Raw genomic sequence first — 55,911 nt, 5'->3', positions numbered from 1 at the left:
GTACGTCCCGGGCCACATCGGCGATCGACACGCCGTAGACGACCACGATCTCCAGGTCGAGGGCTGCCTGCACCTCGCCGACCTCGACCTTCACACCGCGTGACACCGACTTGGCGCCGCCGGGCACGCGGTCGCGCACTGCTCCGAACGTGCGGGACAGGCCACTTCCCATGGCGTGCACGCCGTCCACATCGCGTGCGGCGAGCCCGGCGATCTTCTCCACGACGCCGTCCGCGATGGTCGTCCGCCCCCGGGATCCGGGGTCCCCCCCGCCGCGCTTGGTCAGCGGACTCCTGCGCACCGCCGACGTCTCGGTCTCCCCGCCCCGGTTCTCGGTCATGTCAGTCATCGCCGTATGTCCTTTTCGGTTGTCGTCCTTCGACCACCGTAAGCATGGTTGCGTGGATACGCGCCTTTGATGCGGCAGGCTGGAGGAATGACAGCCGACCGGTGGACGCAGGCAGTGAGACATCAGCTGGGCCTCGGCAGGCTGCTGCCGCTGGGTGATGCGCGGGACGGCGCGTGGATCGCCGAGCGGGCGGCAGAGGCGGTGCTGCGGCGCGCGGCGGGGGACGCTCCGGGCGTGCGCCTCGACACGCTCCGTGTCGGGCTCGCCGATCCGGCCGAGACCGGGAGTCCGGCCGTGCCGGCCCCGCCGAGCGGTCTGCCGCCCGGGCCGCTGCGGGTGACGGCGGAGTTCGCGGCCACGGCCTCGCAGCCGCTGCCGACGACGGCGTCCCTGCTGCGGGCGACGCTGGCGACGGCCGCGACGCAGCGGCTCGGTCTGACGGTGACGGAGGTGGATCTGCGCGTGACGGGCCTGCTGGACGAGGAGACGGAACGGCCCGGGCCCGCCGCGCCGCTCCCCGAGCCACCGCACGCCGCCGAGGCCGGGGGCGACGACGAGGGCCGCGTCGCCGCCGCCGCGCTCAAGGTCCCGGGCGTGCTCCGGCTGACCGGCGCGCTGGGCCACCCCGTGCACATCGAGCAACTCCCGGGCGACGACGCCGCCCTGCCGCACCGCCACATCCGGCTGGAACTCGCGGTGCGGGAGGACCACCGTGCGCGCGACGTGGCACGCCAGGTCCGCACCGCGGTGCGGACGACACTGCAGGACCACCCGACGGTGGCGGTCCTGGTGAGCGGGATCGGCTGAGCGACCGGCACCCGGCGGCCGCTCCCCGGGGGACGCCCGTGATCCGGCGAATCCGGCCGGTTCAGTCCCCGATGCCCGCCAGGTCCCGCAGGCGGCGTGCCTGGGACTGGCGTTCCGCGGTGCGCTGGTCGTCATAGGTGCGGTCCTGGGCGCCGCGCAGCAGTGCCTTGGTCTCGACGACCGCGTCGCGGGGCGCGGCGAGCACGGCCGACACGAGGTCGCTGACCGTGTCGTCGAGTTGGTCGGCGCGCACGGCCACGTTGGCCAGCCCGGTGTTCACGGCCTCGTCGGCCGTGACGAAGCGCCCGGTCACGCAGATCTCCAGCGCGCGGGCGTATCCGACGAGTCCCACCAGCGGGTGCGTGCCCGTCAGGTCGGGCACGAGTCCGAGGCTGGTCTCGCGCATGGCGAACTGCACGTCGTCGGCGACGACGCGCAGATCGCAGGCGAGGGCGAGCTGGAAGCCCGCCCCGATGGCATGCCCCTGGACGGCGGCGACGGAGACGATGTCGCTGCGCCGCCACCAGGTGAACGCCTCCTGGTACTCGGCGATGGTCGCGTCCAGCTCGGCGTCACTGCCACGTGCGAGGTCGATGAACGACGGTTCCCCGTCGAAGCCCTCGGGCGTGAACGCCTGCCGGTCGAGCCCGGCCGAGAAGGACTTGCCCTCGGCCCGCAGCACCACGACGCGGACGGAGCCCGGCAGTTGCCGGCCGGCCTCGGTCAGCGCCCGCCACAGAGCGGGGCTCTGCGCGTTGCGCTTGGCCGGGTTGGTCAGCGTCACCGTGGCGATCGCGTCGTCGACGGTGAGCCGTACGCCGTCCTTGTCGAGTACGGGAACGAGGTCCTTGTCGGGCGAAGCCATGGACGCCTCCGAGGTGTGCGGTCAGCTAAGTGACTGCACAGTAACCACCCGGTCGATCAGCCGACCGACCGGGTGGCCACCATCGGAGCCGAGGGGCCACCCGGGGTCAGGCCGTGGCCTTTTTGCCCCGCGTCGCCCCGCCACGCCCTCGCAGCGTGACGCCCGACTCACTGAGCATGCGGTGCACGAAGCCATACGAGCGGCCGGTCTCCTCGGCCAACGCCCGGATGCTCGCACCGGCGTCGTACTTCTTCTTCAGGTCTGCCGCGAGCTTGTCGCGCGCGGCGCCGGTCACCCGGCTGCCCTTCTTCAGAGTCTCGGCCACCCGTGCCTCCTCATGGGAAGTGCGCTCTGGTCTCCTCATGATCACCCCTCCGGGCCCCGATGGCCACCCATTCGGCAAGGTCCGTGAGACAAGGTTGTGACGACGGGAGCGCGTCCCCACAAGCGGAATGCCGAATTCCGAAGAGTGATGTCCGTACACCCGAACGGATTCCCACGGGAAAGACCAGGTCAGAAAGGCGTCGCGGCCGAACCCGGAAGAATCGGGGAGTCGGCCGCGAAATCGATGTAGGACACACCTCGGTACGAGGAGATCTCACACAGATGATGGATCACCGCTAGGCCGAATGATCCATACGCCGTTGATCACGCATTCGATCAAGCGAGGGCGACGAGGTCCGCGTAGTCGGCACCCCACAGGTCCTCGACGCCGTCCGGCAGCAGGATGATCCGCTCCGGCTGGAGCGCCTCGACGGCGCCCTCGTCGTGCGTGACGAGGACGACCGCGCCCTTGTACGTGCGCAGCGCGCCGAGGATCTCCTCGCGGCTGGCCGGGTCGAGGTTGTTGGTCGGCTCGTCGAGGAGCAGCACGTTGGCCGAGGACACCACGAGCGTGGCGAGGGCGAGGCGGGTCTTCTCGCCGCCGGAGAGGACGCCCGCCGGCTTGTCGACGTCGTCGCCGGAGAACAGGAACGAGCCGAGCGTCTTGCGGACCTCCACCAGGTCCAGGTCGGGGGCGGCCGAGCGCATGTTCTCCAGAACCGTGCGCTCCGGGTCGAGGGTCTCGTGCTCCTGCGCGTAGTAGCCGAGCTTCAGGCCGTGGCCGGGGACCACCGCGCCCGTGTCGGGCTGCTCCACGCCGCCCAGCAGCCGCAGCAGGGTGGTCTTGCCGGCGCCGTTGAGGCCGAGGATGACGACGCGGCTGCCCTTGTCGATGGCCAGGTCGACGTCGGTGAAGATCTCCAGCGAGCCGTACGACTTCGACAGGCCCTCGGCCATCAGCGGGGTCTTGCCGCAGGGCGCGGGCTCGGGGAAGCGCAGCTTGGCGACCTTGTCGGACTTCCGCTCGGCCTCCAGGCCGGCCAGCAGCTTGTCCGCCCGGCGGGCCATGTTCTGCGCGGCGACGGTCTTGGTGGCCTTGGCCCGCATCTTGTCGGCCTGCGAATGCAGCGCGGAGGCCTTCTTCTCGGCGTTCTGCCGCTCGCGCTTGCGGCGCTTCTCGTCGGCCTCGCGCTGCTGCTGGTAGAGCTTCCAGCCCATGTTGTAGACGTCGATCTGGGCGCGGTTGGCGTCCAGGTAGAACACCTTGTTGACGACCGTCTCCACCAGGTCGACGTCGTGGGAGATCACGATGAAGCCGCCGCGGTAGGTCTTGAGGTAGTCGCGTAGCCAGATGATCGAGTCGGCGTCGAGGTGGTTGGTCGGCTCGTCGAGGAGCAGCGTGTCCGCGTCGGAGAACAGGATCCGCGCCAGCTCGATACGGCGGCGCTGACCGCCGGAGAGCGTGTGCAGCGGCTGGCCGAGCACCCGGTCGGGCAGGTTGAGCGCGGCGGCGATGGTGGCGGCCTCGGCCTCGGCGGCGTACCCGCCCTTGGTGAGGAACTCCGTCTCCTGCCGCTCGTACTGCTTGAGCGCCTTCTCACGGGTGGCGCCCTGGCCGTTGGCGATGCGCTGCTCGTTGTCGCGCATCTTGCGGATCAGTACGTCCAGGCCGCGTGCGGAGAGGATGCGGTCGCGGGCGAGGATGTCGAGGTCGCCGGTACGGGGGTCCTGCGGGAGATAGCCGACCTCTCCGGAGCGGGTGATGGTGCCGCCGGCGGGCACGCCCTCCCCCGCCAGGCACTTGGTGAGGGTGGTCTTCCCCGCGCCGTTGCGGCCGACCAGGCCGATGCGGTCGCCCTTGGCGACACGGAAGGTGGCGTTTTCGATGAGGACGCGGGCACCGGCGCGCAGCTCGATACCGGAGGCGGAGATCACGGACAGACTCCAGGGCGGATACGGGGGCGGGATGGGCGGCTGAGGACGTTCCCGCCGTCTAATGCGCGAGGAGAAAGGCCATGGGGGACAGTCTAACGGGGCGGTGCAACCACTTTTTCTGCGTGCGGGTGTTCGGTTCGTCTCGCCGGGCCCGTCTCGCCGGGTCGTTGTCAGTGGCGGGTGCCAGACTGGGCAGCAGAACCGGATCATCGGATTTCCGGCGACCGAGCACAAGGGAGTGATCGGTATGGCAGGCACGTCCGGCGGGCGTCCGAGCATCTACCCCACGCTGCTGTACGCCGACGCGAAGGCGGCCGTCCGGCAGCTCACGGAGGCCTTCGGCTTCACGGAGCTGTCGGTGTTCGAGGGCGAGGACGGCGCGGTGATGCACGCCGAGCTGGTGCAGGGCAACGGCGCGGTGATGATCGGCAGCAAGGGCACCGGCAGCGTCTTCGACAAGGCGATGAAGGACGCGGGCACGACCGGGGTGTACGTCGTCGTGGACGACGTGGACGCGCACCACCGCCGCGCCGTGGACCACGGCGCGGAGATCCTGATGCCCCCGACGGACCAGGACTACGGCTCGCGGGACTACATGGCCCGGGACATCGAGGGCAACGTGTGGAGTTTCGGGACGTACGCGCCGGAGATATCGGGCTGACGGCCCGCCCCTAGCTGCCGCCGGTGTGCACCTGGAAGGCGGCCCGGCGTACGGCCTTGGCCAGGGCCGGGTCGGGGTGCGCCGCGGCGAGGGCGACCAGGACCTGCACGGTCCGCGGGTGCCCCACGGCGCGCACTTCGTCCAGCAGCATCGGGACGGTCGGCTGCACGGCGGACTCCAGGTGGCGCACGAGCAGCGGCGCCTCACCGTGGTCGGCGACGGCGGCCGCGGTGTCCACCCACAGCCAGGTCGCCTCCTCCCGGGTGAGGACCTCGTGGGCGTCCTCGGGGTCGGTCCCGTCGTGCTCGGCCAGCCACAGCAGCGCGTACGGCCTGAGCGTCGGCTCGTCCAGCACGGCGCGGACGTCCGGCTCGGCGGGGGCGCCGACCACGCGCAGTGCCTCGAAGGCGAGGCCGCGCAGCAGGGCGTCCTCGCCGCGGGCTGCGGCCAGGAGCTCGGTGACGGCGCTGCCGACGGTGCGGGCGGCGAGCCAGGCCCGGTACTCGGCGCGGGCGGCGTTCGGGCGCAGCTGGGCGCAGCCGCGGAGCATGTCCTCGGCGGCCTGCTCGATGTTCCCGGCGGGGCTCTGCGCGGCGACGCAGATCTGCTCCAGCTTGACCCAGACGGCCCAGCTGCCGAGCGGGGTGAGCGTGGCCTGGCCGTCGCCGTAGGTGAGGGCGCCGACGGAGGCGAGGGCGCGCAGGGCCCAGTCGAGGAGCGGGGCGAGGGGCGCGTCGGTGGGCGCCGGTTCGGCCGGCGGCTCGGGCTGCGGGCCGTAGGGGATCTCGCAGCGTGCGGTGCGCAATTCGGTGACGCGCTGCTCGAGGAGGTCGAGGAGCTGCTCCACGGGGACGGGGCCGGCGGACAGCTGGAGGAACGAGAGCACCTGCGGCATGGCCGAGACGACCTCGGCGACGGCGGCGGGCTCGTGGTCCTCGGGTTGCGGACAGGCGAGCGACCAGGCGTCGAAGAGGGCGACCCAGCCCCGCAGGACGGCACTGTCGTCGCGGTCCCAGGCGCGCAGCCGCCAGCCGGGGCGGGCACTGTCGCCGTGCACCTCGACGAGACCGGCGAGCCGGGCGGTGTCCCAGTCGGCTCTGACCTGATCCGGGGTCAGGCCCAGCTCGTGGGCGGCCCGTTCGGCGGTCGCGGCGGAGAGGGTGGCCTTGCCGTCGGCGGTGGCGCTGCCCCGGCCGGGGCCGAGCTCGGTGTCGGCCCAGCGGGCGACGCGGGCCGCGTCGGCCAGACCTGAGCGTGCCATTCTGGCCAGCTCCGCCGGTGCCGGGGTGCCCTCCGGGGGGCGCGGTGCGGGGCGGCGCGAGCGCCGCTGGTTCATCGCTCTGGGGGCGGCGGCCAGGGGTCGCGGGCGGACGAGTCGAAGCCTGGAGTCGCGCGGGATACGGGACGTCACGAGGGCAGTCTTCCGGTTGACGGTCCGAAAACCCAAACGGAATGTCACGGCGGGCGACGGGGATGGCCAACGCACGGGGCCCCGTGAATGGTCGAGGGCCGCAAACAGGCCAGTGGTACGACGCTAAACGGAATCTTCCCGACCGGTCTGCGGGGAGCGGAACCGGGTGGTTGCGACGGGGCGAAGGGGACGTGAACGGCCGGTGTGGAGGCCGGTGCACGAGGCCGGTGTGCGGGGCCAGGGGTCATATGAGAGGTGTCAGGAAGCGTCGCAGGGCTTCCTCGTAGCCCTGCGGGTCGGCGTTCCACATCGCCGAGTGGGGCGCGTTGCCGACGGTGCGGAAGGCGACCATGTCGGGGCGGGCGTCGGCGAGCCGGCGGGAGAGCTGCCAGGGGGCCACCGTGTCGTCCGGTCCGTGGAAGACGAGTGCCGGGACCCGGAGCCCGGCGGCGGGGGACGCGTCCGGGACGCGGTCGCCGTACAGACCGGTGCGGCCCTGTGCGGCGCGGACCGCCAGGGGCAGCAGCGCGCCCGGGGTGTGGCGGGCCGCGGCGAGGGCGCGCAGGGTGGTCTCCCAGCTGAGCACCGGGGAGTCCAGGACGAGCCCGCAGACGCGGTCGCGCAGCCCCGAGTGCGCGGCGGCGCGCAGGGCCATGGTGGCGCCGGTGGACCAGCCGTGCAGGACGACCTGGCGGGCGCCGTGGCGCACGGCGTAGCGGATCGCCGCGTCGAGGTCGCGCCACTCGGTCTCGCCGAGGTGGTTCAGGCCGTCGGGCGGGCGGGGTGCGCCCAGGTCGCCGCGGTAGGCGAGGGCGAGCACGGGCACGTGGTTGCGGTGCAGGAACCCCATGACGTTCATGGCGAGTTCCCGGGTGGTGCCGAGGCCGTGGACGGCGATCACCCAGGTGTCCCGGGCGCCGGGCACGAACCAGGCGGGCAGGGGACCGAGTTCGCCGGGGATGTCGACGTCGGCGTGTTCGATGCCGAGGGCGGCGCTCGGGTTGCCGACGTGGACGTTGGGGGTGAGCCAGGCCTTGTCGCCGGGTTTCAGGGTGCCGTGCGTGACGCTCTCCAGGCGGCGTACGACGGTGTCGGCGGTGTCCGAGGCGCCGGTCAGGACGGGCCCGACGACCGCGTGGGAACCGTCGCCGGACAGGCCGTAGCGGCCGGGCCGCAGGGCGGCCAGGTCCCGGGTGAGGCTGATCTGCCCCTCGGCGGTGCCGTGCACGGTGAGCCGGGGTTCGGTGGGCAGGGGCCTGCCGGGAGGCGCCTTGAGCGCGGCGTCACTGGCGAACCGTCCGGCGGCCACGGCGGCCGCGCCGGCTCCGATCACGGCGGTGACGGCAGCGGCCGTCGCTCTGGCAGTGCGCACGGCTCCAGTGTCCCGGCGGACCCGGCGACGGACCAGTGGGCGGCAGCGGCGGGGTGATGGGCCCCGGGGGGGCAGCGCGCGGCCCAGACGGGCAGCCCCTCCCCAGGAGAGCCGCGCGGGTTGGCGGCGTCGGCGGCGCACCGGTGGCATCCCCGGCCGGTGCGCCGAGGCAGCCGGGGCGGGACGGGGCGGGACGGGGCGTCCGGGCAGACCCGTCGGCCCGGGGGCGGCAGGCCGGATCCGTCGGCCCGGGGCGTCCGGGCAAGCCCGGCGGGACGGGGCGTCCGGGCCGAGTGTCAGCCGCGTTGCCCGTAGCCCCGCAGTTGTTCCTGGACCTCCGCCAGCTGCTCCCCCGACAGCAGGCTCGGGGACAGGCCCGGGACCGATGCGGCGGTCAGCCACAGGCGGCACATCCATTCCAGCTGGGCCGTGCGGTCGTAGGCCTGGCCCAGGGACGCGCCGTGAGTGACGGTGCCGTGGTTCTGGAGGAGGCAGCCGGAGCGGTCGGCGAGGGCGCGGAGCATGTTCTCGGCCAGCTCGGCGGTGCCGTACGTGGCGTACGGGGCGACCCGGACGGGCCCGCCGAGCGCGGCGGCCATGTAGTGGATCAGTGGCAGCTCGCTCACGAGCGTCGATACGGCCGTCGCGTGCACGGCGTGGGTGTGGACGACGGCACGGGCGCCGGTCGTGCGGTAGACCGCGAGGTGCATGGGCAGCTCGCTGGTCGGGACGAGCGTGCCGAGGACCTGCCGGCCGTCGAGGTCGACGCCCGTCACGTCGTCCGGCTCCAGCCGGTCGTAGGGGACGCCCGAGGGCGTGACCAGGACCGTGTCCCCGACGCGCACCGAGACGTTCCCGGACGTGCCGACGACGAGTCCGTCGGAGACGGTCCGGCGGGCGGTCGTGACGAGTTCCTCCCAGGCGCGCGCCTCCTCAGGGCGCACGCTCCTGCGCCGCGACTCCCCCACGTCTCGTGTGTCCCGCCCGTCGCCTCGCTGCTCAGCCATGCGGCGATCCTGCCAGGCGGGCCCCCAACGCGCCGTCGGGCGGGTCCACTTCAGGCCGGAAGCCGTGTATACGAAAAGGTGCATACCACCCCGCCCCCGGCCGGGACGCGAAAGCCTCGACCACGGACACCCCCGCGCCCCCCTCAGTTCATCTTCCGTTCACTCGGATTACCTACGTTCGACGAGCCAATGACCTCGAACGATTGCCTGGGTAAATGGAAAGCTTCTCGCTGATCCTCGCGATTGTGGTGGTAACCGCACTCGCGTTCGATTTCACGAACGGTTTCCACGACACGGCGAACGCGATGGCCACGACCATTTCCACGGGCGCCATGCGGCCCAAGGTCGCCGTCGCCATGTCCGCCGTCCTCAACCTGGTCGGCGCCTTCCTGTCGGTGGAAGTCGCCAACACGATCTCCAAAGGTCTCGTCGACGAGACCGGCATCCGTCCCGAGGTCATCTTCGCCGCCCTGGTCGGAGCGATCCTCTGGAACCTGCTGACCTGGCTGGTCGGCCTGCCGTCGAGTTCCTCGCACGCCCTGATGGGCGGCCTGATCGGCGCCACGATCGCCTCGGCGGGCGTCGGCGCGGTCCACGGCGACGTGCTGGTCACCAAGGTCCTGATCCCGGCGATCGCCGCCCCGCTGGTCGCGGGCATCGCGGCGATGCTCGCGACCCGGCTGACGTACTCCCTCGGCAAGAAGGCCGACGGCAAGGCCTCCGAGAAGGGCTACCGGGCCGGCCAGATCGCCTCCGCGGGCCTGGTCTCGCTGGCCCACGGCACGAACGACGCCCAGAAGACGATGGGTGTCATCACCCTCGCCCTGGTGGCCGGCGGCGCCGTCGCCCCCGACTCCGACCCGCCCACCTGGGTCATCCTCTCGGCGGGTCTCGCCATCGCGCTCGGCACGTACCTCGGCGGCTGGCGCATCATCCGCACCATGGGCAAGGGCCTGACCGACCTCCAGCCGCAGCAGGGCTTCGCCGCCCAGACCAGCGCGGCCACGGTCATCCTGGCCTCCTCGCACATCGGCTTCTCCCTCTCCACCACCCACTCCGTCTCCGGCTCGGTGATGGGCGCCGGGCTCGGCCGCAAGGGCGGTGTCGTCCGCTGGTCGACGGCGACGCGGATGTTCGTCGCCTGGGGCCTGACGCTGCCGGCGGCGGCCCTGGTGGGCGCGCTCGCCGAGTACGTCACCGGCTTCGGCAGCTGGGGCACCGCGGTGGTGGCCGTCTTCCTCGTCGCCTCCAGCGCGGCGATCTGGAAGCTCTCGCGGCGTCAGGTCGTCGACCACACCAACGTCAACGACACCGACGAGGCGGAGCCGGCCGGTGTGGTGACCACGGCGATGGCCGCGGTGACGCCGCCGCCCACGGGTGGCGCGGCCACGGACGAGCCGAGTGCCACGATCCCGGCACCGGCGGCCCCGGCCCCGGCCGAACGCCGGCCCTCCACCACGACCACCCCGGTCTGATCCCGCCCACTCGGTTACAAGGAGAACCTCTGCCATGAAAATCGACTGGGCCGCCCTCGGTTCCGTCTTCGGCGTCAGCCTCGTGGTCACCGTGGCCCTGGTGGGCCTGTTCACCCTCGGCATCACCGGCCTGTCCCGCCGCGAACGGGCGGTGGCTGCCGGCGGGTCCGCGGGGCTCGCGGTGACGGGCGCGTACGCGTGCTTCGCGGCGTGCGCGGCGGCTGTGGGGTACGGGATCTATCTGATCGTGGCCTGACGGCCTGACCGCACGAGGTTCCCGCCGGGCGGGACAGGACTTCCGTCCTGTCCCGCCCGGTCGTCGTGTGGCAGGGGCGCGGTGTGGGCTTCTGCACACTCTCCCCTCGCAGGTCAACGGCAAGTTGACGACTGATCCCGGCCGTGGTGGACTGCCGGGGCCATTAACGGCGGCAGGAGAGGAAGCCGGTGGAAGTCCGGCGCGGTCCCGCCACTGTCACCGGGGTAGCAATCCCCGGGAGCCAGGAACTCTCACCGCCGGTCTAGTCGAACCAGGGCGTGGACACCCTGAGTGAGGACATATCGCCATGCGCGGCTGCCGATCGAGGTTCAGTACCCCACCCCTGCCCGCCCCTGCGGCCGGCTGAGCCCATGGGTGCCGGTCGCGTCTTCGCGTACGGCGCCGCCGCCGGTCTGATCGGTGACCTGCTGCTCGGCGATCCGCGCCGGGGGCATCCGGTCGCCGTGTTCGGGCGGGCCGCGGGCGCCGTGGAACGGGTGCTGTGGCGGGACCACCGGGGATGGGGCGCGCTGCACACCGTGGTGTGCGCCGGAGGAGCCGTCGCGCTCGGGGGCGTCGCCGCGCGCGCCGTGCGGGACTCCGCCGTCGCGTCCGTCGCGCTGACCGGTGCCGCCACCTGGGCCGTGGTCGGGGGGACTTCGCTCGCGCGGGAGGCACGAGCCGTCGGGCGTGCCCTGGAGGTGGGGGACGTCGAAGGCGCCCGGGCGCGGCTGCCGCATCTGTGCGGGCGGGATCCGCAGGCGCTCGACGCCGACGGGATCGCCCGGGCCGTGGTCGAGTCCGTCGCCGAGAACACCTCCGACGCGGTCGTGGGGGCGCTCGTGTGGGGGGCCGTCGGCGGTGTGCCGGGGCTCCTCGGGTTCCGGGCCGTCAACACCCTCGACGCCATGGTCGGGCACAAGTCGGCCCGATACCGGCGCTACGGGTGGGCCTCCGCGCGGCTGGACGATCTCGCGGGCTGGCCGGGGGCCCGGCTGACCGCCGTGCTCGCGGCCCTGGCAGGAGACGACCCACGGGGAGCGGTCAGGGCCTGGCGTGCCGACGCCGACCGGCATCCGAGCCCCAACGCCGGGCCCGTGGAGGCCTCGTTCGCCGGGGCGCTCGGGGTGCGGCTGGGCGGGACCCTGTCGTACGGCGGGCGCGTCGAGCACCGGCCCGTGCTCAACGGGGCCGGGCGGGCCGTCGCCACCCGGGACATCGAACGGGCCGTACGGCTGTCCAGGCGTGTCGGCTGGCTCGCGCTCGGCGTCTGTGCCGCCGCGCGCCGCATCGCGAAAGGGAGTACGTCATGACGGGCGGTGGGCTTCTCGTCGCCGGTACCACCTCCGACGCCGGCAAGAGCGTCGTGACGGCCGGGATCTGCCGGTGGCTGGTGCGGCAGGGCGTCAAGGTCGCGCCCTTCAAGGCGCAGAACATGTCCCTCAATTCGTTCGTGACGAAGGAGGGGGCCGAGATCGGGCGGGCGCAGGCCATGCAGGCGCAGGCCTGCCGCGTCGAGCCGACCGCGCTGATGAACCCGGTGCTGCTCAAGCCCGGCGGCGAGAGCAGCAGTCAGGTCGTGCTGCTGGGCAAGCCGGTCGGGGAGCTCAGCGCACGCGGGTACCACGGCGGACGCCAGCAGAAGCTGCTCGGTACCGTGCTGGACTGCCTGGAGCAGTTGCGGGGCACGTATGACGCGGTGATCTGTGAGGGGGCGGGCAGTCCCGCCGAGATCAACCTGCGGCGGACCGACATCGTCAACATGGGGATCGCCCGCAACGCCGGGCTCCCCGTGCTCGTCGTCGGCGACATCGACCGGGGCGGTGTCTTCGCCTCGTTCTTCGGGACGGTCGCGCTGCTGTCGCGCGAGGACCAGAGTTGCGTCGCCGGGTTCCTCGTCAACAAGTTCCGGGGGGACGTCTCCCTGCTGGAGCCGGGGCTCGACATGCTCCAGGGCCTCACCGGGCGGCGTACGTACGGCGTCCTGCCCTTCCGCCACGGTCTCGGGATCGACGAGGAGGACGGGCTGCGCGTCTCCCTGCGGGGAACGGTCCGCGAGTCCGTCGTCGCCCCGCCGGTCGGCGAGGACGTGCTGCGTGTCGCCGTCTGTGCCGTTCCGCTGATGTCCAACTTCACGGACGTCGACGCGCTGGCCGCCGAACCCGGTGTCGTCGTGCGGTTCGTGGACCGGCCGGAGGAACTCGCCGACGCCGACCTCGTCATCGTGCCCGGGACCCGGGGAACCGTCCGTGCGCTGGAGTGGCTGCACGAGCGGGGGCTCGCCGAGGCCCTGGTCCGCAGGGCCGCCGAGCAGCGACCCGTCCTCGGGATCTGCGGCGGCTTCCAGATCCTCGGCGAGCACATCGAGGACGACGTCGAGAGCCGCCGGGGCCATGTCGGGGGGCTCGGGGTCCTGCCCGTGCGGGTGCGGTTCGCCCGCGAGAAGACCCTGACGCGGCCGGAGGGCGAGGCTCTCGGGGAGCGCGTGGAGGGCTACGAGATCCATCACGGCGTCGCCGACGTCCAGGGAGGCGCAGCCTTCCTGGACGGCTGCCGGGTCGGCCAGACCTGGGGCACGCACTGGCACGGCTCGCTGGAGTCGGACGGGTTCCGGCGGGCCTTCCTGCGCGAGGTGGCGGCCGCCGCGGGGCGCCGCTTCGTACCGGCGCCGGACACCTCGTTCGCCGCGCTGCGCGAGGAGCAGCTCGACCGGCTCGGCGACCTGATCGAACAGCACGCGGACACGGACGCGCTGTGGCGGCTCATCGAGTCGGGCGCGCCGCGAGGACTGCCCTTCATTCCACCGGGAGCACCCGCATGAGCACTGTGTTGTTGTTGTCGACCGCCGATACGGACCTGCTGGCGGCCCGGGCCGCCTCCGGTGCCTCGTACCGGATCGGCAACCCGACCCGCGTGGACGTCCGGGAGGAGCTTCCGGCTCTCCTCGACGGCGCGGACATCGCCGTCGTACGGCTGCTCGGCGGCAAGCGGGCCTGGGAGGACGGGCTCGCCGCGCTGAAGGCCTCCGGCGTCCCGACCGTGCTGCTGGGCGGCGAGGCGGTGCCCGACGCGGAGCTGATGGCCGAGTCGTCGGTGCCGGCCGGTGTCGTCGCGGAGGCGCTGAAGTACCTCGTGGCGGGCGGACCGGCCAACCTCGCCGAGCTGGCGCGGTTCCTGTCCGACACCGTGCTGCTCACGGGCGAGGGGTTCGCCGCGCCCGAGCGGATGCCGGAGTACGGCGTCCGGGGCGAGCGCGCGCGGGTCGAGGGCCGGCCGACCGTCGGCGTGCTCTTCTACCGGGCGCACGAGCTGAGCGGCAACACCGCCTTCGTGGACACGCTGTGCGACGCGATCGAGGCGCGGGGCGCCAACGCGCTTCCCGTGTACTGCGGTTCGCTGCGCGGGGCCGACGCGGGGCTGTACGAGATCCTCGGCCGGGCGGACGCCCTCGTCGCCACCGTCCTCGCCGCCGGCGGCACCCACGCCTCGCAGGCCTCGGCGGGCGGTGACGAGGAGTCCTGGGACATCGGCGCCCTCGCCGAGCTGAACATCCCGGTGCTGCAGGGGCTGTGCCTGACGTCCTCACGGAGCGCCTGGGAGGCGTCCGACGCCGCCCTGTCCCCCATGGACGCCGCGATGCAGGTGGCGATCCCGGAGTTCGACGGGCGACTGATCACCGTGCCGTTCTCGTTCAAGGAGCAGGGCGCGGACGACGTGCCCGTGTACGTCGCCGACCCGGAGCGCGCCGCGCGGGTCGCCGGGATCGCCGTACGGCACGCGCGGTTGAAGCACAAGGCGAACGCCGAGAAGAAGCTCGCGCTCGTCTTCACCGCGTACCCGACCAAGCACTCGCGGGTCGGCAACGCCGTCGGGCTGGACACCCCGGCCTCGGCGGTGCGGGTGCTGGACGCCCTGAAGGAAGCCGGGTACGGCCTCACCGCGTACCCGGACCAGGGCGACGAACTGATCCACCGGCTCATCGAGGCCGGCGGGCACGACGTGGAGTGGCTGACGGACGAGCAGCTGGCCGCCGCGCCCGCGCGGGTGCCGCTGGCGGACTACCGGGCCTGGTTCGACAAGCTCGACCCGGAGCTGCGGGACGCCATGACCGAGGCGTGGGGCGAGCCGCCGGGCAGCCTCTACGTCGACGGGGACGACATCGTGCTGGCGTCCCTGCAGTTCGGGAACGTGGTGGTGATGATCCAGCCGCCGCGCGGCTTCGGCGAGAACCCGATCGCGATCTACCACGACCCGGACATGCCGCCGTCCCACCACTACCTGGCGGCCTACCGCTGGCTGGAGAACAGTTTCGGCGCGGACGCGATCGTGCACATGGGCAAGCACGGCACGCTGGAGTGGCTGCCCGGCAAGGGCCTCGGGCTCAGCGGCGGGTGCGCCCCGGACGCCGTGCTCGGGGAGCTGCCCCTGATCTACCCGTTCATCGTCAACGACCCGGGCGAGGGCACCCAGGCCAAGCGGCGCGGGCACGCCACGGTCGTCGACCACCTGGTGCCGCCGATGGCCCGCGCCGACACCTACGGCGACCTGGCCAAGCTGGAGCAGCTCCTGGACGAGTACGCGCTCGTCTGCGACCTGGACCCGGCGAAGGCGCCGGCCGTGCGCGCGCAGATCTGGACCCTCGTGAAGGCCGCCGAGCTCCATCACGACCTGCATGTCGACGAGCAGCCGGACGACGAGGCGTTCGACGAGTTCGTCATGCACATCGACGGCTATCTGTGCGAGATCAAGGACGTGCAGATCCGCGACGGCCTGCACATCCTGGGCGGCGGCCCGGTCGGCGAGCCGCGCGTCAACCTCGTGCTGGCGGTGCTGCGCGCCTCGCAGGTGTGGGGCGGTCAGGCCGACGCCCTGCCCGGGCTGAGGGCGGCGCTGGCGGAGCACTTCGGGCTGGTGGAGAAGGAGCTGCTGGCCGAGCCGGGCGCTCTGCTGAAGGTGCCGGCGGAGCTGACGGAGCTGGTGGCGGGCCCGGCGCGCACCGCCGCCGACGCGATCGACCTGCTGGAGCAGCTGTGCCGGCGGCTCGCGGAGGGCATGGAGGAGCGCGGCTGGGCGGTCGCAGAGGTCCCGGCGCTGGTCCGGGAGGTGCTCGGCGGGGACGTCGCCGACGCCGTGGCGGTGCTGGAGTTCGCCTGCACGGAGGTCGTGCCGCGGCTGGCCGGGACCACCGACGAGATCGGGCACATCCTGCGGGCGCTGGACGGCGGCTACGTCCCGGCGGGTCCCTCCGGCTCGCCGACCCGCGGTCTGGTCAACGTCCTGCCGACGGGGCGCAACTTCTACTCCGTCGACCCCAAGGCGATTCCCTCCCGGCTGAGCTGGGAGGTCGGGCAGTCGCTCGCGGACTCGCTGGTGCAGCGGTACCTGACCGACACCGGTGCGTACCCGAAGTCCGTCGGCCTGACGGTGTGGGGCACCTCGGCCATGCGCACCCAGGGCGACGACATCGCCGAGATCCTGGCGCTGCTGGGCTGCCGGCCGGTGTGGGACGACGCCTCGCGCCGGGTGACCGGGTTCGAGGTGATCCCCCCGGAGGAGCTCGGCCGGCCGCGCATCGACGTGACGGTCCGTATCTCCGGCTTCTTCCGGGACGCGTTCCCGCACGTGGTGGGGCTGATCGACGACGCCGTCCGCACGGTCGCCGAGCTGGACGAGCCCGCCGAGCAGAACTACGTCCGGGCGCACGCGGACGAGGACACCGCCGAGCACGGCGACCGGCGCCGGGCGACCGCCCGGATCTTCGGCTCCAAGCCGGGGGCGTACGGGGCCGGTCTGCTGCCGCTGATCGACGCGCGCAACTGGCGCTCCGACGCCGACCTCGCCGAGGTGTACGCGGTGTGGGGTGGCTATGCCTACGGGCGGGGGCTCGACGGGCGGGCCGCGCGCGGGGACATGGAGACGGCGTTCCGGCGGATCGCGGTCGCCGCGAAGAACGTCGACACGCGTGAGCACGACCTCGTCGACGCCGACGACTACTTCCAGTACCACGGCGGCATGGTCGCCATGGTCCGCCATCTGACGGGCGCGAGCCCCGAGGCGTACGTCGGCGATTCGGCCACCCCGGACCAGGTGAAGACCCGCACGCTGGGCGAGGAGACGCACCGCGTCTTCCGCGCCCGGGTGGTCAACCCGCGCTGGATGGCGGCCATGCGGCGGCACGGCTACAAGGGCGCCTTCGAGATGGCCGCGACGGTGGACTACCTGTTCGGGTACGACGCCACGGCCGGGGTCGTGGACGACTGGATGTACGAGAAACTCAGCGCCGAGTACGTCTTCGACCCGGAGAACCGGGAGTTCATGAAGACGTCCAACCCGTGGGCGCTGCGCGGCATCACCGAGCGGCTGCTGGAGGCCGCCGACCGCGGACTGTGGGCGGAGCCGGACGCGGAGACGCTGGAGCGGCTGCGTGCCACGTACCTGGAGCTCGAAGGCGACTTGGAAGGTGACGACAAGTGAGCACCCCGTTCCCGTTCACGGCCGTGGTGGGCCAGGACGACCTGCGGCTCGCGCTGCTGCTGAACGCCGTGTCGCCGGCGGTCGGCGGTGTGCTGGTGCGCGGTGAGAAGGGCACCGCCAAGTCGACCGCCGTGCGGGCGCTGTCCGCGCTCATGCCGGAGGTGGACGTCGTCCCCGGGTGCCGCTTCTCCTGCGACCCCGCCTCCCCCGACCCCGCCTGCCCCGACGGGCCGCACGCGCCGGGAACCGCCGGCCAGGCCCGTCCGGCCCGGATGGTCGAACTGCCCGTCGGCGCCTCGGAGGACCGGCTGGTGGGCGCGCTGGACATCGAGCGGGCGCTGTCGGAGGGCGTGAAGGCCTTCGAGCCCGGCCTGCTCGCCGACGCGCACCGCGGCATCCTCTACGTGGACGAGGTCAACCTCCTCCACGACCACCTGGTCGACCTGCTGCTCGACGCGGCGGCGATGGGCGCCTCGTACGTGGAACGCGAGGGCGTCTCCGTACGGCACGCGGCCCGCTTCCTCCTCGTCGGCACCATGAACCCCGAGGAGGGCGAGCTGCGGCCGCAGTTGCTCGACCGGTTCGGGCTGACCGTCGAGGTCGCGGCCTCGCGGGACCCCGACCAGCGGGTCGAGGTCGTCAGGCGGCGGCTCGCCTACGACGCCGATCCGGACGGCTTCGCGGCCCGGTGGGCGGACGAGGAGGCCGACGTACGGGCACGGATCGTCGCGGCACGGGAGCTGCTGCCGTCCGTGCGGCTGGGCGACGGGGCGCTGCGCCAGATCGCGGCGACCTGCGCGGCCTTCGAGGTCGACGGCATGCGCGCCGACATCGTGATGGCGCGCACGGCGACCGCGCTGGCCGCCTGGGCCGGGCGTACGGACGTGCTCGCGGAGGACGTCCGGCAGGCCGCGCTGCTCGCGCTGCCGCACCGGCGGCGGCGCAACCCCTTCGACGCGCCGGGTCTTGACGAGGACAAGCTGGACGAGACCCTGGAGGAGTTCTCCGGGGACGACGAGCCGGACCCCGACCCTGACCCCGACCAGGGGCCGGACGGGCCCGGCGGGGGCGGCGGGGACGGCGGACAGCCGGAGTCCGACGACGGGCCGCAGGGCGACGACACCGGCGCCACGCCCGAGGCCGGGGAGAACGGGCAGCCGCAGCCGTCGGGCGCCGGTGAGCAGTCGGCGGTACGGGCTGCCGAGCCGTTCCGGACCAAGGTGCTGAGCGTGCCCGGCATCGGCGAGGGGGCCGCCGGGCGGCGCTCGCGGGCGCGGACCGAGCACGGGCGGACGACCGGGGCCCGGCGGCCTCGGGGCACGCTCACGAAGCTGCACCTGGCGGCGACCGTGCAGGCTGCGGCCCCGCACCAGCGGGCGCGCGGGCGGTCCGGGCCGGGTCTTGTCGTGCGCCGGGACGATCTGCGGCAGGCCACCCGCGAGGGACGCGAGGGCAATCTCGTGCTGTTCGTCGTGGACGCCTCCGGGTCGATGGCGGCGCGGCAGCGGATGAGTGCCGTGAAGGGGGCCGTGCTGTCGCTGCTGCTGGACGCCTACCAGCGGCGCGACAAGGTGGGGCTGGTGACGTTCCGGGGTTCGGGCGCGGACGTCGCGCTGCCGCCGACCTCGTCCGTGGACGCGGCGGCGGCCCGGCTGGAGTCGCTGCCGACCGGCGGGCGTACGCCGCTCGCCGCCGGGCTGCTGCGCGCGCACGACGTGCTGCGGGTGGAGCGGCTGCGGGATCCGGCACGGCGGCCGCTGGTCGTGCTGGTGACGGACGGGCGGGCCACCGGGGGCCCGGAGCCGGTCGCCCTGGCCGGGCGGGCGGCACGGCTGTTCGCGGCCGAGGGCGTCGCGTCCGTCGTCGTGGACTGCGAGTCGGGGCCGGTGCGGCTGGGACTCGCCGGGCAGCTCGCCGGTGAGCTGGGCGGCACCGCCGTCACGCTGGACGAGCTGCGGGCCGACTCGATCGCCGGGCTGGTCAGGGACGTACAGGGGACTTCGAGGAGGGCCGCGTAATGCCGCAGGGACAGCCGAGTGTGATTCCGGACGACGGTCTGACGACCCGACAGCGCCGGAACCGGCCGCTCGTGGTCGTGCACACGGGAGTCGGCAAGGGCAAGTCGACGGCCGCCTTCGGGCTCGCGCTCAGGGCCTGGAACCAGGGCTGGCCGATCGGGGTGTTCCAGTTCGTCAAGTCGGCGAAGTGGAAGGTCGGCGAGGAGAACGCGCTGCGTGTGCTCGGTGCCTCCGGCGAGGGCGGGTCCGTCGCCTGGCACAAGATGGGCGAGGGCTGGTCCTGGGTGCAGCGCGACGCGCAGCTGGACAACGAGGAGAAGGCCCGGGAGGGCTGGGAGCAGGTCAAGCGGGACCTGGCGGCTCAGACGTACCGGCTGTACGTGCTGGACGAGTTCGCCTACCCGATGCACTGGGGCTGGGTGGACACGGACGAGGTCGTGGACGTCCTGCGCAACCGGCCAGGGACCCAGCATGTGGTGATCACGGGGCGCAACGCTCCGGAGAAGCTCGTGGACTTCGCCGACCTCGTGACGGACATGTCCAAGGTGAAGCACCCGATGGACGCCGGGCAGAAGGGGCAGAGGGGCATCGAGTGGTGATGTCCTCGTCCGTGCCCCGGCTGGTCGTCGCCGCGCCCTCGTCGGGCAGCGGCAAGACCACCGTCGCCACGGGGCTGATGGCCGCGTTCGCCGCGCGGGGGCTCGCCGTGTCCCCGCACAAGGTCGGACCGGACTACATCGACCCCGGGTACCACGCGCTCGCGACCGGGCGGGTGGGGCGGAACCTCGACGCGTATCTGTGCGGGCCGGAGCTGGTCGGGCCGCTGTTCCTGCACGGAGCGCGCGGGTGTGACCTCGCCGTCGTCGAGGGCGTGATGGGGCTGTACGACGGGGCCGCCGGGGAGGGGGAGCTGGCCTCGACGGCGCATGTCGCGAAGCTGTTGCGGGCGCCGGTGGTGCTGGTCGTCGACGCGTCGTCGCAGTCCCGGTCGGTGGCGGCGCTGGTGCACGGGTTCGTCTCCTGGGATCCGGACGTGCGGGTCGGGGGCGTGATTTTGAACAAGGTCGCGTCGGACCGGCACGAGGTGATGCTGCGGGAGGCCTTGGAGCAGACGGGAGTGCCGGTGCTCGGGGTGTTGCGGCGGGCTCCGCAGGTGGACACGCCGTCGCGGCATCTGGGGCTGGTGCCGGTCGCCGAGCGGCGGGCCGAGGCCGTGGAGGCGGTCGCGGCGATGGCCGCGCAGGTCTCCGACGGTTGTGATCTGGACGCGTTGGCGGGGCTGGCGCGGAGTGCGGGGGTGTTGTCGTGTGCGGCCTGGGATGCGGCTGAGGCCGTTTCCTCGCCCGCCCACCACTCGACGCGGTCCAACGAGAGGCCGAGGGTCGCCGTCGCCGGCGGTGAGGCGTTCACCTTCTCCTATGCCGAGAACACCGAGCTGCTCGCCGCAGCCGGTGCCGACGTCGTGCCCTTCGATCCACTGCGGGACGAGGAACTGCCCGAAGGGACACGGGGGTTGGTGATCGGGGGCGGGTTCCCCGAAGTGTACGCCGCCGAGCTGTCCGCCAACGAACCCCTGCGCAAGGCCGTTGCCCACCTGGCGCAGAGCGGTGCGCCCGTGGCCGCCGAGTGTGCCGGGCTGCTGTATCTGTGCCGGGAGCTGGACGGGCAGCCGATGTGCGGGGTGCTGGACGCCGGGGCACGGATGACCGGACGGCTGACCCTGGGGTATCGGGACGCGGTGGCCGTGGGCGACAGTGTGCTCGCGGCGGCCGGTACACGGATGCGCGGGCACGAGTTCCATCGGACCGTCGTGGAGCCCGGGGCGGGGGCCGAACCCGCCTGGGGCCTCAAGGCCCCTCAGCGGCGCGTCGAGGGGTTCGTGCAGCGCGGTGTGCACGCGAGCTATCTGCACACGCACTGGGCCGCGGAGCCCGGTGTCGCCCGTCGGTTCGTGGAGAGGTGCCGGACGTCATGAGCAGCAGGCTGGTCGGGGTCGGGGTCGGGCCGGGGGATCCGGAGCTGGTGACCGTCAAGGGCGTCAACGCCCTGCGGGAAGCCGATGTGGTGGTCGTTCCCGTGATGGCTGCGTCTGATGGAAAAGACGGCGGCGAACGCGGGCGGGCCGAGGCGACCGTGCTGCACTACGTGCCCGAGGAGAAGGTCGTCCGCGTCGTGTTCGCGCTGAACGAGCGCAGCGACCGGGCGCGGCGCGAGGCGGCCTGGGACGCGGCGGGCGAGCGGGTCGCCGAGCTGCTGCGCGGGCACCGTGCCGTCGCCTTCGCGACCATCGGCGACCCCAACGTGTACTCCACGTTCACGTATCTCGCGCAGACCGTCGCCGAGTCGGTGCCGGGGACCGTCGTCGAGACGGTGCCCGGGATCACCGCCATGCAGGACCTCGCCTCGCGGTCGGGCGCCGTGCTGACCGAGGGGACCGAGCCGCTCACGCTCGTGCCCGTCACGGCGGGGTCGACCGTGCTCAAGGAGGCCCTCGCCGGCCCCGGGACGGTCGTCGCCTACAAGTTCGGCCGGCAGGCGCACGAGGTCGCCGAGGCCCTGCGGGAGACCGGGCGGATCGGCGACGCGGTGTGGGGGTCGGCGCTGGGGCTGTCGGAGGAGTCGATCCGGCCGGCCGCCGACCTGGACGGCACTCCCCTGCCCTATCTGTCGACGCTCATCTCCCCCGCCCGGCGCGACGGCGGGCGGGGCGGAAAGCTCTGACCCGCCCGTGCATCACCCCGCCTACCGAAACCCCCCTGTACGAGAGGACCGACCCATGGCCGACGCCCCCAGCGGCAAGGTGACCTTCGTCGGTGCCGGCCCCGGCGCCGCCGACCTGCTGACGTTCCGTGCCGCGCGCGCCATCGCCGAGGCCGACGTGGTGATCTGGGCGGCGAGCCTGGTCCAGGCGGAGGTCCTCCAGCACGCGCGCGAGGACGCGGAGATCCTCGACTCGGCGGCCCTGTCCCTGGAGGACGTGGTGGCCGTGTACCGGCGGGCCCGGCAGGAGGGCCTGCGCGTCGCCAGGATCCACTCCGGTGACCCCGCCCTGTGGGGCGGCACCCAGGAGCAGCTCGACCGGTGTGCCGAGATCGGCCTGGCGACCGAGGTCGTGCCCGGGGTGTCCGCCTTCTCCGCCGTCGCCGCGCTCGCGCAGCGCGAGCTGACCATCCCCGAGGTAGCGCAGTCCGTCGTGCTGACCCGGCTCGGCGGCGGCAAGACGCCCATGCCGCCCGGGGAGGAGGTCCGCGAGTTCGCCCGGCACGGCACGACCATGGCGATCTTCCTCTCCGCGGCCCGCAGCGGGCAGCTCGTGCGGGAGCTGCTGGAGGGCGGCTATCCGACGACGACCCCGGTCGTGGTGGCGTACCAGGCGACCTGGCCCGAGGAGCTGATCGTGAAGTGCACGATCGGCACGCTGGAGGAGACGGTCAAGGAACACAAGCTCTGGAAGCACACCCTGTTCCTGGTCGGCCCGGCGCTCGACGCGCACGGCACGCGCTCGCACCTGTACCACCCGGGTCACTTCCACGGCTACCGCAAGGCCGACCCGGAGGCCCGCAAGGCCCTGCGCGAACGGGGTGCCCGCACATGATGGTCCGGCCTCCCGTACCTGTCGAACGCAGGGAAGACATCGCAGAAGGAGTAGCTCAGTGATCGGCCTCATTTCCGCCACCGCGGCGGGAGCGGCCGCGCGGGACCGGCTGGCCGCCGCGTGGCCGGACCGCACGCGCGTGTACGAGGGTCCCGTCGGGGAGGCCGTACGGGCCGCGTTCGCGCAGTGCGAGCAGCTCGTGTGCTTCCTGGCCACCGGCGCGGTGGTGCGGCTCGTGGCGCCGCTGCTGGCCGGCAAGACGGCGGACCCGGGCGTGGTGTGCGTCGACGAGGGCGGGCGGTTCGCGGTGTCCCTGCTGGGCGGACACGCGGGCGGGGCCAACGAACTCGCCCGGGAGGTCGCGGAGTTGCTGGGCGCCGAGCCGGTGGTGACCACCGCGACCGACGCCGTGGACCTGCCCGGTCTCGACACCCTCGGCCTGCCCGTGGAGGGCGATGTCGCCGGGGTCTCGCGGGCGTTGCTGGACGGTGAGGCGGTGGCGCTGCGGGCCGAGGTGGCCTGGCCGCTGCCGCCGCTCCCGGTCGCCGCCGAGGGGCCGTACACGATCCGGCTGACCGACCGGCTCGTCCGGGCGGCCGAGCGGGAGGTGGTGCTGCGCCCGCCGTCGCTCGTCGTCGGTGTCGGGGCGTCGAAGGGCGCTCCCGTCGAGGAGGTGCTCGGGCTGGTCGAGGACGCCCTGAAGGAGGCCGGGCTGTCCGCCGCGTCGGTCGCCGAGCTCGCCACCGTCGACGCCAAGGCCGGGGAGCCCGGCCTCGTCGAGGCCGCACGGCGGCTGGGTGCGCCCCTGGTGACGTACTCCGCCGGGGAGCTGGCCGCCGTCGACGTGCCCAATCCGTCCGACGCGCCGCTCGCCGCCGTCGGCACTCCCTCGGTCGCGGAGGCCGCCGCCCTGGTGCGCGGGGGCGAACTCCTCGTCCCCAAGCGGAAGTCGGCCGCGCGCCCCGCCATGGCGACCTGTGCCGTCGTACGGCGCCCCGGGCGCGGACGGCTCGCGGTGGTCGGGCTCGGGCCGGGAGCCCGGGACCTGCTCACGCCGCGGGCGAAGGCGGAACTGCGGCGCGCTTCCGTGCTGGTCGGGCTCGACCAGTACGTCGACCAGATCCGCGATCTGCTGCGGCCCGGCACCCGGATCCTGGAGTCGGGGCTGGGGGCCGAGGAGGAGCGGGCGCGCACGGCCGTCGAGGAGGCCCGCGCGGGGCGGGCCGTCGCGCTGATCGGCAGCGGGGACGCGGGTGTGTACGCCATGGCGTCCCCCGCGCTCGCCGAGGCCTCCGACGACATCGACGTGGTCGGTGTGCCCGGCGTGACGGCGGCGCTGGCGGCCGGGGCGATCCTGGGCGCGCCGCTGGGCCACGACCACGTGTCGATCAGCCTGTCCGACCTGCACACGCCGTGGGAGGTCATCGAGCGGCGGGTACGGGCGGCGGCCGAGGCCGACATCGTGGTGACGTTCTACAATCCGCGTTCGCGCGGCCGCGACTGGCAGCTGCCCAAAGCGCTGGGCATCCTCGCCGAGCACCGGGCGCCGACGACGCCGGTCGGTGTCGTGCGCAACGCCTCGCGGCCGGACGAGTCCGCCCGGCTCACGACGCTGGCCGCGCTCGACCCGGCGACGGTCGACATGATGACGGTCGTCACCGTGGGCAACACCGCGACCCGCGAGATCGCCGGGCGCATGGTGACGCCGCGCGGCTACCGCTGGCAGGAGGAGCCCGAGTGAACCGCGCAGTCCACCACCCCACGTCCGCCGAGGAGAACCTGTGACCAGCCCGCCCGCCCTGCTCATCGCCGGCCACGGCACCCGTGACGACGCCGGAGCCGAGGCGTTCCGCGACTTCGTTCGGGAGCTGGGGGCCCGCCACCCGGAACTGCCCGTCGCGGGCGGCTTCATCGAACTGTCCCCGCCGCCGCTGGGCGAGGCCGTCACCGAGCTGGTGGAGCGGGGCGTACGGCGGTTCGCCGCCGTGCCGCTGATGCTGGTGTCCGCCGGGCACGCCAAGGGCGACATCCCGGCGGCGCTGGCCCGCGAGCAGGAGCGGCACCCCGGGATCTCCTACACGTACGGCCGTCCGCTCGGTCCGCACCCGGCGCTGCTGGACGTGCTGGAGCGGCGGCTGGACGAGGCTCTGGGCGGCACGGCGGGGCGCAGGCCGGGTGACCGGGCCGATGTGACGGTGCTGCTGGTGGGGCGCGGGTCGACGGACCCGGACGCCAACGCCGAGGTGCACAAGGCGGCGCGGCTGCTGTGGGAGGGGCGCGGGTACGCGGGGGTCGAGACGGCGTTCGTGTCGCTGGCGGCGCCGGACGTGCCGAGCGGACTGGACCGGTGCGCGCGGCTGGGCGCCCGCCGGATCGTGGTGCTCCCCTACTTCCTGTTCACCGGGATCCTGCCGGACCGGGTGCGGCTGCAGACGGAGGGCTGGGCGGCGGCACATCCGGAGGTCGAGGTGCGCTCGGCCGACGTCATCGGGCCTGAGCCGGAGCTGCTGGACCTGGTGTGGGAGCGGTACACGGAGGCCGTCGAGGGTGATCTGCGGATGAACTGCGACTCGTGCGTGTACCGCATCGCGCTGCCGGGCTTCGAGGACAAGGTGGGCCTGCCGCAGCAGCCGCACTTCCACCCGGACGACGACGGCCACCACCACGGGCACGGCCACCACCACGGGACGCACTCCCATGCCCACTGACGGCGGGCACGATCTGCGGCACCACGGGGACGCGGAGGTCCGGGACGACGGCGGCTCGCTCGTCGACCTCGCCGTGAACGTCCGCGCGGACACCCCGCCGGCGTGGCTGCGCGAACACATCGCCGCGTCGCTGGGCGATCTGGCGGCCTACCCGGACGGGCGGGCCGCCCGCGCGGCGGTGGCGGCGCGGCACGGCCTGCCGGTGGAGCGCGTGCTGCTGACGGCGGGGGCGGCGGAGGCGTTCGTGCTGCTGGCGCGGGCGCTGAAGGTGCGCCGGCCGGTCGTGGTCCACCCCCAGTTCACGGAGCCGGAGGCCGCCCTGCGGGACGCGGGGCACACGGTCGACCGGGTGCTGCTGCGGGAGGAGGACGGCTTCCGGCTGGACCCGGCGGCCGTCCCCGAGGCCGCGGACCTGGTGGTGATCGGCAATCCCACGAACCCGACGTCGGTGCTGCACCCGGCGGACGTGATCGCCTCTCTCGCCCGGCCCGGGCGGCTGCTGGTGGTGGACGAGGCGTTCATGGACGCGGTGCCGGGCGAAACCGAGTCCCTCGCTGACCGCGTGGACGTGCCCGGCCTCGTGGTGCTGCGCAGCCTGACCAAGACCTGGGGGCTGGCCGGGCTGCGGATCGGGTACGTGCTGGCGGCTCCGGAGACCATCGAGGACCTGAAGCGGGCGCAGCCGCTGTGGCCGGTGTCGACACCGGCGCTGGCCGCGGCGCGGGCGTGCGTGGAGCCACGGGCGCTGGCGGAGGCGGCCCACGCGGCGCACCGCATCGCCGCGGACCGGGCCCACCTGCTGACCGGCCTGGCCCGCTTCGCCCCGGCCGGGCTGCGGGTGGTCGAGCCCGCACGGGGCCCGTTCGTCCTGGTCCGGCTTCCGCACGCGGCGGCCGTACGCGACCGGCTGCGCGTCCTCGGCTACGCCGTGCGGCGCGGGGACACCTTCCCCGGCCTGGACGGGCAGTGGCTGCGGCTGGCGGTGCGGGACCGGGCGACGGTGGACGGGTTCCTGCGAGCGCTGGAGCGTGCGGTGGCGGGCTGACGGCTCACCACGGTGCGGTGGGCGGGCTGACGCTCACCGCCGTGCGGCCCCGGCCCTCTCCCTCGCGATCGGTGTGCCGTCCTCGGGGCGGCGGGTCAGCAGGACGCTGGTGACGGCGACCCAGAGCCCGGCGGCCGCGAAGGCGAAGTAGCCGACCCAGGGGATGAAGATCAGCACGCCGATGACGACGGCTGCCCAGGCCAGCCAGCGGGGCAGCGGGCTGACGGTGGCGCGGAACGTGGCCAGGCCCGTGCCCAGCAGCAACAGGCCCATGCCGCCGACGAAGGGGATGAAGAAGTCCTCATTGAAGGTGTTGAGGGCCTGGAGCGCGGGACCGGAGGCCGTCGGCTCGCCGGCGAGGTCCGCCAGGGCCAGGGTCAACGAGGCCCCGGTCAGGAAACCGACGGCGATCAGCAGGCCGCCGCCGAGGACCACGCGGTGCAGCCAGCCGCCGCCCGCCGGGACGTCCCGTACGACACCGGCCAGGTGGGCGGCGAAGAAGACGATGAACACCGACGCGAGCACCAGCAGGTACAGGCTCGTCCACATCTGGCCCTGGTGATCCTCGTAGAAGGCTCTGACCTCGGGGCCGGTGGCGTCGAAGGCGGGAGTGTCGCCGAGGAGCGCGAAAGCGGTGATGGTCAGGATGACGGCCAGCAGCCCGCTCAGCGGTGCGACGCGCATCGGAACCTCCCGCTCTGGCAGGGTTCGTCCTCGCCTTCCACGCTCGCAGAGGTCAGTGTGCCCCGCCATCCGGGGCCGGGGGGGGCGTCTCGGCTTCAGCCGACCACGCGCCCGTTCAGCACCACCCGGCGCGGCGCGGTCAGCACGCCCACGTCCTTGCGCGGGTCCTCGTCGTAGACGACGAGGTCGGCCGGGGCGCCCTCGTCCAGGCCGGGGCGGCCGAGCCAGGCCCGGGCCGTCCAGGTCCCCGCCGCCAGGGCCTCGACGGGCGGGATGCCCGCGGTGACCAGTTCGCCGACCTCGGCCGCCGCGAGGCCGTGGGCGAGTCCGCCGCCCGCGTCGGTGCCGACGAAGACCGGGATCCCGGCGTCGTAGGCGCTCCGCACGGTGTCGTAGCGGCGTTCGTGGAGCCGGCGCATATGGGCCGACCAGCGCGGGAACCGCGCCTCGCCGCCGTCGGCGAGCTGCGGGAACGTCGCGATGTTGACCAGCGTCGGGACGATGGCGACGCCTCGTTCGGCGAACAGCGGGATGAGGTCCTCGGTCAGGCCCGTCGCGTGTTCGACGCAGTCGATGCCGGCCTCGACGAGGTCCTGGAGGGAGTCCTCCGCGAAGCAGTGCGCGGTGACCCGGGCGCCCAGCCGGTGTGCCTCGGCGATCGCCGCCTCCACCGCCCCCCGCGGCCAGCAGGCCGACAGGTCGCCGAGGTCGCGGTCGATCCAGTCGCCGACCAGCTTCACCCAGCCGTCGCCGCGCCGGGCCTCCTGGGCGACGTAGGCGACCAGGTCGTCCGGCTCGATCTCCCAGGCGTAGTTGCGGATGTAGCGGCGGGTGCGGGCGATGTGGCGGCCGGCGCGGATGATCTTCGGCAGGTCGTCGCGGTCGTCGATCCAGCGGGTGTCGGAGGGCGAACCCGCGTCGCGGATCAGCAGCGTGCCCGCGTCCCGGTCGGTCAGCGCCTGCTTCTCGGCGACGTCCTGCGGGACCGCGCCGTGCCGGTCGAGTCCCACGTGGCAGTGCGCGTCGACGAGGCCGGGCAGGGCCCAGCCCCTGACGGTACGGACGTCGCGGGCGCCGGCGGGACGGTCGTAGGAGATCCGGCCGTCGACGACCCACAGCTCGTCGCGGATCTCCTCGGGTCCGACGAGCACCCGTCCCTTCACATGCAGCACCGTGCGATCGCTCATGTACGGCACCCTAGCCAGCCGCTAGGGCCTGTTGCGAAAGTGGCCTCGTCGCCCGGAGGGCGGCCGCGCGGCGTCCGGTGCGTGCTCTGGGGCGCCCGGAAGCCCTCGAATTGGGCGTACTCGGGCTTTCGGGCGGTGCGGCGAGTGGGGGGCACCTCCCACGCCCTTAAGGCAGTGGGGGAGCGTGCCGGGCGTCGCGCGGCAGAGGCCACCTTCACAACAGGCCCTAGTCGGCCTTGCCCACCTGGTCCGAGGTCTCCTCCTCCACCTCGGCCATGGCGGGGTCGAGGAGGCGGGAGAGGAAGTGGCGGGTGCGGTCGTGGCGCGGGTTGCCGATGACCTGCTCGGGGGTGCCGTCCTCGACGATCACGCCGCCGTCCATGAAGACGACCCGGTCGGCGACCTCGCGGGCGAAGGTCATCTCGTGGGTGACGACCATCATCGTCATGCCCTCGTCGGCGAGCATGCGCATCACCGCGAGGACGTCCCCGACCAGTTCGGGGTCCAGCGCCGAGGTCGGCTCGTCGAACAGCATCACCTCGGGGCCCATGGCCAGGGCCCGGGCGATGGCGACGCGCTGCTGCTGGCCGCCGGAGAGGGAGGAGGGGTAGGCCGCCGCCTTCTCGGACAGCCCCACCCGCGCCAGGTTCTCGGCTGCCACCTTCGCGGCCGCCGCCTTGTCCCGGCGCAGCACCCGGCGCTGCGGCAGCGTGAGGTTCTCGGTCACCGTCAGGTGCGGGAACAGGTTGAACTGCTGGAAGACCATGCCGATGCGGCGGCGTGCGGCGTCGATGTCGACGTCCGGGTCGGTCAGTTCGGTACCGCCGACGAACACCTGCCCCTTCGTCGGCTCCTCCAGCAGGTTCACGCAGCGCAGCAGCGTCGACTTGCCGGAGCCGGACGGGCCGATGACACAGACCACCTCGCCCCGGCCGATCTCCAGGTCGATGCCGCGCAGCACCTCGTTGGCGCCGAACGACTTGTGCAGCGCGCGTACCTCGATCTCGGGTCGGCTCATTTCACGGCCTCCTGGGCCTTCGCCTCCATGCGGCGTACGACGAAGCCGAGCGGGATCGTGACCAGCAGGTAGCACAGTCCGGCGACCAGGATCGGCGTGGAGTTGGCGGTCTGGCTGGCCAGGTCGCGGCCGTATTTGGACAGTTCGCGCTCCTCCAGCGTGACGCCGAGGAACAGCACCAGCGAGGAGTCCTTGAACAGCAGCACCAGTTCGTTGGTGAGCGGCGGGAGGATGACGCGGAACGCCTGCGGGATGATGATGGAGATCATGGCCCGCGCGGGCGAGAAGCCGAGCGAGCGGGCCGCCTCCATCTGCCCCTTGGGCACGGCCTGGATGCCGGCGCGGATCGTCTCGGCCATGTAGGCGGCGGCCACCAGGCCGAGCGCCAGGGCGACCTTGCCGTACGTGCCGCCGATGATCTCGGTGCCGGGGAAGGCCAGCGGTACGGCGACGCCGATGAAGATGAAGATCAGCAGGGCGGGCAGGCCGCGGAAGATCTCGATGTAGATCCCGGCGAGCCAGCGGTACGGCCCCACGGAGGACAGCCGCATCAGCGCGATCACCATGCCGAGGGCCAGCCCCACGGCGAAGCCGCTCACCGTGTAGAGCACGGTGTTCTTCAGCGCCAGCTCGATGACGTCCGGGAACATGCGCTCGGCGATGTCCGCCTGCGCGAACTGGTTCTGGAGCCGGTCCCAGTCGGCGGAGACCGCGAAGGCGATCACGGCCGCGACGAACACGGCGTACTGGACGCCGCGCGAGAGGCTGCGCTTCTGCCGCCGGGTGAGGCCCTTCTTCTTCGGCTGGACTTCGGGCGTGGCCGTGTCGGTCATGAGGCGGCCGGCGACGCGGCGGACTCGTCGTACGGGCCGATCCACTGTTCGTACAGCTTCTTGTACGTGCCGTCGGCCTTGGCGTCCTCGATCGCCTTGTTGATGGCGGCGCGGAGCTTGGTGTTGCCCTTCTTCACCGTGAAGCCGTACTGCTCGCCGGTCTCGATGTTGTCGACGACCTTGAAGGCGTCCGCGTTGGCCTTGTCCTTCAGCCAGCCCTGGACGACCGGGTAGTCGATGACGACGGCCTGGACCTGGCCGGTGCGCAGGCCGTTGAGGACGGCGTCGGAGGACTCGAAGGAGACCGGGTCGAGGCCCTTGCTCTTGGCGTAGTCCTCACCGGTCGTCTGCGCCTGGGCGCCGAGCTTCTTGCCCTTGAGGCCGGCGAAGGAGGAGATGCCGCTCTTCTTGTCGACCAGTACGGCCTGGGTGGCGTTGAAGTACGGGTCGGAGAAGTCGACGTTCTTCTTGCGCTCCTCGGTGATGGTCATGCCGGCGGCGGCGAGGTCGCACTGGCCGGCGTTGAGGGACCCGCCGGTCTTGAAGTTCTCGAAGGGCTGGTCGACGATGTCCTGCTTCACGCCCAGGTCCTTGGCGACCAGGTCGATCAGCGACACGTCGAAGCCCTGCACCTTGCCGTCGATCTCCGACTGGAACGGCGGATACGGCAGGTGGGTGCAGGTGGTGAGCTTGCCCGCCTTGACGAGTTCGACGCCGCCCGCGGCCGTCTTCTTGCCGCTGCCGCCATCGTCGGTGGAGGTGCAGCCGGCCACGAGCAGCAGCCCGGCCGTCGCGGTGGTGGCGGCCAGGATGCGGGCCCGGTGCCCGGGGTGCGTGTTCACGGCGAGCCTCCTGTGAGTGAACTGTGGGTTCCGATCATAAGGAGAAGTTTGAGTGTCTGAAAACAATCCGATGGCCGCGAGGGCGTCGGGCCTGGGAAGTCACCGGTCGCGAGGGGGTTGGGGCGCGGCGGTTACGCTCGTTCCCGTTGTCCCCGCGAGTAGTCCCGCGAGTTGTCCCCGCACGTGAAGAGAGTGCCACCGTGACGCATCCGTTTCTGGACCTGACCCCGCTCGGTGCGGACCGTTTCGCCGCGATCGAGGACCGTGTGGCCCGGCTGCTGAGCACCGAGCAGGACGTCGTGATCATGCAGGGTGAGGCACTGCTGCCGCTGGAGGGCGCTATCCGCGCCGCGGCCGGTCCGGGCACGACGGCCCTGAACGTGATCACGGGCCCGTACGGGCAGACCTTCGGCGACTGGCTGCGGGACTGCGGGGCGACGGTGGTCGACCTGGCGGTGCCCTTCCACACGGCGGTCACGGCCGAGCAGATCCGGCAGGCCTTCGCCGAGCACCCGGAGATCGACTTCGTGTCTCTGGTGCACGCGGAGGCGGCGACCGGCAACACCAACCCGGTCGCGGAGATCGGCGCGGTGGTGCGGGAGCAGGGTGCCCTGTTCTATCTCGACGCGGTGGCGTCGATCGGTGCCGAGCCGGTGCTGCCGGACGCGTGGGGCGTGGACCTGTGCGTGATCGGGGCGCAGAAGGCGATGGGCGGGCCGGCCGGTGTGTCGGCGGTGTCGGTGAGCGAGCGGGCCTGGGCGCGGATGGCGGCGAACCCGCGGGCGCCGCGCCGGTCGTACCTGTCGCTGCTCGACTGGAAGGAGCGGTGGATCGACGGCGGCCGCAAGGCGCTGCTGCACGCTCCGGCGCAGCTGGAGATGCTGGCGCTGGAGGCGTGCGTGGAGCGGATCGAGGCGGTGGGGCTCGACGCGGTGATGGCCCGGCACGCATCGGCCGCGGCTGCCACGCGGGCCGGGGCGGTGGCGCTCGGTGGCGGTCTGGAGCCGTATGTGTACCAGGCGCGGGACGCGGCGCCGGTCGCGACGACGCTCCGGGCGCCGTCCGGGGTGGAGGCGTCGGAGCTGGTGGCCAGGGCGCTTCAGGCGGATCCGGCGGCGCCGGTCGCGGCCGGCGGGGGTGCGTTGGCCAAGGAGATGATCCGGGTCAACCACTACGGGGCGGACGCCACGCCGGGGGCCGTGCGGGCGAGTCTGGCGGCACTGGGGGCCGCGCTCTCGGAGGCGGGGCTGCCGGTGGACGTGGAGGGGGCACTGCGGGCGGCCGAGGAGGCGTGGCGGTAGCCGGGGCCCACCGCCGAACGGGAGCCGGGGGGCCATCCCGGACGGGAGCCGGGGGGCCATCCCGGACGGGAGCCGGGCCCACCGCCGGGCGGTAGCCGGAGACCACCGGGCTGTGGCCCGGGCCCGCCGCCGTTGTCAGTGGTCCGTGCGATGCTCCCCGCATGACCACCAACCCCCCTGCGGACACCCCCGCCGACACCACCGTCACCCTTCCCGACGGCCGTCCTGTCCCGCACCTCACCGGTGACGAGCGGGCCATGCTGGAGAGCTGGCTGGACTTCCACCGGGCCACCCTGGAGCTGAAGTGCGCCGGGCTGGACGACGCGCAGGTGCGGACGGCGTCGGCCGAGCCGTCCGAGCTGACGCTGCTCGGGCTGGTGCAGCATCTCGCCGAGGTCGAGCGGAACTGGTTCCAGCGGGTGGCCGCCGGACTCGACGTGCCACCGGTGTACGAGGACGGCACCGGCTACACGCTGGACCCGATGCGGGGGCTCGACGAGGCATTCGGGATCTGGCGGCGGGAGATCGCTCGGGGCCGGGAGCTGTGCGCGGGGCTGCCGCTGGACCACATCGGGCGGGTCGCCGAGGGCCCGGTGCCCGGGATGGAGGTCAGCATGCGCTGGATCCTGATCCACATGATCGAGGAGTACGCCCGGCACAACGGTCACGCCGATCTCCTGCGGGAACGTATCGACGGAGTGACCGGGGCTTGAATTAAACGTGTTTCCGAGGCGACCCACATGTAAGCTGGCACACAATTAGGAATTCTTTCAAGAACAGCTTCCCGTATTCTTCTGCCCGCTTTCTCCGATCCTAAACCCAAAGGTTTTGAGGACACTTGGAGAAGGAATTCGGGCAGATCTCGTGGCGATTACACGGCTGTGACGCGTTACACACTGTGACCGCTATGCCCGGTATTACCCGGACAATACCGGGCATAGCTGCGCCCTTTTGCGTGAGGCCTCGCGCTCGCGCGATAACACAGACACGGCTCATACGTAACCCCTCTCGGCGATGCAATTTCGAATTTCGCTGGGTAAGTTCAATTCGCATGACTGCCGTACAAGCAGATCCGCAAATCGACCGCCCCACGGTGGCTGACGGAGCCGCACTGTGGCGGATGGCGAAGGACTCGAAGGTTCTCGACCTGAACTCGTCCTACAGCTATCTGCTGTGGTGCCGCGACTTCGCGGCCACGTCGGCCGTAGCGCGTGACGAGCACGGCGAGCCGATGGGTTTCATCACCGGGTACGTGCGGCCGGACAGCCCGCACACCCTGCTGGTCTGGCAGGTGGCGGTGGACGAGGCGCACCGCGGGCGCGGGCTGGCCGCCACGCTGCTCGACGGTCTGGTCGCCCGGACCGCCACCGAGCGCGGGGTGACGACGGTGGAGACCACCATCACCCCGGGCAACACCGCCTCGGAGCGCCTGTTCACGTCGTTCGCCGAGCGGCACGGCGCCCGGCTGGAGCGCGAGGTGCTGTTCGACACGGCCGTGTTCCCCGACGGGCCGCACGACCCCGAGGTCCTGTACCGCATCGGCCCGCTGGCCCCCTGACTTTCCCCCCGACACTCCCCAGACTTCCCCCACGCACCGAGGAGCGATTCGTCGTGACCATCACCCAGCCCGACCTGAGCGTCTTCGAGACCGTCGAGTCCGAGGTACGCAGCTACTGCCGTGGCTGGCCCACCGTCTTCGACCGTGCGGTGGGCAGCCGCATGTACGACGAGGACGGCCATGAGTACCTCGACTTCTTCGCCGGAGCGGGGTCACTGAACTACGGGCACAACAACCCCGTCCTGAAACGCGCCCTGATCGACTACCTGGAGCGCGACGGCGTCACGCACGGGCTCGACATGTCGACCACCGCCAAGCGCACGTTCCTGGAGGCCTTCCAGAACCTGCTGCTGCGGCCGCGCGACCTGCCGTACAAGGTCATGTTCCCGGGCCCGACCGGCACCAACGCCGTGGAGGCCGCGCTGAAGCTGGCGCGGAAGGTGAAGGGGCGCGAGTCGATCGTGTCCTTCACCAACGCCTTCCACGGCATGTCGCTGGGCTCGCTGGCCGTGACCGGCAACGCGTTCAAGCGGGCCGGCGCCGGTATCCCGCTGGTGCACGGCACGCCCATGCCGTTCGACAACTACTTCGACGGCACCGTCGAGGACTTCCTGTGGTTCGAGCGGCTGCTGGAGGACCAGGGCTCCGGCCTGAACAAGCCGGCCGCCGTGATCGTCGAGACCGTGCAGGGCGAGGGCGGCATCAACGTGGCCCGGGCCGAGTGGCTGCGCGCCCTGTCCGAGCTGTGCGAGCGCCAGGACATGCTGCTGATCGTCGACGACATCCAGATGGGCTGCGGCCGTACCGGTGCCTTCTTCTCCTTCGAGGAGGCGGGCATCACGCCGGACATCGTCACCGTCTCGAAGTCGATCAGCGGCTACGGCCTGCCGATGTCGCTGTGCCTGTTCAAGCCGGAGCTCGACATCTGGGAGCCCGGCGAGCACAACGGCACCTTCCGCGGCAACAACCCCGCCTTCGTCACGGCGACCGCGGCTCTGGAGGCGTACTGGGCCGACGGTTCCGCGATGGAGAAGCAGACCCGCAAGCGCGGTGAGCAGGTCGAGCAGGCCATGATCTCCATCACCGAGGAGAACCTGGCCGACGTCAAGGAGTACCGGGGCCGCGGCCTGGTGTGGGGCCTGGAGTTCCACGACAAGGCCCGTGCGGGCAAGGTCGCCAAGCGCGCCTTCGAACTCGGCCTGCTCATCGAGACGTCCGGGCCCGAGAGCGAGGTCGTGAAACTGCTCCCCGCCCTGACCATCACGCCCGAGGAACTGGACGAGGGCCTGTCGACGCTGGCCCGCGCCGTCCGCGAGACCGCCTGACCGAGCAACCGGCACCACCCCATTTAGGAGGCATCGCAGCACCGTGATTGTCCGTTCGTTCAAGGAGATCGAAGGTACCGACCGGCACGTGAAGTCGGCGTCCGGCACGTGGGAGAGCAAACGCATCGTCCTCGCCAAGGAGAAGGTCGGCTTCTCCCTGCACGAGACGATCCTGTACGCGGGTACGGAGACGTCGATGTGGTATGCCAACCACATCGAGGCCGTCGTCTGCGTGGAGGGCGAGGCAGAGCTGACCGACCGCGAGACCGGGAAGTCGTACACCATCACGCCCGGCACGATGTACCTCCTGGACGGGCACGAGAAGCACACGCTGCGGATCAAGAAGGACTTCCGCTGCCTCTGCGTCTTCAATCCGCCCGTGACCGGACGGGAGGACCACGACGAGAACGGCGTCTACCCGCTGCTCACCGAGGAGGTGTGACATTTCATGACCGCCATCACCGACACCACCACCGGTATCCCCGACCTCTATCCCAGTCGGGGCGCCACCGAAGTGCTCACCCCGCGCCAGGACCCGGTCGTCTGGGGCGCCCCCGACGCGCCCGGTCCGGTCGCGCCGGCCGATCTGCTGTCCTTCGAGCGTGACGGCTTCCTCGCCATCGACGAGCTGATCACCGACGACGAGGTCGCCGTCTACCGGAACGAGCTCAACCGGCTGGTGAACGACCCGGACATCCGTGCCGACGAGCGGTCGATCGTCGAGCCGAAGTCCAAGGAGATCCGCTCGGTCTTCGAGGTGCACAAGATCAGCGAGGTCTTCGCCAGGCTGGTGCGGGACGAGCGGGTCGTCGGCCGGGCGCGGCAGATCCTCGGCTCGGACGTCTACGTCCACCAGTCACGGATCAACGTCAAGCCGGGCTTCGGGGCCAGTGGCTTCTACTGGCACTCGGACTTCGAGACGTGGCACGCCGAGGACGGTCTGCCGCGGATGCGCACGGTGTCGGTGTCGATCGCGCTGACCGAGAACTACGACACCAACGGCGGGCTCATGATCATGCCGGGGTCGCACAAGACGTTCCTCGGGTGCGCGGGGGCCACGCCGAAGGACAACTACAAGAAGTCGCTGCAGATGCAGGACGCGGGCACGCCGTCCGACGAGGCGCTGACCCAGCTGGCCGCACAGCACGGCATCAAGTTGTTCACGGGCAAGGCCGGTTCGGCGACGTGGTTCGACTGCAACTGCATGCACGGTTCCGGCGACAACATCACGCCGTTCCCGCGCAGCAACGTGTTCATCGTGTTCAACAGCGTGGAGAACACGGCGGTGGAACCGTTCGCGGCGCCGGTGCGGCGGCCGGAGTTCATCGGCGCTCGGGACTTCACTCCGGTGCGGTGACCGCTGCCCGCCGGTGATGTGACCGGATGACACAGCTGCCGGGTGGGGCCTCCTCGTGTGGGACGGGAGGCCCCACGCGGTTTTTCATGCCTTCATGCCTTCAGGGCGTCCAGGAGCCGGTCGACGTCCGCCGCCGTGTTGTAGAGGTGGAACCCCGCCCGCAGGTTCCCCGCCCGGTCGGACACCTCGATGCCCGCCCGGCTCAGCTCGCCCTGCCGGTGGCCGAGCCCCGGCACGGACACGATCGCCGAGCCCGGCGCGGGCACCGGCGCGTGACCCAGCTCGGCGAGCCCGACACGGAAGCGGTCCGCGAGGGCGACGTCGTGGGCGTGCACGACGTCGATGCCGATGTCCTCCAGCAGCTCCAGGGAGGCGCGCAGCCCGGCGTAGCTGAAGAGCGAGGGGCTGATGTCGAAGCGCCGTGCGGAGTGGGCGAGTTCCTCGACCGGGCCGTAGCAGCTGTCCCAGGGGGCCTCACCGGCGACCCAGCCGGCGAGCAGCGGCGTGAGCCCGCCGAAGTCCCGCGGGGTGACGAAGAACACGGCCCCGTGCGGTCCCAGGAGCCACTTGAAGCCGACGGCGGCGAGGAAGTCGTCCGCGTCGGCCTCCATCGGCAGCCAGCCGGCCGACTGGGAGGCGTCGACGTAGGTGCGGGCCCCGTGCGCCCGGGCCGCCTCGCGCACGGCCGGCAGGTCGGCGAGCCGGCCGTCGGCGGACTGGACGGTGCTGACCGCGACTAGGGCGGTGCCGGGGCGGACGGATTCGGCGAGCCGTTCCAGGGGCACGGCGCGCACCTTGAGGTCGCCGCGCGCGTGGAACGGGTTCACCAGGGAGGCGAAGTCGCCCTCCGCGGTGAGGACCTCGGCGCCCTCGGGCAGCGAGGCGGCGATCAGCCCGCCGTACTCGGCGACCGAGGCGCCCGTGGCGACCCGCTCGGCCGGCACGCCGGCCAGCCGGGCGAAGGACGCGCGGGCGGCCTCGACGTCCTCGTACAGGGGACCTGTCGGCACGCCCTCCGCGCGCATCCGCACCGCGTGGTGCAGGGCGGTGACGGTACGGGCGGGCAGGAGCCCGTTGCTCGCGGTGTTGAGGTAGGTGTGCTTCGGGGCGAACTCGGCACGGACGAGGTTCTCGAAGGTCTCCATGGAACCACTCTGCGTCCCCTGGATCTCCCCGTCCATTGCCGATTTCTGCGTGATGCCGCTAAGAGGCGCTTATACATATGCGCCGACCTGCGGCTTCAGCGCTGGGGCACCGCACAGCCGTCCGGCCCGCAGGCGTCCGCGTCCCCGCTGTCGACGATCGTCAGGGGCGAGCGCTCGCCGTACGCCTGGGCCAGGGCCTGGGCGAAGACCTCCGCGGGCTGGGCCCCGGAGACGCCGTACGTGCGGTCGAGCACGAAGAACGGCACCCCGCTCGCGCCGAGCTGCGCGGCCTCGCGCTCGTCGGCGCGGACGTCGTCGGCGTAGGCGCCGGGGTCGGCGAGCACCGCGCGGACGGCCCGCGCCTCCAGCCCGGCGGCCACGGCGAGCTCCACGAGCCGCTCGTCGTCGTTGAAGACGGAACGCTCCTCGGCGAAGTTGGCCCGGTACAGCAGGTCGAGCAGCCGCTCCTGGTGCCCCTGCTCCTTGGCGAAGTGCAGCAGGCGGTGCATGTCGAAGGTGCTGCCGTGGTCGCGGCCCCGGGTGCGGTAGTCCAGCCCCTCGGCGGCGGCCTGCGCGCCCAGGTTGTCCTCACCGGCCTCGGCCTGGGCCTCGCTCATGCCGTACTTCCTGGTGAGCATCGTGATCACGGGCTGGATGTCGTCCTTGGCGCGGTCCGGGTCCAGCTCGAAGGAGCGGTGCACCACCTCGACCTCGTCGCGGTGCGGGAACTCCCGCAGCGCCTTCTCGAAGCGGGCTTTGCCCACGTAGCACCAGGGGCAGGCGATGTCGCTCCAGATCTCGACGCGCATGTCTTCGGCTCTCTCCAGGTCGTGCGGGGTACGGAGGCTCCCTCCGCCGAGTTGGTGAACGTTCAAGCAGCCGGGTTCATTCCGCGGGCAGGGAGAGCCGCATCGTCAGGTGGTGATCCCCCGGCTCGGCCGGTTCCGGCACCCACCCCTGCCGCCGGTAGAACCCCTGCGCCCGCCGATTGTCGACATGCACGTCGAGGACGGCGGTCCGCCGGCCGTCGGCCTGCCACTCCTCGACGCACGCCGCGTGCAGGGCGGTGCCGACACCGCGGCGCCAGCGGTCGGGGTCGACGTGGAACTGGAACAGCTTCACCGTGTCCGCGGGGACACCCTCGGGAGTGCGGAAGGAAGCCAGGCCGACGATGCGGCCCTCCTCCACGACGCACAGCACCCGGCCGTCCGGTCGCGCGAGGGCGCTCCGCCAGGCGGCGAACCAGTCGGTGCCGTCCTGCGGCAGCCCGTCGGGGTAGTAGGTCGCCCGGGCCCGCGCGTGCAGCGCGACGACGTCGTCCACCTCGGCGGGCAGGACGGTACGGATCATCACCACGCCTCAGCTGCCGTCGCGCAGGTCGTTGGGCCAGTGGGGCCTGAACGCGATGTGGTCGTACGTCACCACGCAGCCCTCCCCCATCGGCGACTGGGTCATGAAGCCGATCAGGGCCGCGCCCGTCTCCTTCTCGTCGCCGAGGGTGAAGAGGCGGACGAAGGTCCAGCGCTCACCGTCGCGGGAGGCGTGGAAGGCGAAGGCGCGGCCGGTGCGGCTCACCCGGAGCCAGACGGAACTGCCGTCGACGGTGAAGGAGTTGGCGTCGTCGGAGTGTCCCCGGGTGACCACCGTGCAGACGGTGGGCACGTCCGGGGAGTACTCCAGACAGAGCTTGGCCCAGGCGCGCTCGCCGACATGGACGTACAGCACCCCGGCATCGAAGGCCGCACCGAACCCGACCGTGACCCGGGCGATGAGCTGAAAGTCCCCTTCGGGCGCCCCGAGCAGCCGCGGCGCGTCGGAGGCGGGGTCCAGCCCCTCGTCGGTGGGCGGCACGAACCGGTCCTGCCGGGACCCGGCCCACCCGGTGAGCACCCCGTCCTCGTAGGACCAGTGGGCCTCGGGCCCGTAAGAGCGCAGGGGGAACGGCAGTTCGGAAATCTCGAGATCCATTCGACCGAGTCTTTCAGGTCCGACCTCCAGGGGCGCGGGGAACTGCGCGATCAACCACGACGAACCGGCAGCCCGCAACTCACCGCACCCCCACGGCGCTACCGCTCCAAACGCCCGTTGAACCGACGGGGCAGCCCCAGCGGGTTCTCGTCCCGCAGCTCGGCCGGAAGCAGGGCCTCAGGCGCGTTCTGGTAGACGACCGGCCGCAACCACCGCTCGATCGCCGTACCACCCACCGACGTGGACGTGGACGTCGTGGCCGGGTACGGACCACCGTGATGCTGGGCCGGCGCGACGGCGACACCCGTCGGCCACCCATTCACCAGCACACGCCCGGCCAGCGGCGTCAGCTCCTGCAGAAGCTCCGCGCCCCGGCCCTGCCCCGCGGCCTCCTCCTCGGACAGCTGCACCGTCGCCGTGAGGTTGCCCGGCAGCCGCGACAGCACGGCCTTCACCTCGGTCTCGTCCTCGTAGCGGGCCACCACCGTGACCGGCCCGAAGCACTCCTCCAGGAGCAGGTCGTGCTCACCCTCCTCCGCCAGCCTGCTCGCCGGCACGGTGAGGAAGCCCGCGCTGACGGTGTGCTCGCCGCCCGCGCCCGGGGTGACCGGGGAATCGACGTCGGGCAGCCCGGCCCGCTCGGCGACACCGGCGACGAAGTTGTCGCGCATGCGGTGGTCGAGCAGGACCCCGGCGTCGGTGTCGCTGACGGCGTCGGTCAGCGACTTCAGCAGGGCGTCACCGGCGGCGCCGGACGGCGCGAGGACGAGGCCCGGCTTCACACAGAACTGGCCGACGCCCAGCGTCATCGAACCGGCGAGGCCCGAGCCGATCGCCTCGGCCCGCTCGGCGGCGGCGGCCTCGGTGACGACGACCGGGTTCAGCGAACCCAGCTCGCCGTGGAACGGGATCGGCACGGGACGCGCGGCGGCCGCGTCGAACAGCGCACGCCCGCCCCGCACGGAACCGGTGAAGCCGGCGGCCGCGACCAGCGGGTGCTTGATCAGCTCGACGCCCGCCTCGAAGCCGTGCACCAGCCCGAGGACACCCTCGGGGATGTCGTGCCGGGCGGCGGCGCGGCGCAGCACCTTCGCGACGTACTCGGACAGGGCCGGATGGTCCGGGTGCGCCTTGACCACGACGGGGCAGCCGGCCGCGAGGGCGCTCGCGGTGTCGCCGCCGGCGACGGAGAAGGCGAAGGGGAAGTTCGAGGCCGAGTAGACGGCGACGACACCGAGGGGCACCTTGTAGCGGCGCAGGTCCGGGATCGGCGGGGTCGCCGTGTCGTCGGGGTGGTTGATGACGACGTCGAGGAAGGCGCCCTCGTCGACGATGTCGGCGAAGGCCCGCAGCTGGTAGCAGGTGCGGGCGAGCTCGCCGGTCAGCCGGACCGGGCCGAGCGCGGTCTCGGCGTCGGCGGTCTCGACGAGACCGTCCTTGGCCGCCTGAAGCTCCTCGGCGGCGCTGCGCAGGAAGGCCGCGCGGACGGTACGGTCGGCGAGTGAGCCACGCGCCTCCTGCGCGGCACGGACGGCGGCGTCCACCTCCTGGGCTGTGGCCTCCACCGCAACCTGTTCACGCTGCTTCCCGGTTCGGGGGTCGACACTCCAGACTGGTGCTGCTGCCACCGCGGGTCCCTCCACACATGTAATGCCGCAGTACTGGGTCATCCACCAGGGACGTTCGATATACTGAACGCTGTCTCCGATGATGAATATGCTGTGGAGACTATTTCCCGTCGAACGAAGGGGTCAAGGGCGATGTCGGCTGGCGAGACGGGCGGCGGGGCGCAGGTCAAGTCCGCGGTACGAACGGTTGAACTGCTCGAATACTTCGCCGGGCGTCCCGGTATGCACTCGCTCGCGGCGGTCCAGGAGGCCGTCGGCTACCCCAAGTCCAGTCTCTACATGCTGCTGCGCACGCTCGTCGAGCTGGGCTGGGTGGAGACGGACGCGACGGGCACGCGGTACGGCATCGGGGTACGCGCCCTGCTGGTCGGCACGTCGTACATCGACGGCGACGAGGTCGTGGCGGCGGCCCGCCCGACGCTGGACCGGCTCTCGGACGACACGACCGAGACGATCCACCTCGCCCGCCTCGACGGCACGAACGTCGTCTACCTCGCCACCCGCCAGTCGCAGCACTACCTGCGCCCCTTCACCCGGGTCGGCCGCCGCCTGCCCGCGCACTCCACGTCCCTCGGCAAGGCGCTGCTGAGCACCTACTCCGACGAGCAGGTCCGCAAGATGCTCCCGGAGACGCTGCCCGCGCTGACCGAGAACACGATCACCGACCGCGAGAAGCTCATCGAGGAGCTGCACCAGGTCCGGGAGCAGGGCTTCGCCGTGGACCGCGAGGAGAACACGCTGGGGCTGCGCTGCTTCGGCGTGGCGATCCCGTACCGCACGCCGGCGCGGGACGCGATCAGCTGCTCGGTTCCGGTGGCGCGGCTCACCCCGGCGCACGAACAGCTGGTGAAGGACGCCCTGTTCGACGCGCGGGACCGGCTGACACTGGCCACCCGTAGGCTCTGAGGCATGAACGTCGAGCTGCGCGAGGTCCATGACAGCGATCTGCCGGTCTTCTTCCGGCAGATGAACGACCCCGAGGCGCTCCACATGGCGGCCTTCGTCCCCAAGGACCCGGCCGACCGGGACGCCTTCGACGCCCACTGGGCCAGGATCCGGTCCTCGTCCGACGTGGTGCGGACCGTCCTGGCCGACGGTGACGTGGTCGGCAGCGCGGCGGTGTACGGGGTGCCGGGCGAGCGCGAGGTGACGTACTGGGTCGACCGCGCGTACTGGGGGAAGGGCATCGCCACGGCGGCCCTGCGGGCGCTGCTGACGGAGGTGCCCGAGCGTCCCCTGTACGCCCGGGCGGCGTCGGACAACGCGGGCTCGCTGCGCGTACTGGAGAAGTGCGGCTTCCGTGCCGCCGCGACGGCCAGCGGGTACGCCTCCGCCCGGGGTGCGGAGATCGAGGAGACGGTGTTCCTCCTGGAGGGCTGAGCCGCCCTCCCCCGTCCGGCGGAGGCGGATCGTCGCCGTGCAGGAGGTGCCGCCGGCCCGCCGCGCGGGAGCCTGATCGCATGACGCGGTCACACCGCATGACGCGGTCTCTCGCTCCCGCCGCCGACGGCCCCACCGTCCGTCCCAGCCGTCCCCGGCGCGTCCTGCGTGCCGTCGCCGTCCTCTCCTGTGTGCCGTACCTCGGACTCAAGGCCGCCTGGATCGCCGGGAGCCACATCGGCATTCCGGAGGGGAGCGGGCTGCTCGACGACCGGGTGGGCATGGCGGTGATCAACGGCATTTCCGTGCTGCTGGACAGCGCGGTGATCGTGCTGGCGCTGGTGCTGACCCGGCCATGGGGGCTGCGGGTGCCCGCGTGGCTCCTGGCGTTCCCCGTGTGGGTCGCCGGCGGGCTGCTCGCGCCGATCATGGCGGGGTTCCCGGCGCAGCTGGTCGTGAGGGCGTTCGGTGGAGGGGGCGCGGAGTCGCCGGGGCGGAACGCCTTCCTGGACGAGTGGGTGTTCGCCGTCGTGTACTCGGGGTTCATCCTCCAAGGGCTCGCCCTGGGCGCCCTGTTCGTGCTCTATGCCCGCGACCGCTGGGGGCACCTGTGGCGCGGGCGGGTGTGGGAGCTGCCCGTAGGTGTCGTGGGGCCGGCCCACCGCGCCCTCGCCGTCACGGCCGGGGTGCTCGCCCTGCTGCCGCTCGCCCTCCACGTGCTGTGGGCCTGCGGCGGCACCGCCGGGCTCAGCGAGGGCCGGGCGGCGGACCGGGGCGGTGACTTCCACGTCCTGGAAGCGGTGTTGGTGCTGTTCCTCCTCGCGGCCGTCGCCGGCGGCTTCCTGCTGGCCTTCCGGCGCGGGCGGGCGCTGCCCGTGGCGGTGCCGCTCGGCCTGGCCTGGGTCGGCTCGGGCGCCGTGGCCTGCTGGGGCGGCTGGCTGTCGCTCGCCTCCCTCGGCGGCGTCGAGGGCACCGCCGATCGTCCGACGCCGCTGATGAACCTTGCCTACGCTGGGCAGATGCTCGTCGGCTTCCTCATCGCCGCCATCGGCGTCTATTACTTCGCGGAGCGCTCGGCCAGGGCCGAGCGGCGGGCGGCGTGAGACGGGCCGCCCGGTCGCTGTTCGGACGGCGGGCCCGGCTGCGCTGGGTGCATCTGATCCTCGGCGGCGCGCTCGCGATGCCGTACGTCCTGGTCGGGTCGGTGATCATCGGTCCGGCCACCGGCAGCACCAACGTCTTCGGGTCCTTTCCCCTCCAGCTCGCCTCCTTCGCCGTGGGGCTTCCGCTCGCCGCCGTCACGTCCCTGTTCCCGCTCACCCGGCCGCTGGAGGCCGCCGCCGTGCGCTGGCTGTGCGGAGTCGACCCGGACCGGCTCGCCTTCGGGCCGGCCCGGACGCGGGGCGAGAGGGGCCGTACGGCGGGCTGGTTCACGCTGCATCTCGGGTTCGGCGGGATCATCGCCGGGATGTCGCTGGCCGTACCGCCGTTCGCCGCCGTGCTGATCCTGCTGCCGGTCATCGCGGGACTGGGCGGCACCCCCCTCAAACTGCCCGAAGTCCTCGACCACACCTGGGCGTTGGCGCTCGCACCGGTCGCGGGCGCGGCGATGCTCGTCGCCCTCGGCGGCTGCGCGGCCGGCGGCGGTGCGCTGCTGGCCCGCTGGGCGCCGACGTTGCTCGGCCCGTCTCCCGAGGGCCGGCTCGCGGCAGCCGAGGCACGCGCCGCCGACCTGGCCGTACGCAACCGGCTGGCGCGGGAGCTGCACGACTCCGTCGGCCACGCGCTCAGCGCGGTCGGTCTCCAGGCGAGCGCGGCGCGCCGCGTCCTCGACTCCGACCCGGAGTTCGTCCGCGAGGCCCTCGCCGCGATCGAGGACACGACCCGGCGCACCGTCGGCGAACTCGACGCCGTGCTGGGCGTGCTGCGCGAGGGCGACGCCCCCGGCACGGCCCCCGCACCGACGCTCGCGGCCGACCTCGACGGGCTGCTGCGTCGCACCCGGGCGGGCGGACAGCGCGTGACGGCCACGGTCGGCACCGACCTGGAGGTGCTGCCTGCGCTGCTGTCCCGGGAGGCCTACCGGATCGTGCAGGAGGGGCTGAGCAACGCCCTCAGGCACGCCGGTGAGCGAGTCGCCGTGGAGGTGCGGATCGAGGTGGCGGACGGGGAGCTGGAGATCACCGTGGAGAATCCGGTGACCGGTCCCGCCACGGTCACCGATCCCGCGTCCTCCCGCCCGGGCGGCGGCCACGGGCTGCGCGGTATCGCGGACCGGGTCAGGCTGCTGGGCGGGACCATGACCGCCGGGCCGGCAATTGGTTCGTCCGGACCGGCTGGATCGTCCGGACCGGCTGGACCGGCCGGACCGGCCGGGAAGAGCTGGCGGTTGCACGTACGTCTGCCGATGAAAGGACCCGCATGACCCGCCCCGCCCCCATCCGTGTCGTCCTCGCCGACGACGAGCGTATGGTCCGCACCGCGCTGCGCGCCATCCTCTCCGCCGAGCCGGACCTGGAGGTGGTCGGCGAGGCGGCCACCGGCGCCGAGGCCGTGTCGGTCGTGCGGGATCTGCGGCCGGACGTCGTCCTCATGGACGTCCGCATGCCGGAGACCGACGGCATCCGCGCCACCGAGCAGATCCTCGCCACGCTGGACGAGCCGCCCCGGATCGTCGTCGTGACGACCTTCGAGAACGACTCCTACGTCTACGACGCGCTGCGTGCCGGAGCCGCCGGGTTCCTGCTGAAGCGGGCGGACGCCGACGCGCTCGTGCAGGCGGTCCGGCTGGTGGCGCGCAGCGACAGCCTGCTGTTCCCCGCGGCCGTCCGCACGCTCGCGACCGAGCACGCCCGCGCACACCCGGCGCCGCCGGCGTGGGTGGCGAGGCTCACGGGACGCGAGCGGGAGGTGCTGCGGCACATGGCGGAGGGGCTGACCAACGCGGAGATCGCCCGCCGCATGGAGGTCGGCCCCGCCACGGTGAAGTCGCACGTGGCGGCGGTATTGGCCAAGACGGGCACCCGGGACCGCACGCAGGCGGTCATCGCGGCGTACGAGGCGCGGTTTCTGAACGCCGGATGAGAAAACGGGACGGGTGGGAACGATCCGCCCTGCCTGGCTCGTCCTCATGTTCGGGATGAACAAGACGATCAGGCGTGCGTCGGTCTTCACGCTGCTGCTGGTGTTCGCTCTGCTGGTCAGGGCGACCTGGGTGCAGTTCTACGAGGGCCAGGCACTCGCAGACGACAAGGACAACCGGCGGAACGCGATCGAGACGTACTCGGCGCCGCTCGGCAACATCATCGTGGGCGGCCGGTCGGTCACCGGCTCGGCCCCGACGAAGACGGGCGACCTCAGGTACAAGCGCACGTACACGGACGGCGAGTTGTACGCGGCGGTGACGGGCTTCGCCTCGCAGGCGTACGCGCCGACCCAGCTGGAGGGCATTTACACCGACCTCCTGAACGGCACGGACAGCCGTCTGAAGTCCGTGATGGACACCCTCACCAACCAGCGGGCCGACCCGGGCAACGTGATCACGACGATCGACCCCGACGTGCAGAAGGCGGCGTACGACGCGCTCGGCGACAAGAAGGGCGGGGCCGTCGCCGTCGACCCGAAGACCGGGAAGATCCTCGCGGTCGTGTCGACCCCGTCGTACGACCCCTCGTCGCTGACCGACGCCAACACGGCGGGGGCGGCCTGGAAGAAGCTCACGGCCGACCCGGAGAAGCCTATGGTCAACCGGGCGCTGAGGCAGCCGCTGCCACCCGGTTCGACGTTCAAGCTGGTCGTGGCGGCGGCAGCACTGGAGGACGGGCTGTACTCGTCGGTGGACGAGAAGACCGCCAGCCCCGACCCGTACACCCTGCCGGGCACCACGCGGGACCTGTCGAACGAGAACCCGAACGCGCCCTGCACCAACGCCACGATCCGTACGGCGCTGGAGTACTCGTGCAACAACGTCTTCGCGAAGATGGCCGTCCAGCTGGGCCAGGACAAGGTGAAGGCGATGGCCGAGAAGTTCGGCTTCAACGACGACAAGCTGGATGTGCCGGTCCGGGCCTACACGAGCGTGTACCCCTCGGACATGTACCCGTCGCAGACGGCCCTGACGGGCATCGGCCAGTTCGACGTCACCGCGACGCCCCTGCAGATGGCCATGGTGTCGGCGGCCATAGCCAACGGCGGCAAGCTGGTCTCGCCGCACATGGTCTCGCAGATCACCAACAGCGGCGGTGATGTGTTGCAGGACTACGACGACGACGCGGGCTCGAAGGAGATCGTCTCCTCCTCGACGGCCGAGCAGTTGCAGTCGGCGATGCAGACGGTCGTGGAGCAGGGCACGGGCACGAACGCCCAGGTCCCGGGCGCGACGGTCGGCGGCAAGACGGGTACGGCGCAGCACGGCGAGAACAACAGCCAGGTGCCGTACGCCTGGTTCACCTCGTACGGGAAGTCCGACTCGTCGGGCAAGGAGGTCGCCGTGGCGGTCGTCGTCGAGCAGTCGAACGCGGCCCGCTCGGAGGTCAGCGGCAACGGCCTGGCGGCGCCGGTCGCCAAGGCGATGATGGAAGCGGCGCTGAAGGACTGAACCTCCACCGCACGAAAGCCGTCTGTACAGACAGATGGGCCGCCCCCTTCCCCCCGGGGGCGGCCCTTCGCGCTACTTGGCTCCCAGGAGCTGCTCGATCGGGTCGATCGCGAAGTACACGAGGAACAGCACCGAGGTCCCCCACAGCAGCCAGTGGACCTCCTTGGCCTTGCCGAGCACGGTCTTGATGACGACGTAGGCGAGGAAGCCGGCGCCGATGCCGTTGGTGATGGAGTAGGTGAACGGCATCACGGCGATGGTGAGGAACGCGGGGATGGCGATGTCGTAGCGGTCCCAGTCGATGTGCTTGACCTGGGTCATCATCAGGAAGCCGACGGCGACCAGGGCGGGGGCGGCCGCCTGGAGCGGGACGATGGTGAGCAGCGGGGTCAGGAACAGCGCGAGGCCGAACAGGCCGCCGGTGACGAGGTTGGAGAAGCCGGTGCGCGAGCCCTCGCCGACGCCGGCCGCCGACTCGATGTAGGAGGTCGCCGAGGAGGCCGAGGCCGCGCCGCCCGCGACGGCCGCGGCGCCGTCGATCAGCAGCACCCGGCCGAGGTTCGGGACCTTGCCCTCCTCGTCGAGCAGACCCGCCTCGGCGCTGATGCCGACGACCGTGCCCATGGTGTCGAAGAAGTCGGACAGGATCAGGGTGAAGACCAGCAGGACGACGGTGATGACGCCGACGCCGGGGGCGCTGAAGGCGCCGAACAGGTCGAAGTGGCCGATGAGCCCGAAGTCGGGGGCGTCGACGAGCCGGTCGGGCCAGGACGGTGTGGTCAGGCCCCAGGTCTTGATGTCGGCTATGGAGTTGATCACTATCGCCAGCGCCGTCATGGTGACGATGCTGATCAGGATGGCGCCCTTGACCTTGCGGGCGAGCAGCCCGATCGTCAGCAGAACGCCGAGGCAGAAGACGAGAATCGGCCAGCCGGTGAGCGTTCCCGTGCCGCCCAGCTGAACCGGCACGGTGGTGTTCGCGGCGTCCGGGATGCGGCTGACGAACCCGGCGTCGACGAAGCCGATGAAGGCGATGAACAGGCCGATGCCGACACTGATCGCCTGCTTGAGCGGCTGCGGTATGGCGTGCATGACGGCCTCGCGCAGGCCGGTCACCACCAGCACGCAGATCAGCAGGCCTTCGAGGACGATGAGGCCCATCGCGTCGTCCCAGCTCATCAGCGGGGCGATCTGGAAGGCGACCACGGCGTTCAGGCCGAGTCCGGCGGCGAGCGCGAGGGGCAGATTGCCGCCCACGCCCATGATGATCGTCATGACCGCGGCCACCAGGGCGGTGGCGGTGGTGAGCTGGACGGCGTCCAGCTGGTGCCCGAACTTGTCCTTCGCGCTGCCCAGGATGATGGGATTCAGGACAAGGATGTAGGCCATCGTGAAGAACGTGGCGAAGCCGCCGCGTATCTCACGGCCGAAGGTGGATCCCCGCTCGGAGATCTTGAAGAACCGGTCGACGCTGTTCACCGCCGGTGGTGCGGCGTCGGGCCGGTCGGCCACCTTCTGCGATTCGGACATGGCAAGTGCTCCTCGGTGCCTGGGTGATCGGTGTGCGGATGCTGGCTGGATTGTTCCCGCGTTGAACCACGTTCAGGTTTTCTTCGTGTTACGGAATCAGAGTCCGGCCCGCCATACGTCGTTCGAAGCTCCGTACGAACCGTCCTGAGAACGCTGCTACGCTTCCCGATCTCGTCCGGACCTCCCCCGGATGATCACATGTCATCTACATGACACTCACTGGCACCCCAGCCCGGAGTGCCCGAAGCCGCTGCGAGGAGAGGTCGCCCGTGGGCACAGTCGTCGACGACGCCGCCTCCGTGGAGTTCCACGCCTTCTTCGAGCGTCACTACGCCGAACTGTCCCGCCTCGCCTATCTGCTGACGGGCGAGTCGGACACCGCCGACGATCTGGCGGCGGACGCGTTGCTGGCGCTGTGGCACCGCTGGGACCGGGTGCGCGCGGCCGACCATCCGGCGGCGTACGCGCGCGGGGTGGTCGCCAACCTGGCCCGCACCCGGATCCGCAGCGCCGTGCGCGAGCGGCGGCGCGTCGCCCTGTTCTGGTCGCAGCGCGAGGAGAACACCGAGAACCCGGACGTCGCGGGCGTCGTCGACGTCCAGGAGGCGTTGCGCAGACTGCCGTTCCGCAAGCGGGCCTGTGTGGTGCTGCGGCACGCCTTCGACCTCTCCGAGAAGGACACCGCGCTCGCCCTCGGTGTCTCGGTGGGTACGGTGAAGAGCCAGACCTCCAAGGGAATGGCCGAACTCCAGCGGTTGCTGGGCACACAGGGAGTACCGCAGCGGATGCACGCGGCGGTGGGCGCTCCCCGCTGCTCGCCGGCCGTGGAAAGCTTGCGGGCGCGCGCCGGTGAGGGCGGAGGAAGGGACCGATGACCATGCGGCGGGACGTGCACGAGGAGCTGCGCGCCCGGCTGCACGAGGCGGCCGGGACGCACCAGCCCGACCGGGAGCAGATCCTGGCCCGGGTCGAGCGCGGCATGGCCGGTCCGGTCGGCCCCGGCCACCGGGCGACGCGTCCGCCGGTGTTCGGGTGGATGCGGGTGGCCGGTGCGACGGCCGCGGTGGCGGGCGTGCTGGCCGTGGGCGGTTACGCGGTCGCGTCCGCAGTGAAGGAGGAGACCGCCGCGCCGCAGCAGCAGGACGTGGCGACCTCGCCGACGCCCACGCCGTCGCCGGAGGCGACGAGCCGGGCCCCCGCGCCGCCGGTGGATCCCACGCCGTCGGCCCCGCCGGAGCGCCGCGAGTCCGCTCCGCCGCCCTCGCGGACGCCGAGCCCCTCCGTCACCGGGCGCCCGCCGGCCGCCACCGAGGACGGGCCGCTGTGGTCGGACGGCTCGGTCGACCCGCACAGCAACGACTTCTGGGCGCAGAGCAACGTCACGATCAAGACGCGCACGGAACTGACCGCGCTGACCGTGCGGTTGAGCGTCGCCCAGACCGGCGGGGTCTCCGACGCGGGCGCCTGGCGGTCGCTGCCCGAGCAGGACTTCACGCTCGCGGTCGCCGAGCGGGACGGCTTCCTCGTCTACACCTGGACCCTGAAGGAGGGTCGCAAGGTCCCGGCGGGCGAGTGGGTGTTCGCGGGCCAGTTCGACCACGAGCGCGGCGGCCGTGACGCCGGCGCCGACCGCTACGCGGTGACGGGCGCCGCCGGTTCGCAGCGGCTGTCCGTGGGCGGCGGTTTCGCGGCCGTGGACGACACCGACGACGACTCGTGAAAAATTCCCGAAGACGCGGCAACCCTTTTCTCACGGGTGGCGACCACCAGGCGCAAGAGTCACCCCCAATGAGGAATCGGTACATGACTGCACCAGCACAACAGCGCGTCCGCCATCGCCGCCGGGTCACCAAGCGGCGTGCCGTGATCGCCGGGTTAGCCTCCTTCGGCATCACCGGAGCGGCGGTCGTCACCACGTCGATGCTGTCCACCGCGGGCGCCGCGACCTCCTGGCCCACGGACAAGGGCAAGACGCCCGTGTCGAAGACCATCCCGGTCTCCGGTGTCCGCGACGGCGGGATGAAGATGTTCTACGGCACCGGCGCGCTCGGCGGCGACAGCCAGGACGAGGGCCAGGCCCCCCTCTTCGAGCTGGCCGACGGCGCGGTGCTCAAGAACGTCATCATCGGCACCCCGGCCGCGGACGGCGTGCACTGCAAGGGCAGTTGCACACTGCAGAACGTGTGGTGGACGGACGTCGGCGAGGACGCGGCCAGTTTCAAGGGCAAGTCGTCGTCGGCCGTGTACAAGGTGATCGGTGGCGGCGCGAAGAACGCCGACGACAAGGTGCTGCAGTTCAACGGCGCCGGAACGCTGAACGTGTCGGGCTTCCAGGTGCAGAACGCCGGGAAGCTGGTGCGTTCCTGCGGCAACTGCAAGACGCAGTACAAGCGCACGGTCGTGCTGAACGACATCGACGTGACGGCGCCGATGAACTCGATCGTCGGCGTGAACGCCAACTACGGCGACACGGCCACGCTGTCGAAGATCCGCATCCACGGCGACAGCAAGAAGAAGATCAAGACGTGTGTGCGCTTCGAGGGCAACAACACGGGCAAGGAGCCCAAGGAGCTGACCCCGCCCGGCCCGGACGGCAAGACCTGCAAGTTCAAGGCCTCGGACATCAGCTACCAGTGATGCCGCAGCACGTGTGAACTCCGGCCGGCCCTGATCCCCCCTTGGGCCGGCCGGATGCCGGGTGTCCGGGCCCCCAGTCGGACGTCCCGGCACCCCCGGCCCTCCGGAGCCCCCCTCCGGACGGCCGGACAGCCCTGGCCGAGCCCCCCTCGGCCGGTCGGCAGGACGCCCCCGCCGGTGCGAACCGGCGGGGGCGTCGTCGTGTCTTTCGGGCGCGCCCCCGTGAATTGATGCGCGTATCGCATGGACAGATCTCGGTTTGATGCTGGACAGCGATCCGGCAGTGCTCCGAAACTCTCGCGTAATACCTCGGCCTGCCCCCCCAGCTCGATGACCGAGACGAGGACCCCATGAGAGCGATCCCCAGACGTACGGTGCTCGCCGTCACCGCAGGTGCGCTCGCGGCACCGGCAGTGAGCACGTCGGCCACGGCAGCCCCGTCCGAAGGACGGCAAGCGGCCTTTGGACCCGGCCCGGTCCTGCGGACGGACCTCCTCACGCAGGTGACGCCGAGGAACAACTGGCTGGTGACAGCGGTCGCCATCAGGTACGCGCACCGCATCGACTTACGCGGCGGGACGGTCCCGCCCACCGCCTTCCAGGTGCAGGCCACCGTGGGCGGACGGACAGCGGCTCGTACGGTGACCCGGGTCTACTCCCACACCAGTGCCGAAGTGGACGACCGCTCCCGCCCCGGACGTCCGGGGGACCACCTGATCATCGAACTCGATCCCAACGACGCCAACGCACGGGCGTCAGGCACCGATCCCTTTCCGCTCGACCGTGCCTACTCCGTCCGGCAGGTGGCGGACCTGCGCACCCCGGAAGGTGAACCGGTGCTCAAGGCCGGTCCGTTCGCGCACCGGAACGACGACGTCATCACTCCCGTGGCCGACGACTTCACCGCCGGTTCCTTCACCGACTCCGCAGGGTTCGAACTGGACTTCCGGCTGTATCAGCCCGCGGGATTCCTGCGGAATCCACGGACCCGCACCCGGTACCCGCTCGTCGTCACCCTGCACGGCGGTGGCGAAGTCGCGGACAACAACATGACGCAGCTCACTTCCAACCGGATCGCGGTCACGTTCGCCAAACCGGCACGGCAGCGCCGCAACCCCGCGTTCGTCCTCTCTCCGCAGATCCCCCTGCCCCGTCCCATGGACGGCCCCGACGGCACGGACTGGACCGACGCGAAGGTCCAGGCCGCGCTGATCGAACTCATCGACACCTTCGTGCGCGAGCACGCGCGCAACGTGGACACCGACCGGCTCTATCTGGTCGGCCTGTCCTCGGGCGGTCGCGGCATCTACAGCCTGCTGGCCGAGCGACCCGACGTGTTCGCGGCTGCCCTGCCCACGGCCGGCTGGGGCGAGGCGGCCGCCATGGAAAGGATCACGCACATCCCGATCTGGGCCGACCACTCGGTCGACGACCCGGTCGTCCCCTACCGGGAGGGGCGGTTCGGCAACCCCGGCACCTGGACGCTGATGAACGCACTGGAGACCGCCGGTGCGCGGGTCACCCGTGGGGAGTGGGCCAACGACCTGCCGAAGACGGAGTTCGAGGCCCGGTCGCGGGCCCTCCTGCGGCAGGCCCGGGCCGCGCGCAGCCACGTGCTGTTCACGAGCTACACGGCCGGAACGACACCGGTGAGCCCGCACCTGTCATGGGCTCAGACGTACGAGAACGACGTGGTCATCGACTGGCTCTTCGCACAGTCCCGCTAGCCGACCGCTCTCATCGCCTTTTGGAGGTAGAGCAATGCGTCCCTGCAGTCGTTCCACCCACACCGGCGCGCCGTTACGGACCCGATCCCGTCTCATGACGGCGCTGATCGCACTGGCGACCATCATCGGCTTGGCGCTGACCCTGCTGACGGCCACCGCCGCGCCGGCGACCGCCGCCGGCATCCCGTCCCCGACGACCGCCTCCCTGGAGGCCGGCAACGGGCCGCTGGCCACCGCCACCTACACCGTTCCCCGCCCGAGCGGGTACGGCTCGGGCACGGTCACGTATCCCACGGCCAGGGGCTCGTACCCGGGCGTCGTGCTGATGCCGGGCTACCAGGGCACCCAGGAGAACCTGCGGTGGCTGGCGCCCCGCCTCGCCTCCTGGGGCTTCGTCGTCATCAACGTCGGAACGAAGACACTCACCGACGATCCCGAATCGCGCGGGCGCCAGATCAGCGCCGCCGGCACCCAGTTGCTCGCGCTCGGCAAGGCCCCGCGCAACCCGCTGTCGGGGAAGCTCAACGGCACCCTTGGCGCGGCCGGTCACTCGATGGGCGGCGGTGGCGTCATGGCGGCCCTCCGGGACGATCCGCGCTTCCGGGCGGGCGTGCCGACCGCCCCGTACCACCCGAACGGGAACTTCTCCTCGGTCACCGAGCCCACCTTCTTCCTGACCTGTCAGAGCGACCCCGTCGCCCACGGCGACACCTTCGCGGTGCCCTGGTACAACTCCATGTCCCGGGCCGAGAAGCTCTACATCGAGGTACCGGGCGACCATCTGTGCCCGATGACGGGCTACGGCGACAAGACCAAGCAGGGCAAGTGGATCGTGTCGTTCTTCAGCCTCCGGCTGCGTGCCGACACCCGCTTCGGCCCGTTCCTGTGCGGTCCGGCACGTGACGCCGACAAGAACAACACCTCCGTGGTCACCCGCTGGATGGACACCTGCCGGTGACCCGTCGGAGCGACACGCGCTAGTTCATCGTCGACCCGATGGTCGTGGAGCCGGTCGTGAGGAACGTCGTCGCGGGGAGGGCGCCGTCCGCCCCGCGCGCTCCGTAGGCGCCTTTCGCGTCCGTCGACCTGAAGGGCGGGGTGGTGACGCCGCTGTCCCAGTTGTTGCCGGCGGAGACGGCAGCGGACCCCAGCTCGGCGGGGCCGCCCCGGTCGCTCACGGCGAGGTTCTTGCCGAGGCGGGCCTCGCCGGTGGCGAAGGAGAAGCCGTTGTGGGCGTTGGCGTACGCGGTGTTGCGGTGCAGGGCGATGGCGCCGGTGTTGGAGTTCTCGGTGAAGCCGTGCAGCGCGTTGTCCCAGGCGGCGTTGTGGTTGACGACGTGGGCGACCGACGCTCCCCCGCCGCCCAGTTCGAAGCCGTTGCCGTTGCCCTTGAAGGCCGGGTCGCTCCAGCGGTTCTCGCCGTTGCCGAAGGCCCAGGAGTGCTCGACGGTGACCGGCGAGGAGAACTGCCACAGGTCGAGGCCGTCGTCGGAGTTGCCGAACAGCCGGGCGCCGGTGATCCTGTTGCCCGTCCCGGAGCCGAACTTGACGGCGATGCCGTCGGCGTTCCGGCCGTGGCCGGCCGAGTCGTAGTTGCCGTGGCTGTCCAGGTTCTGCACAAGGTTGCCGGTGGTGCCGTCGCCGCGCAGGGTGAAGCCGGAGTCGCCGTTGTCCGCGGTGACGAGGTTCCTGAAAACGCCGCCGGCCGAGGAGGTGGCGACGAAGCCCTGGGCCGGGGAGTTGACGAAGGCGAGGTTCTCCACGGTCCAGTAGTCGCCGTAGAGGCCGGCCAGCCAGGAGCCGTCGGGCAGCTTCGAGCCGTCGATCCGGACCTTCTCGGCGCCGTACGCCCGCAGCGTGATGCGTGCGGAACTCGTGCCGTTCGCCGTGGACTTGAGGGTCGCGGCCGGATGGTACGTACCGCCGCGGACCTGGATGACCGTACCGGCGGTGGCGTTCTTCACGGCCGCTTCGAGCTGGGCCGTGGTGGAGACGGTGACCGTCGACGAGGCGGCCTGCGCGCCACCGCCCGAGAGCCCGAGATAGACGCCGCCGGCCCCCGAGGCACAGGCCACCGCGGCGGCGATGGCGAGCGTGCGGGTCCTGCGGTGGCGTCCTGTGCTGAGCAGCACGGAGCGTTCCTTTCCTGGGCGATGGGGACGGAGACGGTTCGCGAGGGGCCCGCTCCCGACCGTTTCCGAGCAACAGTCGCCGCTGCGCGCCGAAAGGGTTGCCGCCGTCACGTGCACGGGCGTGCCCGAGTCTCCGAAAGTTTCGGAACCACCGGCCTCATGCACACCCGTTGACGCCCTGTCCCCGGCCGGTGAAACTCCGAAGGCCGCTATCCAACAGAATCCCCCAGACTCCGACAGGAAGTGTCATGCGCCCCCGCACGCTCCTGCTTCCGTTCGTGGCCCTGACCGGCCTCCTCCTGACCCTTCTCACGGCGCCACCGGGCGCCGCGGACTCCGGAGCACCACCCGTGAAGCACTCCAAGTACGCCGGCTATCTCTTCGCCTACTTCACGGGCGAGGGCACCGCCGACGGCGAGCAGATCCGTTACGCCCTCAGCCGGGGCAACGACGCGCTGCACTGGCGTGAGCTGAACGCCGGCAAGCCGGTCCTGACGTCGACGATCGGCGAGAAGGGCCTGCGCGACCCGTTCGTGATCCGCTCCCCCGAGGGCGACAAGTTCTTCCTGATCGCCACCGACCTGCGGATGTACCAGAACTCCAGCGGCAGCTGGGACCAGGTGCAGCGGCACGGCAGCAAGTCGATCATGGTCTGGGAGTCCACCGACCTGGTCCACTGGACCGATCAGCGCCTGGTGAAGGTCTCCCCGGACAGCGCGGGCAACACCTGGGCCCCGGAGGCCTACTGGGACGACGAGCT

52 protein-coding genes and 1 riboswitch (2 of these 53 running past the window's edge) are annotated in these 55,911 nt (G+C 72.0%); of the genes, 33 read left to right on the top strand and 19 right to left on the bottom strand.

From position 1 onward, the window contains the following. On the bottom strand, positions 1-349 hold the 5' portion of the coding sequence (locus AC07F0_RS15620; RefSeq protein WP_478978997.1) for an Asp23/Gls24 family envelope stress response protein. Its footprint begins 125 nt before the window's first position; 349 of the gene's 474 nt are visible here — the first part of the coding sequence; it begins with the start codon at positions 347-349; the stop codon falls past the left edge of the window. Positions 350-436: 87 nt separating this feature from the next. Here AC07F0_RS15620 and AC07F0_RS15615 point away from each other — a divergent pair, with 87 nt between their 5' ends. After that, positions 437-1,156 (top strand): nucleopolyhedrovirus P10 family protein, encoded by a 720-nt coding sequence (locus tag AC07F0_RS15615; RefSeq protein ID WP_478978995.1) that lies wholly within the window; start codon positions 437-439, stop codon positions 1,154-1,156. A gap of 61 nt (positions 1,157-1,217) precedes the next feature. On the opposite strand, the gene AC07F0_RS15610 is transcribed toward AC07F0_RS15615, so the two are convergent. The 3 genes from AC07F0_RS15610 to AC07F0_RS15600 form a co-directional block, all read right to left on the bottom strand. Then, positions 1,218-2,021 carry an enoyl-CoA hydratase/isomerase family protein gene (locus AC07F0_RS15610; RefSeq protein WP_478978992.1) on the bottom strand — a complete coding sequence of 268 codons (804 nt, stop codon included), beginning with the start codon at positions 2,019-2,021 and terminating at the stop codon, positions 1,218-1,220. 106 nt (positions 2,022-2,127) lie between these two features. Continuing rightward, positions 2,128-2,346, bottom strand: coding sequence for a helix-turn-helix domain-containing protein (locus AC07F0_RS15605; protein WP_010037790.1), 219 nt, complete (start codon positions 2,344-2,346; stop codon positions 2,128-2,130). 335 nt (positions 2,347-2,681) lie between these two features. Next, a complete protein-coding gene (locus AC07F0_RS15600; RefSeq protein ID WP_399410459.1) occupies positions 2,682-4,280 on the bottom strand; it encodes an ABC-F family ATP-binding cassette domain-containing protein in 1,599 nt (532 codons plus the stop codon). A 247-nt stretch (positions 4,281-4,527) separates the two neighbouring features. Here AC07F0_RS15600 and AC07F0_RS15595 point away from each other — a divergent pair, with 247 nt between their 5' ends. After that, positions 4,528-4,941 (top strand): VOC family protein, encoded by a 414-nt coding sequence (locus tag AC07F0_RS15595; protein WP_436726747.1) that lies wholly within the window; start codon positions 4,528-4,530, stop codon positions 4,939-4,941. A 10-nt stretch (positions 4,942-4,951) separates the two neighbouring features. On the opposite strand, the gene AC07F0_RS15590 is transcribed toward AC07F0_RS15595, so the two are convergent. From AC07F0_RS15590 to AC07F0_RS15580, 3 genes are all read right to left on the bottom strand, one after another. Then, the gene (locus AC07F0_RS15590) at positions 4,952-6,352 is read right to left on the bottom strand and encodes a hypothetical protein (protein ID WP_436726748.1); all 1,401 of its coding nucleotides are present in this window, start codon (positions 6,350-6,352) and stop codon (positions 4,952-4,954) included. 244 nt (positions 6,353-6,596) lie between these two features. Then, positions 6,597-7,724: an alpha/beta hydrolase gene (locus AC07F0_RS15585; RefSeq protein WP_478978989.1), complete on the bottom strand. Its 1,128-nt coding sequence runs from the start codon at positions 7,722-7,724 to the stop codon at positions 6,597-6,599. Between the two features lie 296 nt (positions 7,725-8,020). After that, the gene (locus AC07F0_RS15580) at positions 8,021-8,731 is read right to left on the bottom strand and encodes a class II aldolase/adducin family protein (RefSeq protein WP_478978986.1); all 711 of its coding nucleotides are present in this window, start codon (positions 8,729-8,731) and stop codon (positions 8,021-8,023) included. A 215-nt stretch (positions 8,732-8,946) separates the two neighbouring features. On the opposite strand from AC07F0_RS15580, the gene AC07F0_RS15575 reads away from it, so the two are divergent. The 13 genes from AC07F0_RS15575 to cobC all read left to right on the top strand — a co-directional run bounded on the left by AC07F0_RS15575 (position 8,947) and on the right by cobC (position 26,302). Then, positions 8,947-10,206 carry an inorganic phosphate transporter gene (locus tag AC07F0_RS15575; RefSeq protein ID WP_478978984.1) on the top strand — a complete coding sequence of 420 codons (1,260 nt, stop codon included), beginning with the start codon at positions 8,947-8,949 and terminating at the stop codon, positions 10,204-10,206. 34 nt (positions 10,207-10,240) lie between these two features. Further along, entirely contained in the window at positions 10,241-10,462 is a 222-nt protein-coding gene (locus tag AC07F0_RS15570; RefSeq protein WP_086606028.1) for a hypothetical protein, read from the top strand. 130 nt (positions 10,463-10,592) lie between these two features. Continuing rightward, a riboswitch (cobalamin riboswitch) is annotated at positions 10,593-10,732 on the top strand. Positions 10,733-10,833: 101 nt separating this feature from the next. Further along, positions 10,834-11,775, top strand: coding sequence for a cobalamin biosynthesis protein (locus AC07F0_RS15565; protein ID WP_478978981.1), 942 nt, complete (start codon positions 10,834-10,836; stop codon positions 11,773-11,775). Further along, complete coding sequence (locus AC07F0_RS15560; RefSeq protein ID WP_478978978.1) at positions 11,772-13,283, top strand: cobyric acid synthase; 1,512 nt, start codon at positions 11,772-11,774, stop codon at positions 13,281-13,283. The genes AC07F0_RS15565 and AC07F0_RS15560 overlap by 4 nt, the downstream gene beginning before the upstream one ends. Continuing rightward, positions 13,280-16,936 carry a cobaltochelatase subunit CobN gene (gene cobN, locus AC07F0_RS15555; RefSeq protein WP_478978975.1) on the top strand — a complete coding sequence of 1,219 codons (3,657 nt, stop codon included), beginning with the start codon at positions 13,280-13,282 and terminating at the stop codon, positions 16,934-16,936. Before AC07F0_RS15560 ends, cobN begins: the two co-directional genes overlap by 4 nt. Further along, on the top strand, positions 16,933-18,954 hold the full coding sequence (locus tag AC07F0_RS15550; protein ID WP_478978972.1) for a putative cobaltochelatase: 2,022 nt from the start codon (positions 16,933-16,935) through the stop codon (positions 18,952-18,954). Before cobN ends, AC07F0_RS15550 begins: the two co-directional genes overlap by 4 nt. Next, a complete protein-coding gene (cobO, locus tag AC07F0_RS15545; protein ID WP_184982334.1) occupies positions 18,954-19,553 on the top strand; it encodes a cob(I)yrinic acid a,c-diamide adenosyltransferase in 600 nt (199 codons plus the stop codon). Before AC07F0_RS15550 ends, cobO begins: the two co-directional genes overlap by 1 nt. After that, on the top strand, positions 19,553-20,929 hold the full coding sequence (locus tag AC07F0_RS15540; RefSeq protein WP_478978969.1) for a cobyrinate a,c-diamide synthase: 1,377 nt from the start codon (positions 19,553-19,555) through the stop codon (positions 20,927-20,929). Before cobO ends, AC07F0_RS15540 begins: the two co-directional genes overlap by 1 nt. After that, a complete protein-coding gene (gene cobI, locus AC07F0_RS15535) occupies positions 20,926-21,675 on the top strand; it encodes a precorrin-2 C(20)-methyltransferase (protein ID WP_478978966.1) in 750 nt (249 codons plus the stop codon). The genes AC07F0_RS15540 and cobI overlap by 4 nt, the downstream gene beginning before the upstream one ends. Positions 21,676-21,730: 55 nt before the next feature. Further along, positions 21,731-22,549, top strand: coding sequence for a precorrin-4 C(11)-methyltransferase (gene cobM / locus AC07F0_RS15530; RefSeq protein WP_478978964.1), 819 nt, complete (start codon positions 21,731-21,733; stop codon positions 22,547-22,549). A gap of 58 nt (positions 22,550-22,607) precedes the next feature. Then, the gene (gene cobJ / locus AC07F0_RS15525; protein ID WP_478978961.1) at positions 22,608-24,290 is read left to right on the top strand and encodes a precorrin-3B C(17)-methyltransferase; all 1,683 of its coding nucleotides are present in this window, start codon (positions 22,608-22,610) and stop codon (positions 24,288-24,290) included. A 40-nt stretch (positions 24,291-24,330) separates the two neighbouring features. Then, positions 24,331-25,257, top strand: coding sequence for a sirohydrochlorin chelatase (locus AC07F0_RS15520; protein WP_478978958.1), 927 nt, complete (start codon positions 24,331-24,333; stop codon positions 25,255-25,257). Then, a complete protein-coding gene (cobC, locus tag AC07F0_RS15515) occupies positions 25,247-26,302 on the top strand; it encodes an Rv2231c family pyridoxal phosphate-dependent protein CobC (RefSeq protein ID WP_478978955.1) in 1,056 nt (351 codons plus the stop codon). Before AC07F0_RS15520 ends, cobC begins: the two co-directional genes overlap by 11 nt. A 33-nt stretch (positions 26,303-26,335) precedes the next feature. Here cobC and AC07F0_RS15510 read toward each other — a convergent pair whose 3' ends face one another. From AC07F0_RS15510 to AC07F0_RS15490, 5 genes are all read right to left on the bottom strand, one after another. Continuing rightward, positions 26,336-26,986, bottom strand: coding sequence for a hypothetical protein (locus tag AC07F0_RS15510; RefSeq protein ID WP_478978953.1), 651 nt, complete (start codon positions 26,984-26,986; stop codon positions 26,336-26,338). A gap of 95 nt (positions 26,987-27,081) precedes the next feature. Further along, positions 27,082-28,173, bottom strand: coding sequence for an amidohydrolase family protein (locus tag AC07F0_RS15505; protein ID WP_478978950.1), 1,092 nt, complete (start codon positions 28,171-28,173; stop codon positions 27,082-27,084). A gap of 226 nt (positions 28,174-28,399) precedes the next feature. Further along, complete coding sequence (locus AC07F0_RS15500) at positions 28,400-29,191, bottom strand: amino acid ABC transporter ATP-binding protein (RefSeq protein WP_059422324.1); 792 nt, start codon at positions 29,189-29,191, stop codon at positions 28,400-28,402. Next, a complete protein-coding gene (locus AC07F0_RS15495; protein ID WP_478978947.1) occupies positions 29,188-30,024 on the bottom strand; it encodes an amino acid ABC transporter permease in 837 nt (278 codons plus the stop codon). Before AC07F0_RS15495 ends, AC07F0_RS15500 begins: the two co-directional genes overlap by 4 nt. Then, positions 30,021-30,866 (bottom strand): basic amino acid ABC transporter substrate-binding protein, encoded by an 846-nt coding sequence (locus AC07F0_RS15490; protein ID WP_478978945.1) that lies wholly within the window; start codon positions 30,864-30,866, stop codon positions 30,021-30,023. Before AC07F0_RS15490 ends, AC07F0_RS15495 begins: the two co-directional genes overlap by 4 nt. A 200-nt stretch (positions 30,867-31,066) precedes the next feature. Here AC07F0_RS15490 and AC07F0_RS15485 point away from each other — a divergent pair, with 200 nt between their 5' ends. The 6 genes from AC07F0_RS15485 to thpD all read left to right on the top strand — a co-directional run bounded on the left by AC07F0_RS15485 (position 31,067) and on the right by thpD (position 36,407). Next, entirely contained in the window at positions 31,067-32,167 is a 1,101-nt protein-coding gene (locus AC07F0_RS15485; protein WP_478978942.1) for a pyridoxal-phosphate-dependent aminotransferase family protein, read from the top strand. Positions 32,168-32,328: 161 nt separating this feature from the next. Beyond that, entirely contained in the window at positions 32,329-32,880 is a 552-nt protein-coding gene (locus AC07F0_RS15480; protein ID WP_478978939.1) for a DinB family protein, read from the top strand. 338 nt (positions 32,881-33,218) lie between these two features. Further along, the gene (gene ectA, locus AC07F0_RS15475) at positions 33,219-33,725 is read left to right on the top strand and encodes a diaminobutyrate acetyltransferase (RefSeq protein ID WP_356923246.1); all 507 of its coding nucleotides are present in this window, start codon (positions 33,219-33,221) and stop codon (positions 33,723-33,725) included. Positions 33,726-33,778: 53 nt separating this feature from the next. Then, positions 33,779-35,050, top strand: coding sequence for a diaminobutyrate--2-oxoglutarate transaminase (gene ectB / locus AC07F0_RS15470; protein ID WP_279545963.1), 1,272 nt, complete (start codon positions 33,779-33,781; stop codon positions 35,048-35,050). A 43-nt stretch (positions 35,051-35,093) separates the two neighbouring features. After that, complete coding sequence (locus AC07F0_RS15465) at positions 35,094-35,492, top strand: ectoine synthase (RefSeq protein WP_059422332.1); 399 nt, start codon at positions 35,094-35,096, stop codon at positions 35,490-35,492. A 15-nt stretch (positions 35,493-35,507) separates the two neighbouring features. Next, a complete protein-coding gene (gene thpD, locus AC07F0_RS15460; RefSeq protein ID WP_436726790.1) occupies positions 35,508-36,407 on the top strand; it encodes an ectoine hydroxylase in 900 nt (299 codons plus the stop codon). A gap of 92 nt (positions 36,408-36,499) precedes the next feature. Here the strand turns inward: thpD and AC07F0_RS15455 are convergent, their stop codons facing one another. The 5 genes from AC07F0_RS15455 to AC07F0_RS15435 form a co-directional block, all read right to left on the bottom strand. Beyond that, positions 36,500-37,552, bottom strand: a complete 1,053-nt coding sequence (locus tag AC07F0_RS15455; protein ID WP_478978937.1) for an aminotransferase class V-fold PLP-dependent enzyme — start codon at positions 37,550-37,552, stop codon at positions 36,500-36,502. A gap of 95 nt (positions 37,553-37,647) precedes the next feature. Next, positions 37,648-38,361, bottom strand: a complete 714-nt coding sequence (locus tag AC07F0_RS15450; protein ID WP_478978934.1) for a DsbA family oxidoreductase — start codon at positions 38,359-38,361, stop codon at positions 37,648-37,650. A gap of 76 nt (positions 38,362-38,437) precedes the next feature. Beyond that, positions 38,438-38,902 (bottom strand): N-acetyltransferase family protein, encoded by a 465-nt coding sequence (locus AC07F0_RS15445; protein ID WP_478978932.1) that lies wholly within the window; start codon positions 38,900-38,902, stop codon positions 38,438-38,440. A gap of 9 nt (positions 38,903-38,911) precedes the next feature. Further along, positions 38,912-39,520, bottom strand: a complete 609-nt coding sequence (locus AC07F0_RS15440) for a DUF1349 domain-containing protein (protein ID WP_478978929.1) — start codon at positions 39,518-39,520, stop codon at positions 38,912-38,914. A 98-nt stretch (positions 39,521-39,618) separates the two neighbouring features. After that, the gene (locus AC07F0_RS15435; protein ID WP_478978927.1) at positions 39,619-41,148 is read right to left on the bottom strand and encodes an aldehyde dehydrogenase (NADP(+)); all 1,530 of its coding nucleotides are present in this window, start codon (positions 41,146-41,148) and stop codon (positions 39,619-39,621) included. Positions 41,149-41,280: 132 nt separating this feature from the next. Between AC07F0_RS15435 and AC07F0_RS15430 the strand changes: the two genes are divergently transcribed. The 6 genes from AC07F0_RS15430 to AC07F0_RS15405 all read left to right on the top strand — a co-directional run bounded on the left by AC07F0_RS15430 (position 41,281) and on the right by AC07F0_RS15405 (position 47,125). Continuing rightward, on the top strand, positions 41,281-42,054 hold the full coding sequence (locus AC07F0_RS15430) for an IclR family transcriptional regulator (RefSeq protein WP_010037854.1): 774 nt from the start codon (positions 41,281-41,283) through the stop codon (positions 42,052-42,054). A gap of 3 nt (positions 42,055-42,057) precedes the next feature. Next, a complete protein-coding gene (locus AC07F0_RS15425; protein WP_436726777.1) occupies positions 42,058-42,528 on the top strand; it encodes a GNAT family N-acetyltransferase in 471 nt (156 codons plus the stop codon). 98 nt (positions 42,529-42,626) lie between these two features. Then, positions 42,627-43,631, top strand: a complete 1,005-nt coding sequence (locus tag AC07F0_RS15420) for a hypothetical protein (RefSeq protein WP_478979138.1) — start codon at positions 42,627-42,629, stop codon at positions 43,629-43,631. After that, positions 43,628-44,953, top strand: coding sequence for a sensor histidine kinase (locus AC07F0_RS15415; RefSeq protein ID WP_478978924.1), 1,326 nt, complete (start codon positions 43,628-43,630; stop codon positions 44,951-44,953). Before AC07F0_RS15420 ends, AC07F0_RS15415 begins: the two co-directional genes overlap by 4 nt. Then, entirely contained in the window at positions 44,950-45,612 is a 663-nt protein-coding gene (locus AC07F0_RS15410) for a response regulator transcription factor (RefSeq protein ID WP_436726779.1), read from the top strand. Before AC07F0_RS15415 ends, AC07F0_RS15410 begins: the two co-directional genes overlap by 4 nt. A gap of 55 nt (positions 45,613-45,667) precedes the next feature. After that, positions 45,668-47,125 (top strand): peptidoglycan D,D-transpeptidase FtsI family protein, encoded by a 1,458-nt coding sequence (locus AC07F0_RS15405; protein WP_478978921.1) that lies wholly within the window; start codon positions 45,668-45,670, stop codon positions 47,123-47,125. A 72-nt stretch (positions 47,126-47,197) separates the two neighbouring features. Here the strand turns inward: AC07F0_RS15405 and AC07F0_RS15400 are convergent, their stop codons facing one another. Continuing rightward, on the bottom strand, positions 47,198-48,655 hold the full coding sequence (locus tag AC07F0_RS15400) for an NCS2 family permease (RefSeq protein ID WP_478978918.1): 1,458 nt from the start codon (positions 48,653-48,655) through the stop codon (positions 47,198-47,200). A 269-nt stretch (positions 48,656-48,924) separates the two neighbouring features. On the opposite strand from AC07F0_RS15400, the gene AC07F0_RS15395 reads away from it, so the two are divergent. The 5 genes from AC07F0_RS15395 to AC07F0_RS15375 all read left to right on the top strand — a co-directional run bounded on the left by AC07F0_RS15395 (position 48,925) and on the right by AC07F0_RS15375 (position 53,977). Further along, on the top strand, positions 48,925-49,530 hold the full coding sequence (locus tag AC07F0_RS15395; RefSeq protein WP_478978915.1) for a SigE family RNA polymerase sigma factor: 606 nt from the start codon (positions 48,925-48,927) through the stop codon (positions 49,528-49,530). Further along, on the top strand, positions 49,527-50,375 hold the full coding sequence (locus AC07F0_RS15390) for a hypothetical protein (RefSeq protein WP_478978912.1): 849 nt from the start codon (positions 49,527-49,529) through the stop codon (positions 50,373-50,375). Before AC07F0_RS15395 ends, AC07F0_RS15390 begins: the two co-directional genes overlap by 4 nt. An 83-nt stretch (positions 50,376-50,458) precedes the next feature. Further along, positions 50,459-51,292 (top strand): pectate lyase, encoded by an 834-nt coding sequence (locus AC07F0_RS15385; protein WP_478978909.1) that lies wholly within the window; start codon positions 50,459-50,461, stop codon positions 51,290-51,292. Positions 51,293-51,642: 350 nt separating this feature from the next. Then, entirely contained in the window at positions 51,643-53,019 is a 1,377-nt protein-coding gene (locus tag AC07F0_RS15380) for a prolyl oligopeptidase family serine peptidase (protein ID WP_478978906.1), read from the top strand. Between the two features lie 94 nt (positions 53,020-53,113). Continuing rightward, the gene (locus AC07F0_RS15375; RefSeq protein ID WP_478978903.1) at positions 53,114-53,977 is read left to right on the top strand and encodes a poly(ethylene terephthalate) hydrolase family protein; all 864 of its coding nucleotides are present in this window, start codon (positions 53,114-53,116) and stop codon (positions 53,975-53,977) included. Between the two features lie 19 nt (positions 53,978-53,996). On the opposite strand, the gene AC07F0_RS15370 is transcribed toward AC07F0_RS15375, so the two are convergent. Then, positions 53,997-55,151, bottom strand: a complete 1,155-nt coding sequence (locus tag AC07F0_RS15370) for a right-handed parallel beta-helix repeat-containing protein (protein WP_478978900.1) — start codon at positions 55,149-55,151, stop codon at positions 53,997-53,999. A gap of 248 nt (positions 55,152-55,399) precedes the next feature. Between AC07F0_RS15370 and AC07F0_RS15365 the strand changes: the two genes are divergently transcribed. Continuing rightward, a protein-coding gene (locus AC07F0_RS15365) for a glycoside hydrolase family 43 protein (protein ID WP_478978897.1) crosses the window boundary here: on the top strand, positions 55,400-55,911 show its 5' end (the start). Its footprint extends 1,696 nt past the window's final position; the window shows 512 of its 2,208 coding nt (coding positions 1-512); it begins with the start codon at positions 55,400-55,402; the stop codon falls past the right edge of the window.

This window comes from Streptomyces sp. NPDC045955, from assembly GCF_056430805.1.
This window is presented reverse-complemented; position numbering and strand designations above follow the sequence as displayed.

What these genes read in the sequence shown, in the direction of transcription:
- AC07F0_RS15615 (WP_478978995.1), top strand. Translation starts at nt 437, where the DNA reads ATGACAGCCGACCGGTGGACGCAGGCAGTGAGACATCAGCTGGGCCTC.
- AC07F0_RS15610 (WP_478978992.1), bottom strand. Translation starts at nt 2,021, where the DNA reads ATGGCTTCGCCCGACAAGGACCTCGTTCCCGTACTCGACAAGGACGGC.
- AC07F0_RS15595 (WP_436726747.1), top strand. Translation starts at nt 4,528, where the DNA reads ATGGCAGGCACGTCCGGCGGGCGTCCGAGCATCTACCCCACGCTGCTG.
- AC07F0_RS15580 (WP_478978986.1), bottom strand. Translation starts at nt 8,731, where the DNA reads ATGGCTGAGCAGCGAGGCGACGGGCGGGACACACGAGACGTGGGGGAG.
- AC07F0_RS15575 (WP_478978984.1), top strand. Translation starts at nt 8,947, where the DNA reads ATGGAAAGCTTCTCGCTGATCCTCGCGATTGTGGTGGTAACCGCACTC.
- AC07F0_RS15570 (WP_086606028.1), top strand. Translation starts at nt 10,241, where the DNA reads ATGAAAATCGACTGGGCCGCCCTCGGTTCCGTCTTCGGCGTCAGCCTC.
- AC07F0_RS15565 (WP_478978981.1), top strand. Translation starts at nt 10,834, where the DNA reads ATGGGTGCCGGTCGCGTCTTCGCGTACGGCGCCGCCGCCGGTCTGATC.
- AC07F0_RS15560 (WP_478978978.1), top strand. Translation starts at nt 11,772, where the DNA reads ATGACGGGCGGTGGGCTTCTCGTCGCCGGTACCACCTCCGACGCCGGC.
- cobN (WP_478978975.1), top strand. Translation starts at nt 13,280, where the DNA reads ATGAGCACTGTGTTGTTGTTGTCGACCGCCGATACGGACCTGCTGGCG.
- cobO (WP_184982334.1), top strand. Translation starts at nt 18,954, where the DNA reads ATGCCGCAGGGACAGCCGAGTGTGATTCCGGACGACGGTCTGACGACC.
- AC07F0_RS15540 (WP_478978969.1), top strand. Translation starts at nt 19,553, where the DNA reads ATGTCCTCGTCCGTGCCCCGGCTGGTCGTCGCCGCGCCCTCGTCGGGC.
- cobI (WP_478978966.1), top strand. Translation starts at nt 20,926, where the DNA reads ATGAGCAGCAGGCTGGTCGGGGTCGGGGTCGGGCCGGGGGATCCGGAG.
- cobM (WP_478978964.1), top strand. Translation starts at nt 21,731, where the DNA reads ATGGCCGACGCCCCCAGCGGCAAGGTGACCTTCGTCGGTGCCGGCCCC.
- cobC (WP_478978955.1), top strand. Translation starts at nt 25,247, where the DNA reads ATGCCCACTGACGGCGGGCACGATCTGCGGCACCACGGGGACGCGGAG.
- AC07F0_RS15510 (WP_478978953.1), bottom strand. Translation starts at nt 26,986, where the DNA reads ATGCGCGTCGCACCGCTGAGCGGGCTGCTGGCCGTCATCCTGACCATC.
- AC07F0_RS15505 (WP_478978950.1), bottom strand. Translation starts at nt 28,173, where the DNA reads ATGAGCGATCGCACGGTGCTGCATGTGAAGGGACGGGTGCTCGTCGGA.
- AC07F0_RS15500 (WP_059422324.1), bottom strand. Translation starts at nt 29,191, where the DNA reads ATGAGCCGACCCGAGATCGAGGTACGCGCGCTGCACAAGTCGTTCGGC.
- AC07F0_RS15495 (WP_478978947.1), bottom strand. Translation starts at nt 30,024, where the DNA reads ATGACCGACACGGCCACGCCCGAAGTCCAGCCGAAGAAGAAGGGCCTC.
- AC07F0_RS15480 (WP_478978939.1), top strand. Translation starts at nt 32,329, where the DNA reads ATGACCACCAACCCCCCTGCGGACACCCCCGCCGACACCACCGTCACC.
- ectA (WP_356923246.1), top strand. Translation starts at nt 33,219, where the DNA reads ATGACTGCCGTACAAGCAGATCCGCAAATCGACCGCCCCACGGTGGCT.
- AC07F0_RS15455 (WP_478978937.1), bottom strand. Translation starts at nt 37,552, where the DNA reads ATGGAGACCTTCGAGAACCTCGTCCGTGCCGAGTTCGCCCCGAAGCAC.
- AC07F0_RS15450 (WP_478978934.1), bottom strand. Translation starts at nt 38,361, where the DNA reads ATGCGCGTCGAGATCTGGAGCGACATCGCCTGCCCCTGGTGCTACGTG.
- AC07F0_RS15445 (WP_478978932.1), bottom strand. Translation starts at nt 38,902, where the DNA reads ATGATCCGTACCGTCCTGCCCGCCGAGGTGGACGACGTCGTCGCGCTG.
- AC07F0_RS15440 (WP_478978929.1), bottom strand. Translation starts at nt 39,520, where the DNA reads ATGGATCTCGAGATTTCCGAACTGCCGTTCCCCCTGCGCTCTTACGGG.
- AC07F0_RS15430 (WP_010037854.1), top strand. Translation starts at nt 41,281, where the DNA reads ATGTCGGCTGGCGAGACGGGCGGCGGGGCGCAGGTCAAGTCCGCGGTA.
- AC07F0_RS15425 (WP_436726777.1), top strand. Translation starts at nt 42,058, where the DNA reads ATGAACGTCGAGCTGCGCGAGGTCCATGACAGCGATCTGCCGGTCTTC.
- AC07F0_RS15420 (WP_478979138.1), top strand. Translation starts at nt 42,627, where the DNA reads ATGACGCGGTCTCTCGCTCCCGCCGCCGACGGCCCCACCGTCCGTCCC.
- AC07F0_RS15410 (WP_436726779.1), top strand. Translation starts at nt 44,950, where the DNA reads ATGACCCGCCCCGCCCCCATCCGTGTCGTCCTCGCCGACGACGAGCGT.
- AC07F0_RS15405 (WP_478978921.1), top strand. Translation starts at nt 45,668, where the DNA reads ATGAACAAGACGATCAGGCGTGCGTCGGTCTTCACGCTGCTGCTGGTG.
- AC07F0_RS15400 (WP_478978918.1), bottom strand. Translation starts at nt 48,655, where the DNA reads ATGTCCGAATCGCAGAAGGTGGCCGACCGGCCCGACGCCGCACCACCG.
- AC07F0_RS15390 (WP_478978912.1), top strand. Translation starts at nt 49,527, where the DNA reads ATGACCATGCGGCGGGACGTGCACGAGGAGCTGCGCGCCCGGCTGCAC.
- AC07F0_RS15385 (WP_478978909.1), top strand. Translation starts at nt 50,459, where the DNA reads ATGACTGCACCAGCACAACAGCGCGTCCGCCATCGCCGCCGGGTCACC.
- AC07F0_RS15380 (WP_478978906.1), top strand. Translation starts at nt 51,643, where the DNA reads ATGAGAGCGATCCCCAGACGTACGGTGCTCGCCGTCACCGCAGGTGCG.
- AC07F0_RS15375 (WP_478978903.1), top strand. Translation starts at nt 53,114, where the DNA reads ATGACGGCGCTGATCGCACTGGCGACCATCATCGGCTTGGCGCTGACC.